Source organism: Curtobacterium sp. Csp2, assembly GCF_013347165.1.
Genome location: NZ_CP054593.1, coordinates 528,131 through 585,801 on the forward strand (window position 1 = coordinate 528,131; position 57,671 = coordinate 585,801).

Genomic DNA, 57,671 nt, shown 5'->3' on the forward strand with positions numbered 1-57,671 from the left:
CCCATGCTCTGCGCGCGGACGCCGACCGCCCGCGCGAGTTCGGCCTGGTTGAGCTCCTCGGCGGCGGCGAGCTGCACGAGGGCACCGAAGCCGACGGGGGTCAGGCCGAGGGGTGCGAGTTCCTCGTCGAGGCGGCGGGCGAGCTCGCGTGCGGCACGGACGACCGTCCACGCGGCGATCGCGTCCACGTCGTCGTGGGTCACCGAGAAGTCGCTGGACACGCACCGATGGTACCGGCGTACCGTCGAGTAACAGGAAACTGATACCGAAGGAGGAGCACCGTGACCGAGACCATCGCCATCACCGGGGTCACCGGCGACGTCGGCGGGAAGACCCTCGAGCTGCTGCACGCCGAGGGTGTCCAGGTCCGTGCCGTCGTCCGCCGGACGGAGCAGGCCGAGCGGCTCCGTGCGCGGGGCATCGACGCGCGGCTCGCGGACCTCGACGACCTCGACGCCCTGACCCGGGCGCTCGAGGGCGTCGACCGGTTCTTCCTCGTCACCCCGGTCAGCGAGCGGCAGGCCGAGCAGGGGGCGACCGGCGTCCGGGCGGCCCAGCGCGCGGGGGTCCCGCGGGTCGTGCACCTGTCCGGGGGCGACGCCGCCGAGCACTCGCCGATGCCCTGGGCCGCCGCGGCCTGGCGCACGGACCGGCTGCTCCGCGCGAGCGGGACGGCGTGGACGATCCTGCGCCCGTCGGCCTTCATGACGAACCTGCTGCCCTCCGCGCCGGCGATCCGTCGCGGCTGGTTCCCGCACACCACCGGCCGCGGCCGCGCCGGGTGGATCGACACCGCCGACATCGCCCGCACGGCCGCGACCGTGCTGACGACGGACGGGCACGACGGCACCGAACCGGTGCTCACCGGCCCGGCGTCCCTCGACGCGCACGGCATCGCCGACGAGCTGACCGCCGGCCTCGGGCGACGCGTCCGCCCCCTGCACCTGCCGAGCCGCGTGTACCGCGCGGTGGTCCGCGCCGGCGGCGTGCCCGCCTGGCAGGCCGAGGGCCTCCGCCAGCAGTTCGGGCGGGTGCTCCGACGGGGCCTCGACGGCGTCGACGTGATGCGTGACGACGTCACCCGGATCACCGGGACCGCGCCGCGCCCGCTCCGGGCATGGGCGGCCGACCACCGCGACGACCTGCTCGGGTGAGGTGCGGGGCGGACGTGCCCCGTGCCTCCCGGCCGGTCGTCAGCGCGCGGACGTGAGCGTCGCGACCAGGTGTTCCTGCACGAACCCGAGCCAGTCGTAGACGTCCCGGAGGCCGACACCGGCGTCGCCGGTGTACGACGACTCCTCGGTCGCGGCGTCCACGATGCCGAGCCGCTCGGCGATGGTGAGCCGGAGGTCGGTCAGGCAGCGGAGCCAGGCCTGCTCGTCCTCCTGGGTGAGCACGCCGTCCCGCGCCCCGGTTGCCCACGCCAGGACGACCCCCGCGTTCGTGGTCTTCTGCGCCAGCAGGTCCGACCGCGTGTACTGCGCGAACTCGGCGCTCGCCTCGGGGTCCTGCGGGTAGGCGTCCGGGAACATCCGCGTCGCGACCGGGTCGTCCGACAGGTCGCCGTCGAGCACCTGCTGCAGCTGCTCCGTCAGGCTCGCGAGCAGGGCGCGCTCGTCGGAGGACAGGCCCAGGTGCACGCCGTCCCGCCGTCGCACGAACGGGATCACGCGTCCGCTCCCGGCGCCCGCTCGACCGTGGCCTGCAGGCCGAAGCCGTGCATCGCCTCGACGTGGCGCTCCATGGCCTCGCGCGCGCCGCTCGCGACGATCGCCCGCCCGTCGACGTGCACCTGGCGCATCAGGTGCTCCGCGCGGTCGTGGCTGAAGCCGAAGTAGCTCTGGAAGACGTACGTCACGTAGGACATGAGGTTGACCGGGTCGTCCCAAACCACCGTCGTCCACGGCACGTCGTACCGGGCGCGGAGATCGGTGCGCTCGTCGAGCTCCGGGCTGCTCAGGGTCATGCGACAAGGGTGACACGAACCGACCGGCTCGGTACGATCGACGGGTCGCGACTGGCGTTGGATGGGTCACCATCGGGGAGCGACACCTGACACGGAGCGCGGCCGTACGCCTGGGCCGCGCCCACCCGTCCACCTCGTCGTGCACGCGCGCGACGGAACAGACAACGAGGAGTCCCGTGTCCATCACCGATCTGCCCGCTGCGTCCACGCAGTCGACGTTCAACGCCCCGCTCAGTGCGGTCGACCCCGAGATCGCCAAGGTGCTCGAGCAGGAGCTCGGCCGCCAGCGCGACACCCTCGAGATGATCGCGTCCGAGAACTTCGTCCCGCGCGCCGTGCTCGAGTCGCAGGGCTCCGTCCTGACGAACAAGTACGCCGAGGGCTACCCGGGCAAGCGCTACTACGGCGGCTGCGAGTTCGTCGACGTCGCCGAGCAGCTCGCCATCGACCGGGCGAAGGCCCTGTTCGGCGCCGAGTACGCGAACGTCCAGCCGCACTCCGGCGCCAGCGCGAACGCCGCGGTCCTGCACGCCATCGCCTCCGCCGGGGACACCATCCTGGGCCTCGAGCTCGCCCACGGCGGCCACCTGACCCACGGCATGAAGCTCAACTTCTCCGGCCGCATCTACAACGCCGTGTCGTACGGCGTCGACCCGGAGACGTTCGAGGTCGACTACGACGACATCCGCGCGAAGGCCGTCGAGCACCAGCCCAAGGTGCTCATCGCCGGCTGGTCCGCCTACCCCCGCCAGCTCGACTTCGCGAAGTTCCGCGAGATCGCGGACGAGGTCGGCGCGACCCTCTGGGTGGACATGGCGCACTTCGCGGGCCTCGTCGCCGCGGGCCTGCACCCGTCGCCCCTGCCGCACGCGCACGTCGTGTCGTCGACCGTGCACAAGACCCTCGCCGGTCCGCGCTCGGGCATCATCCTGTCCAACGACGAGTCGCTCTTCAAGAAGCTCAACTCGGCCGTGTTCCCGGGCCAGCAGGGCGGTCCGCTCATGCACGTGATCGCCGCCAAGGCCACCGCGTTCCTGCTCGCCGCGCAGCCCGAGTTCAAGGACCGCCAGGAGCGCACGCTCCGCGGTGCCCGTCTGCTGGCGGACCGCCTCACGCAGGCCGACGCGAAGGCCGCCGGCATCGACGTCCTCACCGGCGGCACCGACGTGCACCTGGTGCTCGTCGACCTGCGCGAGTCCGAGGTCGACGGCAAGCAGGCCGAGGACCTGCTGCACCAGGTCGGCATCACCGTGAACCGCAACTCCGTGCCGTTCGACCCGCGCCCGCCGATGGTCACCTCCGGTGTCCGGATCGGCACCCCGGCGCTGGCGACCCGCGGGTTCGGCGACGCCGAGTTCACCGAGGTCGCCGACATCATCGCGCTGACGCTCATGCCGAACCCGGACATCGCGGCGCTCTCGGCCCGGGTGAAGGCGCTGGCCGACGCGTTCCCGCTGTACGCGTGAGCGCCGCCGTGGCGGACCTGCCTCGGGTGCGCTGGGCGGGAGAGGGCAGCGCCGTCCGCATCGACGGCACCGCCCTCGCCGCCCGCACGCTCGACGACCTGAAGGTCCGCATCGACCGGCTGCACGACCACGGGTTCCGACCCGGTCTCGGCACGATCATGGTCGGCCAGAACCCGGGCTCGGTGTCGTACGTCGCCGGCAAGCACAAGGACTCGGCGCAGATCGGGCTCGACTCGGTCCGCATCGACCTGCCCGAGACCGCTTCGGCGGCCGACATCCGTGCGGCGATCCTGCAGATGAACGACGACCCCCGGGTCACGGCGTTCATCGTGCAGCTCCCGCTGCCGCAGGGCATCGACCCGATCCCGATGCTCGAGCTGATGAACCCGGCGAAGGACGCCGACGGCCTGCACCCGACGAACCTCGGGGAGCTCGTCCTCGCGGTCCCCGGTGGTGCCGGGACGATCGACGCCCCGCTGCCGTGCACCCCACGCGGCATCGTGGCGATGCTCGAGGCGTACGACGTCCCGATCCGGGGTCAGCACGTCACGATCATCGGGCAGGGGCTCACCGTCGGCCGCCCGCTCGGGCTGCTGCTCACCCGGCTCGAGGCCACGGCCACGCTGACGCACTCGCTGACCGAGGACGTCGCCGCCGAGTGCCGTCGCGCGGACATCATCGTCGCCGCGGCCGGGGTCGCCGGACTGGTACAGCCGGACTGGGTGCAGCCGGGAGCGGCCGTGATCGACGTGGGCATCAGCCGCATCGTGGACCAGGACACGGGCAAGGCGAAGCTGCACGGCGACGTCGACCCCGCGGTGGCGTCCGTCGCGGGGTTCCTCTCGCCGACGCCGGGCGGCGTCGGGCCGATGACCCGGGCGATGCTCATGAAGAACGTCGTCGAGGCCGCCGAGCGCCACCTGCACTAGCCGGTGCCGCGGGGGCGGGGCCCTTCGCACAACCGAAAGCAGCTCGCGCCACGGATTTCCGTGGCGCGAGCTGCTTACTGTTGTGCGGAAGCGCGGGCGCCGCGCCCGCCGCGCCCGCCGCGCGTCAGTCGCGCCGGGCGCCCTGCGCCGCGTGCACCGTGAACACGTTCGGCTCGCGGTACCCGGCCGCGGCGAAGGCGGCCGTGACGGCGTCCGTGATCGTGCCACGGGCCTCCTGGTCGACCAGCGCGATCGCCGCACCGCCGAAGCCGCCACCGGTCATCCGCGCGCCGACCGCACCGTGCGCCATCGCGGTCTCGACCGCCAGGTCGAGCTCCGGCACCGAGATCTCGAAGTCGTCGCGCATCGACTCGTGCGAGGCGACGAGCAGCGACCCGATCGCCCGCGGTCCCTGCTCGCGCAGCGTGCGCACCGTGTCGAGGACGCGCTGGTCCTCGGTCACGATGTGTCGGACGCGACGGAAGGTCTCGTCGTCGAGCAGCTCCTGCGCACGGGGCAGGTCGTCGACGGACACGTCGCGCAGCGCCTCGACGCCCATCGCTGCCGCGCCGCGCTCGCACGAGTCGCGCCGGGCCTTGTAGCCGCCGGTGGCGTGCGCGTGCTCCACGCGGGTGTCGATCACCAGGACCTCGAGGCCGTTCGACTCGAGCGCCAGGTCCACCACGGCGGTGTCGAGCGTCCGGCAGTCCAGGAACACGACCGCGTCCTGCTCGCCGAGGAGCGACGCCGACTGGTCCATGATCCCCGTCGGCGCACCGACGGCGTGGTTCTCGGAGTACTGCCCGACGCGGGCCAGCTGCTTGCGCGAGAGGCCGAGGTCCCACAGGTCGGTGAACGCCAGCGCCACGCCGCACTCGATCGCGGCGCTCGACGACAGGCCCGCGCCGACGGGGACGTCCGACTCGATGAAGACGTCGAAGCCGGACTTGCCGGACAGGTCCGCCCCGGCCTGCTCACGGAGCGCCCACGCGATGCCGAAGACGTACGCCGACCAGCCGCTCATGCGGGACGGGTCGAGTTCGTCGAGGGAGAGCTCGTGCACCGCGTCGGGCTCGAACGCCGACGCGACCCGGAGCAGACGGTCCTCCCGCCGCCCGATCGACGCGACGGTCCGCCGGTCGATCGCGAAGGGCAGGACGTACCCGTCGTTGTAGTCGGTGTGCTCGCCGATCAGGTTGACCCGACCCGGCGCGGAGTACCGCACCGACGGCTCGTACCCGTAGACCTGCTGGAACGTCATGCGCGTTCGATCCCTCCTCGGATGAACTCGGCCGCCTTCTCGGGCACGAGGTCCCCGATCCAGGCGCCCATGGCGGCTTCGCTGCCGGCCAGGAACTTCAACTTGTCCGCCGCCCGACGCGGCGAGGTGATCTGGAGCATCAGGCGCACGGTGTCCCGCGCGACGTGCACGGGGGCCTGGTGCCAGGCGGCGATGTACGGCGTCGGGGTGTCGTACAGCGCGTCGAGTCCGCGGGTCAGGCGCAGGTGCATCGACGCGAGCTCGTCCTTCTCGGCGTCGGTCAGCCCGGCGAAGTCCGGCACGTGCCGGTGCGGGAGCATGTGGACCTCGATCGGCCAGCGCGCGGCGAACGGCACGAACGCCGTGAAGTGCTCGCCCTGCAGCACGACGCGCTCCGAGGCCCGCTCGTTCGCCAGGTGCTGCTCGAACAGGTCCGGACCGAAGCGCTCGATCGACGCGAGCAGGCGCTGCGTGCGCGGGGTGACGTACGGGTACGAGTAGATCTGCCCGTGCGGGTGGTGCAGCGTGACGCCGATCGCCTCGCCGCGGTTCTCGAACGGGAACACCTGCTGGATGCCGGGCAGGGCCGAGAGTGCGGCGGTGCGGTCCGCCCACGCCTCGACCACGGTGCGGGCACGCGACTCCGAGATGGACGCGAACGAGCCGCTCGTCTCGGGGGAGAAGCACACCACCTCGCACCGGCCGACCGACCGCAGCTGGCGGTTCAGGCCGACGTCTGACAGCGACTCGAGCGACTCGGGGGCGTCCTCGGCCTCGAGCAGCGGGCCGAACGACGGTGACCGGTTCTCGAACACCGCGACGTCGTACCGGCTCGGGATCTCGGAGGGGTTCGCGGCCGTCTGCGGCGCGAGCGGGTCCTGGTCGGCGGGCGGCAGGAACACGCGGTTCTGCCGGCTCGCCGCGATCGACACCCACTCGCCCGTCAGGACGTCCTGCCGCATCCGTGCGGTCTCGGGTCGGGGGTCGAGGACACGCTCGTCGATGCTGCGCTCGGCGGGCAGCTGCGTGTCGGCGTCGTCGAAGTAGATGAGCTCGCGGCCGTCGGCGAGCGTCGTCACGCGCTTGGTGATCACCAGACGAGCCTAGCGCCTCCGCGAAGCGTTGCGAAAGGCTCCGTAAGTGCGCGAAACTGCAGTCGTGAGCGCTGACGACTTGTCCTTCCTCGCCGGCGCCCTCCCGGCACCCCTGCGGCAGGACCGCATCGTCTCCATCGTCGAGGGAGCGCCCGGGCTCGTCCGGACCGCCGCCCTGGCCGCGGCCCTGGGCACGAGTGAAGTGACGGTCCGCCAGGACCTCGCCGCGCTCGAACTGGAGGCACGGATCCGGCGAATGCGCGGCGGTGCCGTCCGCCTCGGGGTCACCTCCGGCGAGCGGCCCCTCGAGGAGACCGCGGTCGAGCACCAGGTCGAGAAGGCGGCCATCGGCCGCGCGGCGGCCGACCTCGTCCGCTCCGGCCAGTGCGTCGTGCTCGACGTCGGCACCACCCCCGCCGCGGTGGCGACGGCGCTCGTGGCGCGCGCGGACCTGACCGACCTGACGATCGTGACGAACTCGCTCACCACGGCCCTCGCGCTCGAACCCGCCGTGCCGCGGTTCACCGTCGTCGTCACCGGCGGAACCCTGCGGCCGCTCCAGCACTCGCTCGTCGCGCCGTTCATGGGAGCCGTGCTGCCCGCGATCGCCGCCGACGTCGCATTCATCGGCGGCACCGGGCTCGACGTCGAGCACGGTCTGACGAACGTCAACCTGCCGGAGACCGAGGCGAAGCGGATGCTCGCCGCGACGGCCCGGCGTACCGTCGTGGTGGCGGACGGCTCGAAGTTCGGCCGGGCACACCTCGGTGTCGTCCGTCCGCTCCAGGACATCGACGTCGTCGTCACCGCCGGCACCACGGCGGACGCGGTCGCCCCGATCCGGGCGGCGGGCGTCCGGGTCGTCGTCGCCGACGGGGACGGCACCGCAGCACCAGACGGAAGGAAGGCGACCGCATGACCGCAGCAGCACCCACCGGGGGGCAGTACCACCTCCGGCACGCCGGACAGGACGGGGTCGTCGAGGCCGTCGTCACCGAGGTCGCCGCGGGCATCCGCGAGCTCCGGGTCGCGGGCTTCGACCTGACCGAGCCCTTCCCCGTCACCTCGGCCCCGCCCGGCGCGGACGGCATCGTGCTCGTGCCGTGGCCGAACCGGGTCGCCGGCGCCGTGTGGGAGCTCGACGGGAAGCGGCAGCAACTCGACGTCTCGGAGCCGAAGTACGGCAACGCCTCGCACGGCCTGCTCCGGTTCTCGCCGTACCGCGTCGTCTCGCAGACCGAGTCGGCGATCGAGCAGCAGGCCACGGTCCACCCGCAGCACGGCTGGCCCTTCACGCTCGAGACCCGCGTGCACCACGAGCTCGTCGAGGACGGCATCCGGGTGACGCACACGATCGTCAACCGCTCGGGCGTCCGGGCGCCGTTCGCGGTGGGGGCGCACCCGTACCTGCGGGCGGGCGACACCCCCGCCGAGGACCTCGTCGTGACGCTGGACGCCGCGACCGCCTTCACGGTGGACGCGCAGAAGATCCCGGACGGCACCGTCGCCGTCGAGGGCACGCCCTACGACCTGCGCGCCGGGGTACGGGCCGGGGACGCCGACCTCGACACCGCCTACCGGGACATCACCCCGGACCAGGACGGCGTCCGCCGCACCACGTTGCACGGCCCCGAGGGCGACGGGGTCGAGCTGTGGCAGGACGCGTCGTTCCCCTACGTCCAGGTGTTCACCTCGCGCGAGTTCCCCCGCGGCGACGGCACCGGGCTCGCGGTCGCGGTCGAGCCGATGACCGCGCCGGCGAACGCCCTCAACTCCGGCGAGGGGCTGCGCTGGCTCGAGCCGGACGAGTCGTGGACCGGTACCTGGGGCATCCGCCGCGTCTGGTCCTGAGAGCGCGGCCGGGCGCCGGGCCGGCCGGCTGGCCCCGAGCCTCGCGCTGAGCGACGAGTCTCGCCGCCCGGAGCCCGAGCCGTGTCGCCGGCCGCGAGACTCGGCTCCGCCCGCCCCCGCCCCGGAGCCGGCCCGCACACACGAACGACGAAGGCCGCCCCGGCAGGGGCGGCCTTCGTCGTGTCGTCGTGGGTGGCGCGTCAGGCGCGGCGCATCCGGAGCGCCTCGACCGCCAGTGCCTCGGTGCCGTAGCGGCCGACCTCCTGCGCCCACGCGGGGTCGTCCCCGCGCAGTGCGACGTAGTCCTTGCGCTGCCGGCAGACGTAGCCGAGGACGGTCTGCGCGTTCGCGACCTCGATGAAGTCCTTGCGGATGTGGCGGGTGCTGACCTGCGCGTTGCGGCGCAGGGTGTCGAGCAGGAGCTGGTTGCTCATGCTGGTGTTCGTCGCTGCCGCGAGCTCGACGATGCGGCGCGCGTCACCGGTGGTGCTGGTCTGCGTGGCGTCGATGGGCTCGGTCACGGTGTACCCCGTTCGTTCTGTCGTGGTGCTGTGCTGCAGGACCCGGTGATCGGATCCGGGCACGACACTATCGGCGTCCCGCCAACAATCGGCTGAACGACGACTGAACTGTGCAGAGGACGCGCCATGAACACGCTGTGGACGCGTTGTACCCCACGGCGGCCGCGCGGCGGGCCCGCCGCAGCGCTCAGCGCAGGGTGATCTCCTCCACCGTCGCGGTCACGGTCTGCGGATCGGCGCTCGAGTACCGCGCGGCGCAGGACCAGCGGACCGCCGTGCGCTGCCCGACCTCGTCGCGCTGGACCGAGGACGTGCCGGAGACGTCGAGCACGGTCGCTGCTGACGAGCTGTCCGACGCTTCCCGGACCCCGGAGCCGCGCGTGTCGACGACCTTCCAGGGCGTCTCGTCGTACTGGTCCCGCCACCAGGCGACGATCGCCGGCCCCATCCGCTGCTCGCACGCTGCCCGGGCGACCCCCTGCACGGCGTCGTCCGGCTGTGTGCACCCCGTCAGGCCGACGGACACGAAGGCCCCGAGCGCGAGCGCGACCGAGGTGCCGGCAGCGGTGCGGATGCGCGTGACCACGGCACTCCTCGCGACGGCGTCGACGGTGACGGTGTCGGTGTGGCAACACTGTGGGCCCCGTGGGGCTCGAACCCACGACCCTCGGATTAAAAGTCCGGTGCTCTACCGACTGAGCTAGAGGCCCTCACCCGCAAGGCTAGCGCGTGAGGAACCCCTGCTCGGAACGGACGGGGGACGGGTCAGCTGCGTCGACCGGTCAGGGTGCGCAGCAGCCACAGGACCAGCGCGACGACGAACAGGACGATGCCCACCCAGAGCAGGAACTTCAGGCTCGCTGCGAAGCCACCGACGAACAGCAGGATGACCGCGATCACGGCCAGGATGACGAGCAGGGCGTTCATGGATGGTCCTCTTTCCGACGTCCGACCAGGGGTACCTCCCCGCCGGAGCAAGGTACGCCGATCGACCCGGTTGCGTTCAGGGCGAACGGCACTCGTGGGCGTCACCGGCCGCGCCTACACTCTCCGGGTGCCTCGCGATCACCACCGTCCCGTCCACTTCACCGACCAGGAGTTCGCCGCGATCCAGGGCGGTGACGACCCGGCCGTCGTGAACCGCGTCGCGCACGAGACCGCGAACGCGCTGCTGCACCGTGTGCGGCAGGACCCGGACCCGGCGGTCGTCGAACGCCTCGTGACCTACACGGACGTGCACGGCATCGACGCGATCGCCGAGCTGTGGGCACGGGTGGGCGCACACACCCTGCCGGGGGCGCTCTGGCGGATCTACCTGGTCCGCACCGTGATCCGGCAGAACCCCGAGGAGATCGCCTACTTCTTCCAGCGCGGTGCGGAGCGGATCGGCACGATCGACCAGGCCGTCGCGGGTGCCGAGCAGCCGACGGGCCCGGCGGAGATCCTGACCCTGGCGGACCGGATCCTGCACGGCCTGTACACGGGGGACCTCGCGGTCGCGCTCGATCGCGGTGCCGCGTTCTGCCGGCTGACGGCGGCCGGGGCGACCTCGGTGGCGGACGACGCCGACCTGACCGCCGGCGACCGTGCGAGCGAGCTGACCCGGCGGGCGCTCCGCCTGACGGAGCTCGCGGCCGACCTGACCGAGGCGGCGGCGCTCTGGCGTCGCGACAGCCTCGACTGACACCCGGCGGCACACCGACACGAGTCGCGGCACACGGCGGCGGACGCGGCACACGGCGCCGGAACGGCTCCGGACAGCAGAAGACCGGGCCGCAGAAGCGCCTCTCGGCGCGAGGCCGCTCGAAGCGGCGAATTTTGGAGCCCGGGGCTTGCTGCGGCCCGGCGACACCGAGTCTACGAGAACCGTCCTGAGCACGTGGCCGTGTTCACTCTCGACGGACACGACCACCACCCGGGCGTGCCCCGGACACCGGCACGGGCGAAGCGTGCGCCGGAGCGACGGCACAGCGTCCGAGCGCTCCTCGAACTCCGGGCAATCCGCTCGGAGGAGCGCGCCGAACAGAGGGTGTGACGCTCCTCGCGGACGTCACGGCGGGGTCCGTGCGACCCGGTCCGGTACCCGCCGGTCAATTCCCTGCGGGCCGTGCGGCCCCGCTCACGAGCACGACCCGCCGCGAGGACCCCGACCAGACGACGACCCGCTCCCACAACGGTCCCTGTGAAGCACCGGCACCGCGGGTCACGAACGCACCGAGAGGAGGCGAAACCTGCAATGCTTGCCCTCGTGGAACGCGACACGGAAGCCTGGAGCTCGGCCGAGCCCGCTCCCGCCTCGCCCGACGACCTGCTCGCCCGCGTCGCCGGCGGCGACCAGGCCGCCTTCTCCGACCTGTACGACGCCCTCTCCGGACGCGTCCTCGGCCTCGTGACCCGGCTCCTCCGGGACCGCGCGCAGTCGGAAGAGGTCACACAAGAGGTCTTCCTCGAGGTGTGGCAGCAGGCGACACGCTTCGACCGGTCGCGGGGCACGGCGGCCAGCTGGGTCCTCACCATGGCGCATCGCCGGGCGGTCGACCGGGTCCGCGCCTCGCAGTCCTCGCACGACCGGGACACCAAGATCGGCATCCGCGACCTCGAGTCCGGGTACGACCAGGTGTCCGAATCGGTCGAGATCCGCATCGAGCACGAGCGGGTCAGCCGGGCGCTCGGCAAGCTCACCGAGTTCCAGCGCCAGGCGGTGCAGCTCGCGTACTACGGCGGCTACTCGCACAGCGAGATGGCCGAACGGCTCGGTGTCCCGATCGGCACCGTCAAGACCCGTCTCCGTGACGGGATGATCCGACTCCGAGACGAGATGGGGGTGACGTCATGACCGAACACCACGACGACCCTGCCCTGCTCACCGGGTCGCACGCACTCGACGCCCTGTCGGACGAGGAGCGCGCGCTGCTCGACCACGCCCTCACCACCTCGCCGGCGCTGCAGGCCGAGACCGACTCGCTGCGCGAGACCGCGCTGCAGCTCGCGTACGCCGTCGAGCCGATCGAGCCGCCCGCGTCGCTCAAGGCCTCGCTGATGTCCCAGATCGCGCGGACGCCGCAGGCAGACGCCTGGGCTCCGGCAGACGGTGCCGACAGCGCGGCGGTCCCCGCCGACACACCGGTGGACGACCGGGAGGCACGACCCACCCCCGTCACGTCGGTGGACTCCGACTCGTCCGACGCCACGGACACCCGGTTCGCAGGGGGCCGCGCCGCCGCCACGGCTCGCCGACGCTGGTTCCAGCGTCCGGCCGCCGCCCTCGGTGCCGCGGCTGCCGTCGCGGTCGTGTTCCTCGGTGTCGGCCTGGGCATCGGCGGTGTCGTCGGCACGGGTGAGCAGCCCGGCCCGGGCACCACGCAGGCGTCCGGCACGCTCGACTCGATCTACGCCGCGTCGGACTTCCAGCGGACCACCGCGAAGATGCCCGGCGGCGGATCGGCCACGGTCGTCTGGTCGCACGAGGTCGGCAAGTCGGCCGTCATCCTCGACGGCGTCCAGGAGGCGCCGGCCGGCAAGACCTACGAGCTCTGGTACATCGGCTCCGAGGGCACGAAGGTCGTCCCGGCCGGACTGCTCGACGGTGCCCGTGATGGTGTCCACACCGCCGTCCTCGACGGCAAGCTGAGCAAGGGTGACTCGATCGGCATGACCGTCGAGCCGGCCGGAGGTTCCGACCAGCCGACCTCCGCGCCGGTCATGGCCGTGCCGACCACCAAGGCGTAGCGACCTCGCAGGTCCGACGACCTCGCACGACGGAACTCCGGGACCACGTCCCGGGGTTCCGTCGTTCCCGGCGCGACCGTTGCCAGCGCAACCGAGGAGGCCCGGTGCGCGTCCGTGGCGGACGTGCACCGGGCCTCCAGGCCGTGTGTCAGGTGGGGATCACCCGAAGCGACCCGAGACGTAGTCCTCGGTCGCCTGCACCGACGGGTTCGAGAAGATCGTCGCGGTGTCGTTGTACTCGATGAGCTTGCCGGGCGCACCCGTGCCCGCGATGTTGAAGAACGCGGTCTTGTCGCTGACGCGCGACGCCTGCTGCATGTTGTGCGTCACGATCACGATCGTGAAGTCCTTCTTGAGTTCCTCGATGAGGTCCTCGATCGCGAGCGTCGAGATCGGGTCGAGGGCTGAGCACGGCTCGTCCATCAGGAGCACGTCGGGCTGCACCGCGATCGCACGGGCGATGCAGAGGCGCTGCTGCTGCCCACCGGACAGGCCCATGCCGGGCTTCTCGAGGCGGTCCTTGACCTCGTTCCACAGGTTCGCGCCCTGCAGGGAACGCTCGACGACCTCGTCGCCCTCCGACTTCGAGATGCGCTTGTTGTTGAGCTTCACGCCGGCCAGGACGTTGTCGCGGATCGACATCGTCGGGAACGGGTTCGGGCGCTGGAACACCATGCCGACCTGGCGGCGGACGAGCACGGGGTCGACCCCGGCGCCGTAGAGGTCGTCGCCGTCGACCTTGACCGAGCCCTCGACGTACGCGCCGGGGATGACCTCGTGCATGCGGTTGAGCGTGCGGAGGAAGGTGGACTTGCCGCAGCCGGACGGACCGATGAACGCGGTCACGGTGCGGGGCTCGATCGTCATGTCGACGCCCTCGACCGCCTTGAACTTCGAGTAGTAGACGTTGAGGCCGTCGACCTCGATGCGCTTGGACACGTGGTTTCCTTCGGGGTGGGTGGTCGTTGCCGCGTCGCTGCCGGGTCGGGCTAGCGGGGGAGCTTGGGAGCGAAGAGGCGGGTGATGAAGCGGGCCAGCAGGTTGAGCACCATCACGATCAGGATGAGCAGCAGCGCCGCGGTCCAGGCCCGGTCGACGAACGGCACCGGGTTGGCGCCCTGCTGCGAGTACTGCGTGTACGCGAACACCGGCAGCGTCATCATCGGGTCCCGGAACAGGTCGTAGTTCATGCTCGCGGTGAACCCGGCGGTGACGAGCAGCGGGGCCGTCTCGCCGATGACGCGGGCGATCGAGAGCATGATGCCCGTCGTGATACCGGCGAGGCTCGTGGGGAGCACGACCTTGAGGATCGTCAGGTACTTCGGGACGCCGAGCGCGTACGAGGCCTCGCGGAGCTCCATCGGGACGATCTTCAGGACCTCCTCCGTGGAGCGCACGACGATCGGGATCATCAGGACGCTCAGCGCGACCGAGCCGACGAGACCGAAGCGGGCGCCGGGGCCGAGGAACAGCGCGAACAGCGAGTAGGCGAACAGACCGGCGACGATCGACGGGATGCCCGTCATGACGTCCACGAAGAACGTGATGCCGCGGGCGAGGGCGCCCTTGCCGTACTCGACCAGGTAGATCGAGGTGAGCAGACCGATCGGGACCGAGATGAGCGCCGCGAACAGCGTGATCTCGAGCGTGCCGACCAGGGCGTGGACGGCGCCTCCGCCCTCGGAGATCACGCCGCGCATCGAGTACGAGAAGAACTGCGCGTCGAAGCGGGCCAGGCCGTCCGCCAGGACCGTCCAGAGCAGCGACACGAGCGGCAGCACCGCGATCACGAAGGCCGTGACGACGAGCGAGGTGATGAGGCGGTCGACGGCCTGTCGACCACCCTCGACGATGCGGGAGACGACGACGATGAGCACGTCGAACAGGACCGTGCCGAGGAACAGCGCCGCGACGACGTTGAAGTCCTTGACGGCGCCGCCGGCGTTGAGGAGCGCGAAGACCAGGATCAGGGCGACCCAGGAGCCGACGAGCAGGAGCCACGGGACCGACTTGTGCAGCTTCCCGTTGGCGTAGACGTTGCCGGCCATGCCGGACTGACGGAGGGCGAGGGACATCGGGCGTGACCTCTCAGGAGACCCGCTTGCGCACGATGTAGCGCGCCAGCATGTTGATGACCAGGGTGATGACGAAGAGGATCAGGCCGGACGCGATGAGCGCGTTCAGCGCCGTGCCCGATGCCTCGGCGAACTGCAGCGCGATGTTCGCGGCGATCGTCGAGGGGTTCAGCGAGGTCAGCATCTGGAAGGTGACGTTCGTCGAGACGGAGAGCACGAGGGCGATCGCCATGGTCTCGCCGAGGGCGCGGCCGAGGCCGAGCATGATCGCCGAGACGATGCCGGACTTCGCGAACGGCAGCACCGACAGGCGGATCATCTCCCAGCGCGTGGCGCCGAGGGCCAGGGCGGCCTCCTCGTTGAGGCGCGGTGCCTGCAGGAAGATCTCACGCATCACGGCGGTCATGATCGGGATCGCCATCACGGCGAGCACGATCGAGGCGGTCAGGATCGTGCGGCCGGTGCCGGACACCTGGCCGGAGAACAGCGGGAACCAGCCGAGGTACTCGTTGAGGAACGCGTAGAAGGGCTTCACGAACGGCGCCAGCACCACGATGCCCCACAGGCCGTAGACGACCGACGGGACCGCGGCGAGCAGGTCGATGACGTAGCCGAGGACCGGCGCGACCCGGCGCGGCGCGTAGTGCGAGATGAACAGGGCGATCCCGAGCGCGAGCGGCACGGAGATCACGAGCGCGATGAGCGCGGACCAGACGGTGCCGAAGACGAGCGGACCGACGTAGTCCCAGAAGCTCGTCGCGTTGTTCGGCAGCTGGCCGACCTTGGCGCTGAAGGCGGGGATGCTCTGCCAGACCAGGAAGGCGGCGACGAGCACGAGCACGAAGAGGATCAGGCTGCCCGCGATGACGGAGGCGGCGGAGAAGACCCGGTCGCCGACGCGGACGACGGCCTTCGGCTTGGGGGAGACGGTGGCCCCTGGCTGGGCCGGTGCGGTCGTCATGGGACTCCTGTCGGAGGATCACCCGGGATCGGGGGAGCGGGGAGGTGGGGAGGTGCTGCCGTGACGGGCGAGTGCCCGGACGCCGATCGAGGTGGGTGGGATCGGCGTCCGGGCGCTCAGGGAGTGCTACTTGATGGTGGCGACGGCCTTCGCGGCCTTCTCCGCCAGGTCGGACGAGAGGGCGGCCGACTTGGCCTCCTTCGCGGCCGCGTCCTGCGCGTCCTTCGAGACGACGTAGTCCAGGTAGCCCTTCACGAGCTTGCCGGTGTCGGCGTCCTTGTACTCCTGGCAGGCGATCGCGTAGGAGACGAGGACCAGCGGCCACGCACCCTCGGCGGTGTCCTTGCGGTTGATGTTGATCGCGAGGTCGTTCTCCGAGCGGCCCGACACCGTGTCGGAGTCGGCGACGACCTTCGCAGCACCCTCGGCCGAGATCTCGGTGGCCGTCGAGCCGACCATGAGCTTGGCCTTGTCGAGGTCACCAGCGCCCGAGTCGTCGATGTAGGTGATCGCGTTCGAGGCGCTCGCCATGGCCGAGGCCACACCCGAGGTGCCCTTCGCGCTGTCGCCGACCTGGTAGGGGAAGGTCTGGCTGGGGGCCTCGGTCCAGACGTCCGACGCGTTCGCGGAGACGTACTCCGAGAAGTTCTGCGTGGTGCCGGAGTCGTCCGAGCGGTGGATCACGGTGATGTTCGCGTCCGGCAGGTCGACGCCCTTGTTCAGGTCGGCGATCTCGGAGGCGTTCCACTTGGTGATCTTGCCGGAGAAGATGCCCGCGATGGTCTTCGCGTCGAGCGTCAGCTCCTTGACGCCGTCGACCTTGTAGGCGATGGCGATCGGGGAGATGTAGACCGGGATGTCGATGGCCTTCGAGTCCGCGGCGCACTTGGCGAACGAGCCCGAGAGCTCCTCGTCCTTCAGCGCGGCGTCGGAGCCGGCGAAGTCGGCGGCACCCGAGATGAAGTTCTTGCGGCCGGCGCCGGAGCCGTCCGGCGAGTAGTTCACCGTGACGCCGGAGGCGACGTTCTGGAAGCCGGCGGCCCAGGTGGCCTCGGCGGTCTGCTGTGCCGACGAGCCCGAGCCGGTCAGCGTGCCCTTGAGCGACGAGTAGTCCGTACCGGAGCTCGACGTAGCGGAGGCTCCAGCGCCCGCGCCGCCTTCGTTCGAGGCGCAGGAGGACAGCGCGACGGCGCCGACGACCGCGATCGCCGCGACCGTGCCGATTCGCTTGATGTTCACAGGGGTCCCTTCGGGAATGTCAGTGCAGGTTGGGACCGCTGCTGGTCCCGGGGGCCGGTGCTGACCCGGGAGCGACTGTAGGGACGCGAGGTGACGGGGATCACGACCGCTGATGAACGGGAGGTGAACGAGGGGTTGTGTCCGACGGGGCGCCGTGCGGCGCTCGCGCGTCGGGTGCAGGATCGGGATCGGCGTGCGTGGGGTGGACGCATGCGCATGCATCGGCCTGGAGGCGCGAGGTGCGGCCGCCACGGGCGTCGCGTGGGTGGGTGGTCGGCGCTGGTCGCTGCGCCGACTCGTCGTCAGGCCGGGACGGTGTTGCGGTGCGTCTCGACGGCCACGAGTCGGTCGCCCGCGATGTGCATCACGGCGAAGTCGCCGACCGACAGCATCGCGGCACGGCGGAGGTCGAACCGACGGTCCTCGCCGGCGGTCGACGCGGCGATGCGCGCGATGATGTCCGGCAGGACGGGGCCGTGCGAGCAGAGCACGGTCGACTTCGCCTTCTCGAGGCGTCGACGCACCACGCCCTTGACGTCCGCGGCGCCGCGGTCGTGGGCGTCCTGGCTGATGTCCGGGGTCGCCGAGACGCCCACCTTCGTGCGGGCGGACAGCGGCTCCACGGTCGCGAGGCACCGGGCAGCCGTGCTGCTGACGATCTTCTTCGGCCCGAACGCCGCGACGGGTGCCGCGGCGGCCCGCGCCTGGTTCCGGCCGACGGGGAGCAGCGGCCGGGTCGCGTCGGGGCCGTCCCAGTCCGAACCCGGGACCGTCTTGGCGTGCCGGAGGGCGATGAGGGCGAACGTCCGGTGCTCGCCGGCCGCCACGCGGTCGGCGAACCGGTCGAGGATCGCGACGTCGCGTTCGTAGGTCAGCCGCGAGCGGGCCTGGTCGATCGTGACCCACTCGATCGCCGCGACCTCGTCGTTCGGACGGAACGTGCCGGCGCGGTCGTACTCCTTGCCGGAGACCCGGGCCGACCAGTAGTGCACGACCTTGTCGCGACCGCTCGGCAGGACGTACTCCGCGGTGCCCAGGGGAGCGCCGAGGTGCACGCGGTAGCCGGTCTCCTCCTCGATCTCGCGGACTGCCGTCGTCGGGACGCTCTCACCCGGGTCGACCTTGCCCTTGGCGAAGGAGACGTCGTGGTGGTGGTCGCGGTGCACGAGCAGCACGAGCGGGACGCCCCGGTGCTCACGCCAGACGACCGCGCCCGCCGCGACGACGGGCCCCGTGGGGCCGCCGCTCACCGAGCCGAGCGCTTCCGGGCCGAGATCTTCCGCATGAGGACATTCTGCACGTCGTCGAGTGGGCGGCCGTCCGGGTCGGTGGAGTGCCGCGTCCACTCGCCGTCGGACTCGAGGTGCCACGAGCTCGTCGTCTCGGCCATCGCCAGGTCGAACATCTCCTGCACCTCGGCCACGTGCGCCGGGTCGGACAGGCGCACCAGGGCCTCGACACGGCGGTCGAGGTTGCGGTGCATCATGTCGGCCGAGCCGATGAAGACCACCGGGTCGCCGTCGTTGTGGAACGCGAACGCCCGCGAGTGCTCGAGGTACCGCCCCACGACGCTCCGGACGCGGATCGTCTCGCTGACGCCCTCGATCCCGGGCTTGAGCGAGCAGATGCCGCGGACCCAGACGTCGATCGGGACGCCGGCCTGGCTGGCGAGGTAGAGCGCGTCGATGACCTGCTCGTCGACCATCGAGTTGACCTTGATCCGGATGCCGGAGGGCTTGCCGGCCGCGGCGTTGTCGGCCTCGGCCTGGATCCGCTTCACCAGACCCTTCCGCAGGTGCAGCGGTGCGACGAGGAGCCGCTTGAACTTCTTCTCGATCGCGTAGCCCGACAGCTCGTTGAACAGACGCGTGAGGTCCTTGCCGACGGTGTCGTCCGCGGTGAACAGACCCATGTCCTCGTAGATTCGCGAGGTCTTCGGGTTGTAGTTGCCCGTCCCGATGTGGCTGTAGTGGCGGAGCGTGCCGCCCTCCTGCCGGATCACGAGCACGAGCTTCGAGTGCGTCTTGAGCCCGACCAGGCCGTACACGACGTGCACGCCGGCCTTCTCGAGCTTCCGCGCCCAGCCGATGTTGTTCTGCTCGTCGAACCGCGCCTTGATCTCGACGAGCGCGAGGACCTGCTTGCCCGCGGCGGCCGCGTCGATCAGGGCCTCGACGATGGGGCTGTCGCCGGACGTGCGGTAGAGCGTCTGCTTGATGGCGAGGACGTTCGGGTCCGCCGCGGCCTGCTCCAGGAACGCCTGCACGCTCGTGGCGAAGGACTCGTACGGGTGGTGCACGAGCACGTCGCGGGAGCCGATCGCGCGGAACAGGTCGGGCTTGGTGTTCGGTTCGCCCGGCTGGAACTGCACCGGGGTCGTCGGCACGTGCTTGGGGTAGTGCAGGTCAGGCCGGCTGATCTTCGCGATCTCGAACAGGCCGCCGAGGTCGAGCGGCGACGGCAGTCGGTAGACCTCCTGCTCGGTGATGTCGAGCTCGCGCACGAGCAGGTCGAGGGTCACCGGGTCCATGTCCTCGGTGATCTCGAGACGGATGGGCGGACCGAAGCGGCGGCGGAGGAGCTCGCGCTCGAGTGCCTGGATGAGGTTCTCGGCCTCGTCCTCCTCGATCTCGACGTCCTCGTTCCGCGTCACGCGGAAGACGTGGTGCTCGAGGACCTCCATACCCGGGAACAGGTCGTCGAGGTGGTTCGCGATGAGGTCCTCGAGCGGGATGAACCGCATCCGCCCGCTGCCGTCGTCGGGCAGGGCGATGAAGCGCGAGAAGTTCTGCGGGACCTTGAGGCGCGCGAACTCCTGCCGCTGCGACTTCGGGTTGCGCACGCGCACCGCGAGGTTGAGCGACAGCCCGGAGATGTAGGGGAAGGGGTGCGCAGGGTCGACCGCGAGCGGCATGAGCACCGGGAAGATCTGCTCGTTGAAGTACTCGCGCATGCGGAGCCGATCGGCCTCGTCGAGGTCGGACCAGTGCTCGACGTGGATGCCCGCGGCGTCCAGGTCCGGCTTGAGCGAGTTGATGAACGCGTCGGCGTGCCGGTCCTGCAGCTCGTGCGCCTTCTTGGCGATGTCGCGCAGGACGTCGCTCGGCGCACGACCGACGTTCGTCGGCACCGCGATGCCGGTGTCGATGCGACGCTTCAGGCCGGCGACCCGGACCATGAAGAACTCGTCGAGGTTGGACGCGAAGATCGCCAGGAAGTTCGCCCGTTCGAGCAAGGGCTGCGTCCGGTCCTCGCCCAGCTCGAGCACGCGCTGGTTGAACCGGAGCCAGCTGAGCTCGCGATCGAAGTAGCGGTCCGACGGCAGCGACTCGTGCTCGATCTCGACGACCTCGTCGAAGTCGTCGAGGTCGGGAGCGACGGAGTCGCCGTCGAGCTGCGGTTCGGTGTCCATGTCGCCATCCTGCCACCCGGGGTCTCCGCGGGGGAGCGGGGCGGTGGACGCTGGGGAAACCGGGCGTGAACGACGGCCCTGTGGAGGAGTGTCGGGAACGCTCCAGAGAGTGAGCATCGCTCGACCCCCGAACGGGGGGAGGAAACGTCACGAAATACGAACGGTGACATTGTCGGGTGTTCGTGGGTATGGTGGGCCGCGTCAGAGCCTCCGGGGGGATTCCACTGCGCGGGGGTGCAGCTACGAAACGAAAGAGGTTCACCATGTCGCGTGTGCTCTCCACCGAGCAGGCCAAGTCCGCCATCCGCCAGATCCAGTCGATCGTGAACGGCGGGTTCACCGACCAGATCTCGCAGCTCGACGCCCAGGGCCGCATCCTGTCGGACTCGAACGTCTGGGACGGCCCGCTCGCCTCGACGTTCCGCGGTTCGACCTGGCCCGAGACGAAGGCGGCGCTGGACAAGGCCAAGACCGAGCTCGAGCAGCTCCGCACCCAGCTCGACAAGATCTCGCAGGACATCTTCACCGCGGGCGGCGGCGCGTAGCCACCACCCGACGCCCGGTCCGCCACCTCGGCGGACCGGGCGTCCGCGGTCCGGGGTGGGCCGCGGACGGAGCTCGACCTGCTCCACCAGCACAGCACGACCAGCACGATCACCATCGGGGGACGGATCATGGGCGACCTGCACGGCAACGAACCGGTCGAGTTCGACAACGGCACGGCCGACGCGCTGAGCCAGGCGCTGAACGGTGCGGCGGAGTCGATCGAGGGGCAGGCCGGCAGCCGCCAGTCGTACGTCAGCACCGCCTCCCAAGAGTTCCGCGGCCACTTCTCCGAGCTCTTCGCCGCGAACGCCCAGACCGCCAGGAGCGACGGCTCCGCCATCGCCGCGAACCTGCGCACCGTGGCCGGCTGGGTGGGCCAGATGAAGGCCGCCGCGGAGCGCGAGAACGCCCGACGCAAGACGGCCCGCGACTGGTACGAGCACCACGAGAACCGCTGGGTCGGCGAGGTCGTCGCGGACTGGGTCACCGGCAACGACCAGCCGCCGGAGGTCCACCACGAGGACCCGCCCCGGTTCGCCGACGCGACCGGCCCCGCGACCCCGCGGCAGACCCCGGCGCCCGGCTCCGGTGGCGGTGGCGGTGGTGGCACGTCCTCCGCCCGACCAGCCGACCTCCGCTCGTTCGCCGACGGGAGCCGGGGACTCGACCAGGCCCTCGAGGGCAAGCCCGCGATGCTCCGCGGCAAGCTCGCCGACTTCGCGGACCGCTGCTCCTGGGGGCGGATCGACGCCACCGGGCTCGTCACCGCGTTCGACCAGTGGTTGCAGGCGAACGGCCAGGACGTGACGTGGGCCACCACGATCGCCGACGCCTTCGCCGCTGCCGGTGGTGACGGCGCGGTGTCGAGCGTCGCGGACTCGGCGCTCGCCGCAGCACTGCAGGCGGCTGGCGTCTCGGCGACCCGGTCGGACGTGCAGTTCGACCCGCCCTCCGCCTACGGCGCCCAGCCGACCACCGGGTACTCGATGGACCCGGTCAACACGACGACGGGCAACTTCGTCGAGCCGGAGACCGACCTCGGCTTCACCGGCGCGAGCGCTTCGCTCGCCCTCACCCGCATGTACAACTCACTCGACGAGCACGTCGGGCTGTTCGGCCCTGGTTGGGCATCGGTCCTCGAGACCCGACTCGAGATCGACGACGAGGGCGCGTCCTACGTCGGCGCGGACGGGCGGCAGATCCGGTTCCCGCGGGCGTCCGACGGCTGGGAGCGCGGCGTCGGTGAGAACCGGTGGCTCGCGGCCGAGGGCGACCGGCTCGTGGTCCGCGACAACCGTGGCGGGCGCATCGACTTCACGCCGTCGGGCGTCTGGCTGGGCGAGCGCAGCGGCCCCGGGACCGGCGTCCTGGTCGAGCGCGACCCCGACGGGCTCATCAGCCGACTCGTCCACGACCGCGGACGGTCGATCGACGTCGAGTACCTGGCTGGCCGGGTCGCCGTGGTGCGGAGCTCCGACGGGCGCCGGGTCGAGTACTCGTACGACGACCGTGGGCGACTCGTCGCGGTCACCGACTCTGTGGGCACACGCCGCTACGGGTGGGACGACCACGACCTCGTGCTCACCGTCACGAGTGCCGCCGGGGTCGTCGAGGTCGACAACACCTACGACGAGCGCCGCCGCGTCGTCGAGCAGGTGAGTCCGCACGGTCGCGCCGTCCGCTTCGCCTACCTGCCCGGCCGGGTGACCGTCGTCTCCGACCACGACGGCTCGCGGTCGAACTCCTACATCGCGGACACCAGGGGCCGGCTCGTCGGCGTGCTCGACTCCGACGACCACCGGCAGTCGATGAGCTACGACCGGCACGGGAACCTCGTCTCCGTCACCGAGCGGGACGGGTCGGTCACCGTCCACGCCTACGACGAGCGTGGGCGTCGGACCCGGACGGTCACCCCGACCGGCGGCGACCTCACCTACGGACACGACGACCAGGACCGGACCACGACCGTCGTCGCCGAGTCCGGCGGGGTCGTCACGTACGAGTACCGCGGCGACGACCGGGACCCGTCCGTCATCACGGACCCCGTCGGAGGCCGCACCGAGCTGACCTGGTCGGACGGCGTGCTGACGCGGGTGGTCGACCCGACCGGCGTGGTCCTCGTCCTCGAGCACGACGAGCACGGCGAACTCGTCGCCACCACGAACGCCCTCGGCGACACGGCCCGCATCGACCGCGACGCCGCCGGGCGTCCGACCGTGGCGACCAGCCCGTCGGGGGCCCGCACCGAGTACCGCCACGACGCCGCCGGCCTGCTGGTCGAGCGCCGCGACCCGGACGGCGCGGTCTGGCGCTTCGAGCACACGACCGGTGGGCGCATCTCGGCGGTCACCGATCCCCTCGGTGGGCGGACCGCGTTCGAGTACGGCTCCGACGGCGAGCTCCACGCGACCACGGACCCGCTCGGTCGCCGGGTCGTCCGCTCCTTCGACGACCAGGGCAACCTGGCGACCCTCGCCCTGCCGGGTGACGCGGTCTGGACGTTCGCGCACGACGCGTTGTCGCGCCTCCAGGCCGTCACCGATCCGACGGGAGCGACCTGGCGCCACGAGTACGACGCGAACGGCGTCCTGACCGCGACCGTCGACCCGACGGGCGTCCGTCAGGACGTGAGCCGGGACCCCGCCGCCGGCGTCGCCAAGCTGCAGGACGCGTTCTCGACGACGACCGTGCGCTTCGACGCGTTCGGGCGCCCCGTCGAGTCGACCAGTCCGGACGCCGGATCCGAACTCGTCACCTACGACGCGGCCGGACGCCCGGTGGAGCTCGTCGACGGAGAGGGCGGGCTGACGCGGATCGAGCGCGACCTCGCCGGCCGCGTCACCGCGGTCGTCGCGCCGTCCGGCGCGCGCACGACGTACGAGTACGACGCCTGCGGGCGCCCGTCGGCCGCCGTGGACGCCACCGGAGCACGCACCACGCTGACCTACGACGCCGACTCCCGGGTCGTCGCGCGGACACTCCCCACCGGCGAGGTCGCCCGGACCGCGTACGACGCGGTCGGTCGCGTGGTCGAGCAGACGACGCCCGGAGCGGGGACGAGCCGGTTCCGCTGGGACACGGCCGGGAGGCTCGTCTCGGCCCACGACGCACGCTTCGGTCGGCGCCGGTTCCGCTACGACGCCGCGGGTCAGGTCACCGAGGTGGTCGACGGGCTCGGCGGGGTCACCCACCACGAGTACGACGAGCGCGGTCGGGTGATCGCGACGACCGACCCGGCCGGAGGCGTCACCTGGCGCGAGTACGACGAGGCCGACCGCCTCGTCGCGGTCACCGATCCGCTCGGCCGGCGCACCAGCGTCCGTCGCGATGCCGCGGGCCGGCGGGTCGAGCAGACCGACCCGGACGGGCGGACGACCGCCTGGACGTACGATGCAGCGGGACACGAGCACCAGGTGCTGGTCGACGGTCAGCTGCAGACCGAGGTCGACCGTGACCCGGTCGCCCGCACCGTCGTGGTCACCGACCACACGCGAGGCGCTGGTCGCACCGTCGACCACGAGCTCGAGTACGACCGGCGCGGGCTCCTCGTCCGCCGCAGTCGCGGTGGGGCCGCGATCCGGTGGGAGTACGACGCCGACGGGCACCGGGTCGCCCGTGTCGACCCGTCCGGCCGCCGGACCACATGGGTCCGCGACGCGGTCGGTCGGACGACCGCGCTCGAGCGCGACGGGCTCGGAGCCGCGACCTTCCGACACGACGCCGCGGGTCGGATCGTCGAGGCGGTCACCGGTGAGCTCGTGCAGTCGTGGTCGTACGACCGCGGCGTGCTCGTCGCCCACACCGTGACCTCGCCCGAGGGCGTCACGACGACCCGCACCGAGCGGGACGCCGACGGCCGCATCACCGCCGTCGACGGCCCGGACGGGCGGGTGGAGCACCGGTACGACGCCGCGGGCCAGCTCGTCGCCGCCGGTGACGCACGCTGGGAGTACGAGGCCGGCCGACTGGTCCGCCAGGTGGTCGACGGGGTCGAGACGCGCTTCTCGTACGACCTCGCCGGCGAGCTCGTCGCCTCCGAACAGGACGGTGCCCGCACCGAGTACCGCTACGACGGGCTCGGTCGACGCATCCGGCGGACCGACCCCGACGGCTCGACGGTGGAGTACGCGTGGTCCGACCTCGGGACGCTCGCCGCGGTCGTCGAGCGCGACCCCACCTACGCCGAGGTCGGTCGGGTCGACGTCTGGACGGACGGCCTCGGCGAGCTGGCCGACGTCGGCGGTGCCGAGGCGTGGTGGGACTCCGCGGCGAGCGTGCCGGGGATCGTCTCGCTCGGCGGCACGAGCGTCCTGGACATGCCGGGCGGGGTCGTCGCCATCGACGATGCCTGGACGACCGTGGGGTGGCGCAGCGCGCGGGCCACCGCTGCCGACGACCCGTGGGCGGTGCTCGCAGCGGTCGGCGGGTCGGGGCTCCCCGCAGGCGTCGGGCTCACCGCGGACGGCGGCGTGTCCATCGCTGGACTCGAGTGGCTCGGAGCGCGGGTGTACGACCCCGTGGCGCGGGGCTTCCTGTCGACCGACCCGCTCGCGCCCGTGCTCGGGGCAGCGTGGGCGGCGAACCCGTACTCCTACGCCGGGAACGACCCCGTGCACGCGGTGGACCCGCTCGGGCTGCGGCCGGCGACGGATGCGGACCTGCAGGCGTACCGGGATGCGAACCAGGGTGCGCTCGCGAACCTGCGGGACTGGGCTGACGAGCACTCCGAGGTCATCTCGAACATCGCCATCGGCGTCGGAGTGGTACTCGCCGTGGGCGCGATGTTCACTCCGCTCGGGCCGGTCGTCGCACTGGCCGTGGCTGCTGGCTCGGGAGCAGCGCTCGCGGGCGGCCTGTCGATCAAGAAGAACCGCGGCGACGACGGGCGCGTCGACTGGGGCAAGGTCGGCCTCGACACGCTGATCGGCGGAGCAGCAGGTGCCGCAGGCGGAGGCGCCGCGATCGGCCTCGCGAAGGCGGCCCCAGCCGCTTCAGTCGCATTCGGGTCGGGAGCACGCGGGGTTGCTTCGCAGGTGTTCTCTTCGGCTGGCCGGGGCGCCATCGCCTCCGGCACTTCGGGCGCGGTCAACAACATCGGCGACTACGCGGTGAACGACGAGATCCGCGACAAGAACCTGCTCGGATTCGCCACAGCTGGCGCGACAGGCTTCGGGACCGGCGCAGCATCGAGCCTCGCGGTGGGTCGGGCCGCAGGGCCTCTTGCCGAGGGGCTCGGCGTCACCTCGCCGCTCGGCAAGGAGACTGTCGGCAACCTCGTGTCGATGGGCGTCGGCGGGATCAGCGCCACCGTCAACGAGGCAATTCGCCCAGGTGGCGACACGTCGATCGAGAACCTGGTCCAGACCTTCGGTACGGGCGCGGCGCAAGGTGGGGACGGTCCCACAGTCGGTGTTCATCGGAGATGGTGAGCGCAAGGAGGTACGTTCCGAACATGGCCGATGGGAAACCAGTCGTGACGCGAAGGAAACGAGTAGTCGCGATCGCCATCCTGTTGCTCGTCATCGTCATCCCGGCCCTGTTGTTCTTCGTCATCCCGCTCGGTATGAAGGTCTACGACGACGGTCATCGGATGTCGGTCTCTTGTGGGATCCGAAGCGCAACCACCGGTTCGGAGTCGAGCGGGTCCCTCAAGGGCGGCGGAGCGTCGGGGTCACAGGTGGTCGTCGTGACCGATCAATGCGGCAAGATCCTGCTGCAGGACGGAGTCAATCGGTTCAACGCTGACAGGATCGCTGGAGAGCTCTCCGGTGCTGATCGCGTTCGGTTCACTGTCGGCGCCGCGTCGTACGACATGCGCGCGGTGACCGCTGTGTTCGGGGTGTCGCCGACTGCGTACGCCTACGAGGTCGAACCACGCGGGTGAGTCCGCCGGACAGGGACATCCCATCAGCTCTCGGTCGACGTGGAGTCGCGTCAGCGGGGAGCCGAAGGTCCGGATGTCGTCCCTGCGGGCGGCGCGCACAGAGGGTGAGGAACCATGCCCAGCAACACGGCCGCGACGAAGAGCAGCGCTGCCAAGAAGACGCCAGGTCAGATTGCGCGGGACCGGCTGATCGCAGTCCTCATCCTTCTCGGCGTGGTCGGGGTGCCGGTGCTGGTATTCGGCTTCGGTCCGACCATCCTCGGTACATACGATGATGGGCACTCGATCGACGTGACGTGCCGTGTCGACTCCGCTGTCGGTGAAATCTCATCCTCGCGCTCGACGAAGGGCGCTGGTGGAGCGGAGGTGCAGGTCGCATTCAAGACCTCCTGTGGGAATCTGCTGTACCAGGACGGCGTCACGCGCGCGAACATGACCCGCATCGCGGGGGAAGTCGTAGCGGGCGAACGCTACCGCTTCTCGGTCGGTGGCGGCTCGTTCGAACTACGTGGATTCCTGAAGTTCTTCAAGATTGCTCCCGTCGTTGGTTCCTTTCTCCGAGCGTGAGGTGAAGCTTGAAGTGAACTGGAAGCAGGTCGGGGTGGACGCATCAATAGTCAGCGGAGTCAGCGGAGTCAGCGGAGTCGGCGTCATCGCGGCGGCGGGCCTGTCCGAGCTCGCTTCCCTCGACGGGAGAGCTGCAAATTCTGTTGTCCGGCGAATTTGTCCGACGGTCTTCTTGTCGACAGGAAGAGCTGCCTCGGCATCGGTGGCTTCCGGCGCAAAGACCGGTGCCGTCGACTACGGCATGAACTCCGATGGGTAGCCGAATGTCATTGATGGCCACGTTCAGTCCGTGGCCCAGGGATTCGGGACTGGCGTGCGATTGCGTGTGATCGAGAGCAAGGGCACAGGAGCGCCGTCAAGAGGATCGATGCGCGCAAGAAGGATCATCTTCGGATCCTGGTTGCTAGGGGCAGCCCTCGTCATCTTGGTGATTCTCGTGGCTCCGATCAGTCTGAAGGCCTACGATTCTTCACACCCGATCACGGTGCATTGCCTGGTGCGTTCGGCGATATCGGGTGATGGTTCGTCTCGATCGGTCCGAGGGGTAGGGGCTACATACAATCAAGTGCGCATCGACTCCCCTGATTGCGGAACGCTGTTCATCCGAAGACACGTGACCTCGGGCAATGCGCCGAAGATTGCAGAGAAATTTCAATCCGGGCGCGAATACGAGTTCGTCGTTGGTGCGGCATCTTATCGTTTCAGAGATCAGCTTCGGATGATCAATCAGTCCATTGAAGTTCAGCCCCATGACTGAGCCCGGACACGTCCTACGTCACGACGTCCCATTGGTCGAAGATGACCAGGTACGGCTAGCGGTGCTCGCCTCGGAAAGAGCCCTGGTGCACGGCGCGGTCGCTGATCGTGAGGTCCCGCTCCAGGACGGAGTCAATCGGTTCAACGCTGACAGGATCGCTGAAGAGCTCTCCGCTGCTGATCGCGTTCGGTTCACCATTGGCGGCGTGTCGTACGACATGCGCGCGCTGACCGCAGTGTTCGGGATGTCGCCGACTGCGTACGCCTACGAGGTCGAGCCGTGAGGGTGATCCTGCCGGGCAAGGGGATCTCATCGCCCCTCGGCCGTCACGGACTCGTCGATGTGGTCGTCCGACGGCTCATGACCGGCGGGGGCGAAACAGTCACGAACCCGCAGAAGAACGGACGTGGAAGATGACCCCGCGTACCCCGCGACCCCGGCCCTTGTTCATCGATGTCCTCGCGGCTCTTGTCTGTCTCGCGATCGCGTGGTGGCGGACCTCGAGCCTGGAAAACCAGCCGATGCCGTTCGGACTAGTCTTTGTGTCCGTGGCGGCGGCCCTGTACGGCGTGGGGATCGGCTGGTGGGCGCGGAGCGGTCGACGACGGTCGTTCTCCGTCGTGGGACTGCTGGTGGTCGTCGTCGTGTTCGTGCTGCTCGTGGGTGCGCCGCCGCGACTCGCTGGCACGCGGTGGGCTTGGCTGCTCACCTCGTTCGCAGGGGTCATCATCGGGTCGGGTATCAGGGAATGGGTGGTTGCGCGCGCTTCCGCGGTGGACCCGAAGCGCGGCCGCAGGCGCCCAGGAGGTCGATGATCGTGCGGAGAGTCGTGGACAGGAACAGGGTCGATCGGAGACCCGATCGGGCGCTCGACCGGGAGCTCCTCCTGGGGTACTTCTCGCTGCTCATCCTCGCCCTGCTGGTCGCGGCATTCTGGGCGACCGTGATCCTGAGTCGATCGAACGCCCTCGTCGCTACAGGTGTCGCGTCAGCAGCGGTCCTGCTGGGTCTGGTGGGTGGGCGGAGTCGTCGCCGAGGCGCGCGCGGAGTCACGATGCTCGTCCTCCTCGCCGGCCTCATCACATTTTCCGCACTGGCTGGCCGTGGGCACTCGTACCAGTTCGCCTGGCTCTTCCCGGCATTGACGGGTCTGTTGCTCGCCAGGCCCGAGTGGCCGTGGTGGCGAAGTGACCGCGGAAGAAGCTGATGCGGCGGAGGCGTCCTCGGCGCGGCGCCTGCTGCTGATCCCAGGAGGAGCCGCGAGGTCCGCCGAACAGGGCGTCCTGAGCACGGAACGGAGTACCGCCTTGCCAGCACCTGAACCGCAGTCGCGACCCCCGAAGAATCGGAACAGGCTCGTGTTCGGTCTCCTCGGTGCCGCCGCCTTGTTCACGATCCTCGTGTTCACCTGGAACCAGGGACTCAAGGCGTACGACAGGTCTCATGTCATCCGCGTGGACTGTCTCGTCACTGCCGCGGAGCCGGAGGTCGGCGGATCCACTTCAGGCCGAGGGTCCGGAACCCTGTTCGACCAGATCACCGTCGACTCACCCGACTGCGGATCGCTAACGATCCGTCGAGGGGTCACCGGCGGGAACAAGCAGCAGCTTGCAGAGCGTCTCGGGACGCAGGAAAGGTGGTCGTTCCGGGTCGGAGCGGGGTCCTTCGAGTTGAGGTCCGTCCTCCATCTCCTCGGAGAGCCGGTCATTGCGCAGGGATTCTCGGAGATCAGGGAGCACGAGTGAGAACCCGCCGTTCGGGTGGCGTGGTGAAGAAGAAAGCGCGTCTACCGTCCTCTGACCAGCGGTTCGATCACGGGCAACATCCTGCTCGTCGTGATCGCCGTCGGTGCGGCCTTCGTGCTCGGGCTCTCGCAGGTGAGTCTGTCGGTCGTCCTGCTCAACCTCGCCATTGCTGTGGCAGGAGCGGGCGTGCTCGCGTTCATCGGATCGGGTCGGGCGATCGCGGGCATGGTCCTCCTCTTCTTCCTGGGGCCGGTCCTCACGCGGTTCGTGCTCGATGGCGCGCAGATCTCCGTCCGGGTCTGGTTCATGGGCATCCTCGCCGGCTGGGTGCTGGGCGCCCTGGTGCGTCGGGTCCAGGACCGTGGGCTGCCCGCAAGCGGCGTCGCGGAGTGGCCGGACCTCCGCTGGTGGGTTCGTGGGAGGCGCTTCGAAGAGCGCGACCCCACGCTGGCGCAGGTCGAGGCCAAGGTCCGAGCTCTCGACGGCCGGGACCGAACGCTCGTCATCATGCCTGACGGAGTGCGGGAGCTGGATATCTGCGGCGACGCTGCGACCGGCATCATCGTGTTCCGGACCGAGGACTCAGGTGACGAATCCCGCTGGGGAGTTCCGCTCGGCGCAGAAGTCGACGACGACGATCGGACCGAGACCGCAATGGGGAACGTCTCCGCACCGGTGGCCCGTGGCCTGCTCGTCGACGCACACCAAGCGTCGTCCATCGCTCGGGAGTTCCACGGCGGGAGGAGTGTCGCCGGGCCGGCCGGCACCTTGCGTGGGCAAGCCGTGATGTCCGTCCAACCCTCGCTTCCGTGAAGCGCGAGGCGTCGTTCGCGCGTCGCAAACGGTGCCCGCGCGGACCGCACCGTGCCTCCAGGCCGGTACTTGCCGGACAGCCTCCGATGGTCAGCGCGGCAGACCGCTGACCCACTTCCGGAACGTACGGGCATCGGCGTCGCGGAGCACCGCCGTCGGCGCCTCCTGCGCACCGCGGAGGAGGACGAGGCTCTCCGGCGGTAGACCAGCCACCTGCTGACCTCCGAGCGACGTCGGGTCGACGAGCGCGGGGCTTGCGAGGAACGCAAGCGGCTGCGAGTCGGACTCGGCCACCGCCTGCCGGCCGTCGACGAGCGCCCGGACGTCCGAGGTGTGCAGCACGACCACGTCCCCACCGATGAACAGTCGGATGACCGGACGTGGACGACCCCCTTGGCTGAGCGGGATGTTCGTCCAGTCGGCGCTGGCCGAGACGCCGCGCCACGGCGGGACCGGGAGGGTGGCAGGCCCGAACGCCGCAGGGGCGGGAGCGCTGTCGCGCACGACCCGCTCCTGCAGGTACGCGTCGAGTTCCGCGTACCCCCGCGCCAGTCCCATCACGTGGAACAGCCGTCGTCCGTCTGCCGAGCGCCCCTGGACCCCGCCGTACTGGTTCGCGAGCGGCGCCAGGGTGGCGATCTCGCGCAGGTTGACCCGGCGCTCCTCGTGCAGTCCCTGCCGGACCAACAGGTGGTCCTCCATCGCCAGGATCCGGGTCCGCCGCATCGAGCTCGCGAGCACGATGCCGCCGGTGCCGGCGAGGACGAAGACCACCGCCACGACGACCATCGAGGGCGGTGCGCCCTCGGCGGCGAGTCCGATCACCACGAGGCCCAACAGCCCGCCGACGACGAGCAGCACGATCGCGAGGACGCGGATCACCAGCCACTGCCGACGGCGCAAGCGCACGGTGACGAGCGCGCCGCCCTCGGTCGGCAGCTTCTCGCCGCGGGCTCGCCGACGCCGGTCGCTCCGACGCGTCGCGCTCGTCACGCCCCACGTGATGCCGATCGCCGCGACGAACGCGATGCCGACGGACACGACTGAGATCCACATGTTCGTTCCCCCTGTGATCGGATGACCAGTCAACCGCTCGTGAGGGTGGACTGGTCATCCGATCGTGCAACTCCGAGCGCTTGGAGCACTCGGCGTTCCCCCCATCAACGAAGTGCAGAGTATCAATTCCACGGGATCCGTCAAAGCGGACATCGCGGTGCTGTGGCCCGAACGGGGGTGCTGTGACCTGTGGATGGACGAACCCTCACGGTATTTCAGCGACTAGCATCGGACGCGCTGTCGATTCTTGAGGGGGACGATCGTGGAACTGACGCGCGCCGGGGGAACCGGAGCACGACCGGGTGGTCGGCTGGCCGGGGTGGTCGCGGTGTCGGCCGTCGTCGCGCTGACGTTGGCCGGGTGCACCGCCGACCAACGGCAGGTCGACGATCCGTCCCGGCTGCTGCAGACCGTCGACACGACGCTCACCCCGAACGGCTCGGTCCGCGCCATCTCCGACACGACGATCGCGGTCGGAGCGGACGGGTCCTCGTCGACGACCACCGACCACGACGTCGCCAAGGCGGCGGGCGACCTGCCCCTCCGCATCACGACGCAGTACACGACGACCAAGCGCTCCGGGACCGACCTGTCGGACCTCGACGGCTACTCCGGCCGGGTCGAGGTCGACCTCACGATCGAGAACCTCACGGTCCGGTCGAAGAACCTGACCTACGACGTCGCGGGGTCGTCCCGCACGACCCCCGCCCTGGTCGGGGCGCCGTTCTCCGTCGCCGCGTCGACCGTCCTGCCGGGGGTCGCGCCAGACCGCATCGTGACCCAGGGGGTCGACGGTGGTGCCGCGACCGACGGCGTGGTCAGCACGAACGCCGACGGTGACGCCGTCGTGCAGTGGGGGCGGCTCCTCGCACCGCCGACCTCGGGCGCGAGCAGCACGCTCCACCTCGTCGCCGACGTCAAGGACTTCTCGGCCCCCGCGTTCGACGTGGCCGCCCAGCCCGGCCTGACCACCGACCTGTCGACCGAGGGCGTGCTGAACGGGGCGTTCGGCTCGCAGACGGACTCGGAACTCGCGTTGCAGCGCCGGACCATCGACCTCATCGCGCAGGTGAACGAGGTCCTGGCCCGGGCCGGCGGGACCATCACCGAGGTCCGGACGAACCTCGAGTCCACCTCCCAGACACTCGGCGTGCGCACCGCGGAACGGCTGCAGGAGAGCAGCGCGTCCCTCGCGAGCACGATGCAGTCGCTCGCGGGCGAGCTCGGCTCGCTCAACGGGGACCTCGGCGCGACGGTGCAGACGACGCAGTCGACCGTGCTGCAGCAGCTCCAGCAGACGACGAGCAGCCTCGACGCGCTGCTCGGCGACACCTCCGGCAGGGCGCCCGCACCGGTGCTCGACGGCCGGGGCTGCGCCGCAGCGCCGAAGACCGACGCCGTGGGCGGCAGCGTCTACGGCAACCTGTTGCGCGTCTCCTCCCAGCTCGAGGGCTACGCGCAGGCGAGCGAGCTCTGCAAGCAGCAGGTGAGCACGCAGTTGGCGGCGTCCGTCGGACCGGCCGCGCCGGATGCGACGAGCTGCGCCAGCCAGGAGGATCGTGGTTCGTTGACCTGTGCGCTCTGGGAGTCCTCGGCTGCGGTCAACAGCTCGCTGATCGGGTTGGTCAGCAAGGGGCAGGAGCTGGCGGCGCGGCTGGATCCCGACCTGTCCGACAAGGCGATCGAGCAGTCGACGGCGTTGAACGACCAGCTAGAGACCATCTCCGACATGCTGAAGGCACTCGGGAGCGACGAGACCGGAGCCGTCGGGCAGGCACTCGACGAGCTCGATGCGCTCGTGGCGACGAGCGACCAGGCCGTGCGCCCCGTCCAGGAGTCGGTGGCGAGCATCAACGGCCGTGCCCGTGCCGCGCGCAGCGCCGTCGGAGACGCCACGGACGGCTTCCCGAGCGGGTCGATGCAGGCGCAGAACAGCGCGCTCGCCGACCGGATCTGCCAGCTCGTCGCCCTGAAGGACCTCGACCAGACCGACGCGGACGCGCTGCGCGGGTACCTGACGGCCACGCCGTGCGACGGAGCGCCCGACGGGACGACGCTCCGCCCTGGCTTCCCGTTCTCGACGCCGATGGACGAGCGGCTCACCGCCCAGTCCGAGGCCTGGGACGCGATCGTCGCCGAGACCGACCCCCGGGCCACGACCGGCCTCGGTGCCGCGGTGACCTCGCTGGCGACGGCCGTCGATGCGATCGCGCCGGGTGTGCAGAAGGTCCGCACGGCGGTCGCGCAGGACGGTGGTTCCGTCGAGGGATCGGTCCGTGAGCTGCAGGGCCTGGTGCGGAGCGCCGCCGGGTCGGGTGCGGTCGTGAACGACCAGCTCAAGCAGGTGAGCGACCAGCAGAGCGACCTCCAGGACGCCGTCCGAAAGGCGTTCCAGAAGGCGTCCGACGACTCCGGCAAGCAGGTCAAGGACCTCATCGACGAGCAGGTCCGGAACGTCAGCGGCACCGCCGGGAAGAGCCAGCAGGCCGTCGAGCAGGCGTTCGACCAGTCGATCGCCGGACTCCGCACGACCTCGGGCGAGGTCACGAGCGACTCGAAGGGCACCATCGACGAGCAGAAGGGCGCGCTCGAACAGCAGAGCAGCAGCCTGGCGTCCGCGGTGGACAGCCAGACGGCCGCGAGCCTCCAGCGCATCGATGCGAGCACGAGCGCCTCGGTCCGGGACGTCCAGGGCGCCAGCACGCTGCTGACGGGTGACCTCAACCGCGTGATGCTCGACCTCGGCGACCGCAAGGTCAACGGCTCCGGCATCCTCGGCGCCATGGCGACGAGCGCCGCCAAGTCCGACTCCGCCGACTACCAGCTCGCCCTGGCGTCGCAGAACGCGGCCGGCTACGCGAACGTCCGCGCCGAGGACGTCGCCGGCATCCTGCTCCAGCAGCAGCAGTTCCGGTCGTCGCTCGACGCGGCCGCCAAGCTCCCGGCGTTCCGGCTCGACGTGCCGTCGGGCGCGACCGCCACGACGCTCTACGCCTTCCGGATCGGAGCCGACCGATGAGCCGCACGACCGAGCAACCGGCACCGGGACAGCAGCCAGCACCGGAACTGCAGTCTGCCGAACCGTCCGGCGCCGAGCAGTCCGGCGCCGAACAGCCGACGAACGACCGCACGACGCGACGCTGTCGGCGGACGATCCTCCTCGTGGTGCTCGCGGTCCTCGTCGTCGCCGCCGTGGTGATCGCCGTCGTCGCCGTGCGCTCCGCCGCTGAGACCCCGGCCGAGGCCGTCGCTGCCACCGCGCCCGTACCGGTCCGGGTCGCCCACGTCCCCGACGGCACGAAGATCGGCGTCGTCGTGACCCTCGGCGACGGCGAGGGCTCCGAGTGGGCCGATGCCGCGCAGGGTGCCCTCGTCGCCCAGCGACGGCTGCAGCTCGGTGGCACGACGGTCCAGCTCGTGGCGCAGGACGACGCCGGTTCGACCGACGGCGCACGTGCCGCGGTCGAGACGCTCGCGAAGCAGGGCGTCGCAGGCATCGTCGTCGCATCGTCCGGTCGCCACGTGGACGGCGCGTTCGCGGCTGCGTCGTCGGCCGGGATCCCGGTCGTCGCCCCGTACGCGACCGGCTCGGACGACGCCTGGTCGACGGCGCCCTCGACGGACTCCACGGCGTCCGCGATGCGCTCGGCACTCGGCTCCGCGAAGTCCCCGCTGCTGGTCGACCTCGGGGGCGGAGCACCCTCCGGCCTGCAGGTCGCGCACGTCGTCGATGCGGTCCGCGACGCCGACACGGCCGCGCTCGCGACCACGATCGCCGAGCGCACGGGTGTCGCCGCGCAGACCACCGACACAGCGACCGGTTCCGGCGCCGACGCCCCGGACGCCGCGGACTCCGACGCCGTCGTGCTCAGCGGCCCGGCGGCACGACAGGGTGCCCTCGTCGCGGCGCTCCAGTCCGCGGACGTCACCGCCCCGATCATCCTCACCGCGGACGCCACGAGCCCGACCTTCGCGGCCGCGCTGACCCAGGCCGGCGGCAGCCTGAGCGGCGGCTTCCGGACGGTCGGGGTCGAGACGGACGACGCCCGTGCCCTCCACCCGGACGCCACCGGTCGGTCGATGTCCGCCTTCCTCGGCGGTCTCCGGGTCCTCGCGGACGACGCCGACGCGAAGAACCTCACCGGCGACCGGCCGTTCTCGTCCGTCGCTCCCGTCGCGGACGCACGGAGCCACGACGCCGTCATCGCCCTGGTCCGCGCGGTCGGGACGGCCCGGAGCGACGAGCCGTCCGCGGTCGCCGACGCGCTCGCGACCCTCGACCTCTCCGGCAGTGACGGGCTCGCCGGACCCGATCTGGTGTTCCGCACGCACGAGGCGATGCGCAGCCCGGCCTCGGTGCTCGCGTCGTCCGCGCAGGACCTCGGCCTCCGACCGGCGGCCTCGGACGACTCCGCGGACGCCAGCGGATCGCCGTCCCTCGTCTGGTTCGCCGACGACACGGAGCGCTGACCGCCACCGCGAAGCGCTGACCACCACCGCGAAGCGCTGGCCGACCGCACGGACCGCTGACGAACCACACGAAGCGCTGACCGACGACACGAACGGAGAGGCACGGCATGCGGGTGCTCATCGAGCTCGACGACCGACGCGAGACCGTCGAGGTCGACGGATGGACGGGGGTGGCCACCCTCGGCGCGCTCGTCGCCGCGACCACCGGCACCGTCCTCGACCCTGGTACCCCGCTCGCCGTCGACGGCCACCACACCAGCTCGGACACCCCGCTCCGTGACCTCGTCCTGCTCGAGGGCTCCCGGATCGCCCGCACGGCGCGGGAACGCCCGCGCACGGTCGACGGCTGGAGCGTCACCCTCGCCGGAGGGCTCGACGCCGGCCTGGTCCTCGCCGTGCCGCGGAACCGGAAGCTCGTGGTGGGACGAGCGCCGCAGGCCGACGTGGTCCTGCCGACCGAGAGCGCATCGTGGGAGCACTGCACCGTCGAGCGCGAGGGCGACGGGGTCCGGGTGCGCGACGCCGGCTCGACGAACGGGACGGTCATCGGCGGCGAACGGATCGACGACGAGGGCGTCCTGCTCACCCGCACGACGAGCGTCATCGTCGGCGGCGCCGTGCTGCTGGTCCGCCCGGAGCTGCCGGAGACCACCGTGCCGCCGGCCGGATCGCTGCCGAACCTCACCCCGGCCGCGACGGCGCCGTTCAACCGTCCGCCGCGGCCCGGTCGGGTCGGTGACGCCGAGACGGTCGTCCCGCCGACGCGGAAGGACGTCGCTCCCGCGTCGAAGTTCAGCTGGATCACGGTGGCGGCACCGCTCGTCCTCGCGGGCGCGATGGTCCTGCTCCTCGGTGACGCGCGCTTCGCCCTGTTCGCCCTGCTCAGCCCCGTGACGGCGATCGGCATGTGGTTCGAGCAGAAGCACCGCCGCGCCAAGAACCTCAAGGAAGAGGAGACGCGCTTCGCCGCGGCGGTCGAGACGTTCCGCGGCGAGATCACGGCCGCGGCGGCGGTCGAGGCCGCGCGCCGGCAGGAACTCGTCCCCGATCCGGCCACCGTCGTCCGCCGTGCCGCGCTGCCGACGACCGCGCTCTGGCAGCGCCGCTCGGACGACGACGACTTCCTCAGCCTGCACGCCGGCACGGGTGACGCGCCGTGGCGACCCGAGGTCGACCAGCGCGCCGCGACCACGAAGCTCGAGGACGAGGCCAAGGCCGCGATCGCGGACAGCCGGCTCACCGCGGCGCCCGTGGTGACCGACCTGTCGGACGCCGGGGTCGTCGGGATCGTCGGCGACCGTGACGGCGCCCTCGCCCTCGCGCGCAGCCTGCTCGCCCAGGCGACCGTGCACTGCGGGCCCGCGGACCTGACCGTCGGCGTCTTCTGCGACCGCGGCCGCGAGACGGACTGGTCCTGGGCCTCCTGGCTGCCGCACACCCGTGTGGCGGGCAGCAGCACCGGGGCGCGCTGGATGTCGGCGCAGCGCGACCAGAGCGCCGCGGTCCTCCGCGGCCTGCGCGAGTCGCTCGACGAGCTGCCCACGCCGAACCTGCTCGTCGTCGTCGACTCCGAGGTCCTGACCGAGGGCCGTGACGCCCCGGCGCGCAACCTGCTCGGCCAGGGACGGACGGTCCCAGGGGTGTCGCTGCGTCCGGGGGAGCGTCGGCAGCGCGTCAGCGGCATCGTCATCGCGACGAACGAGCAGCAGCTCCCCGCCGCGTGCACCACGATCATCACGGTCGCGGCGGACGCAGCCGCGACCGTGTACCGGCCGGAGGACCGCACCCGCGTCGAGGACGTCGTGCTCGCGGGGCTGTCGACGGAGACCGCCGAACGGACCGCCCGAGCCGTGGCGCACTTCGACGACCCCGAGCTCACCGTGCCCGGCGCCTCGTTGCCCGCGCTCGTCCGCCTGCCCGAGCTCCTCGCCGTGACCCAGCGCCGCGGGGCCGGCGACACCGCGCTCGACCCGTCGAGCCCCGAGGCGATCCGCGCGGCGTGGGACGCGCGAACGGGCGTCTCGACCCCGATCGGCTCGTCCGAGGGTGGCGTGCTCGAGATCGACCTCGTCCGCGACGGCCCGCACGGCCTGGTCGGCGGGACGACGGGCTCGGGCAAGAGCGAGTTCCTCCGGTCGTTCGTCGCCGGGCTCGCCGCTCGGAACGACCCGACCCGCCTGAACTTCCTGCTCGTCGACTTCAAGGGCGGCGCCGCCTTCGCCGCGTGCGAACGGCTCCCGCACACGATCGGCACCATCAGCAACCTCGACGAGCAGCTCGCCGACCGTGCCATCCGTGCGCTCGAGGCCGAGCTCGAACGACGCCAGCGGGTCTTCGCGACCGCGGGGGCCGACATCGACAACCTCGACGCCTACCTCGCCACCGGTCCGACCGAGCCGATGCCGCGGCTGCTCTTCGTGGTCGACGAGTTCGCCATGCTCGCGAAGGAGTTCCCGGACGTCCTCACGTCCCTCGTCGCGATCGCCGCGGTCGGCCGCACGCTCGGTGTGCACATGGTGCTCGCGACGCAGCGTCCCGCCGGTGTCGTGAGCGAGGACATCCTGGCGAACACGAACCTCCGCGTCGCTCTGCGCGTCCAGAGCCGCGAGGACTCGACGAACGTGATCGGCGTCCCGGCCGCATCGGCGATCGGTCGCCAGCAGACCGGTCGCGCCTTCGTGAAGCTCGGGCAGGACGACATCACGCCGGTGCAGACGGCCCTGGTGACCGGCCGCGCCCGCGACCAGCGCGAGGACCAGCCGGTGACCGCGCGCCCGACCGACGTGTTCGGCGTCCCTGCGCCGATGCCCACGCCGGCGCCGAGTGCGTCGGACGAGACCGACCTCGACGTCCTCATCGACGCGATCCGGCGGGCGAACGACGCCGCCGGGTACGCGCCGCCCCGCCCGATCTGGCCGGAGGCACTGGGCGACCGCGTCGACCTCGACACGCTGCCCGTCAGCACCGCGACCTCCCCGCCTGACAGGAACGTCGTCATCGCCCTCGCCGACGACCCCGACCACCAGCGCCAGGTCCCCGCCGGCTGGGACCTCGACGAGGGCAACCTCATGCTCATGGGCATCCCCGGCAGCGGCACGAGCACGGCCCTCGCGAGCCTCGCCCTGCGCCTCGCCGCCACCCACGACCCCGCCGACCTCGACCTCCTCGTCCTCGACATGGGCGCCGGCGACCTCGCGCCCCTCGCGCGGCTGCCGCACACCACCGCGTACGTCGGCTCCGGTCCGGGCGCCGGGGAGCTGCAGGCGCGGTTCCTCCGTCACCTCCGCGCGGACCTCGAGCGCCGACGGGCCGCCCCGGGCGGTCGGCGCGCGGTCGTGCTCATCGACGGCCTCGCCGCCCTCCGCGACGAGTACCAGGACTTCGAGGGGCAGCTGCTCCTCGACGCACTGCACCGCGTCTACGCCGAGGGCCCCGCGCTCGGCATCTCGTTCGCCGTGTCGACGACCCGCGCCAAGGCGGTGCCGTCAGCGATGGACGAGGTCACCACCCAGAAGTGGCTGTTCCGCCTCGCGGACCCGTACGACTACTCCTCGATCGGCGTCCGCCCGAAGGACGTCCCGCCGCCCGTGCCCGGTCGCTTCATCGACTCGACGATGCGCCTGCAGAGCCACGTCGCGACGCCGACCGTGCCGCTCGACCGGGCCGTCGCCGACGTCGTCGCCGCGTGGCCGGAAGCGCCGACCAAGACCAGCGCCGTCGGACGACTGCCGGACGCCGTCCGTGTGGGCGACCTCGCCGAACCCGCCCGGTTCGACGCCGAGCCCTGGCGCCTCCCCGTCGGCATCGCCGAGGACGACCTCGGCACCGCCGTCCTCGAGGTCTACGACGGCGAGCACGTCCTCGTCGCCGGCCCCGCGCGGTCCGGCAAGTCGACGGTGCTCCTCGCCCTCGCCGACCTCGCCCGCTCTGCCGAGGGCGTCCGTCCCGCCGTGTGGGGGATCTGCGACCGACGGTCGCCCCTCGCCGAAGCACCGCTCGACCGCGTCGCGGTCGGTGCGGACGAGGTCCCCGCACTCCTCGCCGGACTCCGCCTCGAACGCGGGCCGGTCCTGCTGCTCGTCGACGACGCCGAACGGTTCGAGGACGCGGACCAGGGCATCGCGACGCTGCTGACGTCGGAACGACCGGGCCTCTGCGTCGTCGCGGCCGGCCGCTCCGTGGACCTCCGCTCGCTCTACAGCCACTGGACACGACAGGTCCGCAAGAGCCGCTGCGGGGTCCTGCTGCAGCCCGACGTCGACTACGACGGCGAGCTCCTCGGCATCACCCTGCCCCGGCGCGCACCCGTCGCGCTCAGCGCCGGTCGCGGCTACGCCGCGTCGGGCGGGTCGGTCCGCCTCGTGCAGACCGCGTCCTCCGGCGCCTGACCGACCCGGCCCACCGCCGGACGGGAGGCACGGTGCGAGCCCGCCGCGCGCCTCCAGTACCGGGGAGCCACCGCCGGACGGGAGGCACGGCGCCAGCCCGCCACGCGCCTCCCGTCCCAGGGGCCAGGCGCGCCGGGCGATCGAACGCGACGGATCAGTCCCGCGTGGTGATCCCGAACGGCGCGCTCTCGAGGTTCGTGAAGTTCCCCACCGTGGCCCGCACCGTGCACGACGGCGCGACCGACAGCGCCGTCACGACCAGTCCGTCCGACGACACCGCGAGCGCCCCCGAGCACCCGTCGGCGAACCGCACACCGGACTCGCCGCCGGCGACGTCAGTCAGCATCTGCGACGGGCTCCCGGTCGCCGGACTGCGGTAGAGCGGGTTGAGGTCGTCGGCGCCGCTCGGCCACACCGGCACCAGCGTCACCGGGAGCGTGGTCTGGCTGACCGTGCGGTCGGGCGTGCGGACCTCGACGCCCTGCAGCCGCTGCACCGGGTACGCGGTCCCCGTGACCCCGCGGTCGGTCACCGCGGCCGTGGTCGCACTGCCGGCGGCGTCGAGCCACTCCTGCAGCGCCGCCTGGTCGCGGACGCCGGCGAGCCGGACGCTCGCCTGCACGGTGAGGTCCTGGCCGGCGGGGACCTCGACGTCGTCGAGCGCCCACGAGCACGCGGTGCCGACGCCGGTCAGCGACGGCTGGTTGCGCGCCGCGGAGACGCCCTCGCCGGTCCACGTCACCGCGGGGCACGATGCCTTCGCGGTGGCGCCGGGCACCACCTCGAGCAGGGGCCCGCGGAGCGCCACGGACTGCGCGGCGTAGGTGATCGACAGGGTGACCGTGCCGCGCTCCGGGTCGATCGTCGCCTTGCGGGTCGTGGTCAGCCCGGTCGGCAGCGGCCGGTCCTGCTGGTACGCGCTGCCCGCCTGCGCGGTGGCGGCGGGCGTCGACGAGCCCCGACCGGCCAGCGCCCCGGGGAGCCACACGACCCCGCCCACGACGAGCGCGGCGACGAGGACCACACCGAGGGCACCGAGCGCCGCCATCCGGTTCGTCAGCCAGTCCGGGCGCTGCCAGCGGCTCCGCGGCGGTGCCTCGGGTTCGCGGACGACGGGCAACGGCTGCCGGGCGAGCGGGCGGATGACGGTCTGGGAGCCGGCCGGGCCGAGCTCCGGCGCGGGGGAGGCGTCCTCGACCGCCGGGGCCTCTTCCGCCGCCGTGTCCGGTCGGACGCCGCGGACGACGGTCGCGGGCCGCTCGACCTCTTTGAATGACTCCGGGTCAGCGGCCGGGGCGAGTGCCGGGGCCTCCGCCAGCGATCGCGCGAGCCGGCGGAGGGTCGCGGCGGCGTCGGCCGCGGCCGGGCGGGCGCCCGGGTCCTTCGCGAGCAGCGTCGTGAGCGCGGTCCAGAGTGCGTCCGGGACGTCGATGCGGGGCGGGTCCGACGTGACGTGTCGGTAGGCGACGGCGAAGTCGGTGCCGGGGCCGGCGAAGGGCGTGCGGCCGGCGAGGAGCTCGTAGAGCATCACCCCGGCGCCGTACACGTCGGCCGCCGGACCCGCGCGGCCCTGGCTGATCGACTCCGGTGCCATGTACTGCGGCGTGCCGAGGAGCCCGGTGGTCGTGCGTTCGCGGTCCGCCACGACCGAGGCGATGCCGAAGTCCGACACCCGGACGTCGCCCGTCGCACCCGCGGTCCACGCCGTCGCGAGGAGCACGTTGTCGGGCTTCACGTCCCGGTGCGTGACGTCCTGCCCGTGTGCCGCAGCCAGGGCGTCGAGCGTCTCGGCCGTGATGGTCAGCGCGTCGCGGGGCGGCAGCGTGCCGGACGCCCGGAGCAGGTCCCGCGCGGAGCCGCCGTCGACCAGGTCCATGACGATCGCGAGCCGGTCGCCCTCGACCACGAGGTCCCGGACGCGCACGATCGAGGGGTGCTGCAGCCCGAGCAGCACGGTGCGCTCCCGCACGAAGCGCTCGACGATCGCCGGGTCCGCGGCGAGCTCGGCGCGCAGCAGCTTCGCGGCGACGTGCTCGCCCGAGGCGGTGTGCTCGGCACGCCAGACCTCGCCGGTGGCACCCGTGCCGAGCAGGTCGACGAGTCGGTACGAGGCGCCGAGTGGCTCTCCGCGGCCGTACTGTGCCTGGCCCTGCTCCGCCACGATCCCCCCGAGTGCCCCGGTCGACCCCTCGCCGACCGCGCCATGTTACCGGCCGGGACCCGCCGCGTACTGGACGTCGACCGCGTGCTGTGCGAAACCCGATCGGCGGTAGAGCGCGAGTGCCGGCTCGTTGTCGCCCTCAACGTAGAGCGCCGCCGCGGACAGTCCTCGGCCGGTCAGGCGCGAGGCACCGGCGCGCATGAGCACACCCCCGATCCCGCGACCCTGCTGGTCGGGACGGACGGCCACGGCGTAGAACTCTCCGAGGTCGCCCTCGACCTTGAGCCAGCACGACCCGACGAGCTCGCCGGCGTCGTCGCGCAGGAGCAGCAGGTCGTCGCCGGAGAACCACGGCTCGGCCTCGCGGGCACGGAGGTCGTCGAGCGTCATCCGCCCCTGCTCCGGGTGGTGCGCGAACGCGGCGGCGTTCAGGGCGAGCCAGGCGGCCTCGTCCTCGGGGTCCCCGGCGCGGAACGCCTCGAGGGTCCAGCCCGTCGGGACCCGGGGGTCGACGGGGTCGTCGGCGATCGGCGCCCGCAGCTGCAGGAGCGTCCGGACGGCGGTCCACCCGTGCCGTCGGGCGAGGGCCCGGGCAGCGGGGTGGTCCCCGTGCGCCCACGCGAGTCGGGGAGCACCAGCCCCGGACGCGCCACCGACGTCGCCGACGTCGCCGACGTCACCGGCGTCACCGGACGCGAGCACCTGTGCGACCAGGGCCGACCCGATCCCGCGACCACGGGCCTCCCGTGCGACCACGAGCTCCAGCTCGCCGTCACGGACCACGGCGACCCCGCGCTCGTCCCCCACGACGTGCGCGCGTCCCGCGCGCACGTCGACCAGCGTCTGGTCGGAGAAGGGCGGGGCCTCACCATCGGCGGCGGACGCCGCGGCCAGGAGCTCGACGACCGCGAGCACTACTGCCCCGCCAGCCGGTCCGCCTCGTCGTCGTAGACGTTGAAGCGGTAGCCGACGTTCCGGACCGTGCCGATCAGGGACTCGAGGTCCCCGAGCTTCGCGCGGAGTCGCCGGACGTGGACGTCGACGGTGCGGGTGCCGCCGAAGTAGTCGTAGCCCCAGACCTCGCTGAGCAGCTGCTCGCGGGTGAACACGCGGGAGGGGTGCGTGGCGAAGAACCGGAGGAGCTCGAACTCCTTGAAGGTCAGGTCGAGCGGCCGGCCCCGGACCTTGGCGGAGTAGCTCGCCTCGTCGATGACGACGCCGGAGGCCTGGATCTTCGAACCTGTTTGGGTCTTGGCGGCGCGCCCCGTGGTGAGCCGGATGCGGGCGTCGACCTCGGCCGGCCCCGCGGTCTCGAGCACGACGTCGTCGACGTTCCACTCGTTGTTCACGGCGGTCAGGCCGCCCTCGGTCACGACGAGGACGATCGGCGTCGTCGACCCGCTCGTGGCGAGGATCTTGCACAGGGCCTTCGCGCTGACCAGGTCGGTGCGGGCGTCCACGAACATCAGGTCGCTCTGCGGGGCGTTGACCAGCTGTGCCGCCTCGGCGGGCACGTGGCGGATCCGGTGGCTCAGGAGACCGAGACTCGGCAGGACGTCGCCGGGCGCGGCTGAGGTGAGTACCAGGAGCTGGGCCACAGGACCTCCAGGGCGTGGGGGAGTCGTGCACACATCCTAGTGATGCTCGCGAAGCCGGCCCCCGTCCGGCCGGACGGCGACCCGGCACCGAGAAACGACGCCGGACGCCCCGACGCCGGACACCGTGCGCCTGCCATGATGGTCCGCGTGAGCGAGACGGACCAGCCCCTCGACCAGCGTCGCCTGCGTCTGACCTCCGTGCTGCCCGTCTGGCTGCTCGCCGTCGTCGGCGCCGTGCTCGTCCTGACGCTCACGCAGAAGGACTCCTTCGCGTGGCTGCTCCTCGTGTTCGTGCTGTGCGTGCTCGTCAGCTTCGTGCTGCAGCTCATCACCGCGACGAAGGACGGCCTGGTCGAGCGGATCAGCATCGCCTCCTCGGGGGCGTTCGTCGTCGTGCTCGTCACCGCCGTGGTGCTCCTGGCGCGCTGAGGTCCACCGCGTAGACTCGCGGCATGGATTCGCTGCTTGCGCTCGAGCTGTTCTACGTGGGGCTCCTCGGCCTCGCGTCGCTCGCGATCGCGTTCATCTCGGTCGTCGTCGTCGTGAAGCTGTTCAAGGGTCAGCGTTGATCGAACTGCCGGAGGGCCTGGCGCCCGAACTCGTCCCGCTGTCGTGGCTCGTGGGCGTCTGGGAGGGCACCGGCGTCGTCGAGTACCCCGTGGGTGACGAGGACGAGCCCCGGAAGTACGAGTTCGGCCAGCGCGTGAGCTTCAGCCACGACGGCCTGCCGTACCTCAACTACTCCTCGACGACGTGGCTGCTCGACGACGAGCACACGCCGCTCGCCGCGGAGATGGGCTACTGGCGGATCGATCGGCCGAACGAACCCGGCGACCGCGGTCCCGCGATGCTCATGGGTGACGGGCCGACCCCGTTCAGCACGGTGGAGAGCGTCGAGACGCTCCGCAACACCACCGACGGCTTCGACGTGGAAGCCGCGATCATCCACCCGACGGGCGTCAACGAGCTCTACGTCGGACGCGTCAAGAAGGGCCGCATCGACCTGGCGACGGACGCCGTGATGCGCTCGCCGAACGCGAAGGACTACTCCGCGGCCACCCGGCTGTACGGCCTGGTCGAGGGCAAGCTGTTCTGGGCCTGGGACATCGCCGCGCTCGGGCAGCAGCTCACGTCGCACGCCTCGGGGCAGCTCGCGAAGGTCGACTGATGGCCGTCTTCGCCGAGCGACCCGGCTTCGTCGCGTCCGACGCCGGTCCCGCCGCGCACTTCGGCAACCCCACGGGCGAGCAGCGTGCGCTGGCCGCGGGCCGTGCCGTCGTCGAGCTCGGCCTCGGCGTCGTCACGGTGACCGGGCCGGACCGGCTGACCTGGCTCAACTCGATCACGTCGCAGCTGATCACCGGGCTCGCGCCCGGCACGTCCACCGAGACGCTCGTGCTCGACCAGTCCGGTCGCGTCGAGCACGCCGCGCGGGTCGTCGACGACGGCGTGACGACGTGGCTCCTCACCGAGCCGGCCGACGCCGCACCGCTGGCCGCCTGGCTCGACAGCATGCGGTTCATGCTCCGCGTCGAGGTCGCGGACCGCTCCGCCGACTTCGTCACGCTCGGGCGCTTCGCCGGGTCGGCGGTCGCCGACCCGGTGGTCGAGTGGGTCGACCCGTGGGCGTCCGTCACGCCCGGTGGGTGGGGCTACGCCGCACTGGAGGCACATCCCGCCTCCGACTGGACCCTCCGCATCGACGTGGTCACCCCAGAGGCCGCTGCCGACACGGCCGCGTCCGACGTCCCCGCCGCGGGGCTCCTCGCGCTCGAGGCCCTGCGCATCGCCGCCTGGCGTCCCTCGCTGTCCGACGTCGACGAGCGGACGATCCCGCACGAGCTCGACTGGCTCCGCTCCGCCGTGCACCTGTCGAAGGGCTGCTACCGCGGGCAGGAGACGGTCGCCAAGGTCCACAACCTCGGCCACCCGCCGCGCCGCGTCGTGATGCTGCACCTCGACGGGTCGGACGGGGTGCTCCCCGCGCCCGGCGACCCCGTGGTGTCCGACGGGAAGGACGTCGGCCGGCTCACCGCGGCGGCGCTGCACCACGAGCTCGGGCCGATCGGGCTCGCGGTCGTCAAGCGCTCCCTGGACCCGGCGGTGACGCTCGAGCTCACGGTCGACGACGTGGTCGTGACCGCCGCGCAGGAGACCATCGTCCCGCCGGGGGCCGGCGCGACGGCGAACGTGCCGCGCCTGCCCCGGCTCGGAGCCGTCCGGCGCGGCTGAGCAGCGGCGGCCTGCGGCCCGGGCTCAGGCGGGGGCGACGGCCGACCAGGGGACGCTGAGCTCGCCGAGGCGCCACCGGGCCACCCCGTGCAGCACCGGCCATCCACGGTCGCGCATGCCCTGCACCGTCGCGATCCACCGTTGGCGGGGACCGTACGTGCCGAGCGGCGCGGCCACCGCCCACGCGCGGTCGAGGTCGAGCAGGAACGCGTGCACCCGCTCCCCGGGGACGTTCCGGTGGATGAGTGCCTTCGGCAGCCGTTCGGCGACGATGCTCGGCACCTCGAGGCCGGCGACCCGCAACGACACCGTGAAGGTGTGCGGCGCGTGCTCGTCGAGGGTGACCCACGACGCGACCCGCCCGACCTCGTTGCACGTGCCCTCGACGAGCGCCCCGCCCGGCTGCAGGCGGTCCTGCATGATCCGCCACGAGTCGACGACCGCCGACTCGTCGTACTGCCGCAGGACGTTGAACGCCCGGATCACTGCCGGGCGGCGGTCTCCCGGCGTCGGGGTCTCGAACCCGCCGAGCCGGAAGGTCACCCCGTCGCGGGTGCCGGCGTTCGCCAGGGCCACGCGTGCGGGCTCGATCTCGATGCCGGTGACCTCGACGTCCGGACGGACCCGGGCCAGTCGGTCGCGGAGCTCGAGCGTCGTGGTGGGCCGGGCGCCGTACCCGACGTCGGCCACGAGCGGGTCGTCCGTCCGCCGCAGGACCGGGAGCGACGCGATCCACCGGTCGACGCGGCGGAGCCGGTTGTACCCGGTGGTGCCGCGCGTGACGTTCCCGATGGGCATGGGACCAGGCTACGGGGCCGACGCCGCTCGGTAGACTCGGGCGCATGACCTCCACGCTCGTCCTGCTCCGTCACGGCAACAGTGACTGGAACCAGAAGAACCTGTTCACCGGTTGGGTCGACGTCCGACTCAGCGAGCTGGGCGAGAAGGAGGCGAAGCGCGCCGGCGAGCTCATCGCCGGGTCCGGCATCGTGCCGGACGTCCTGTACACGTCGCTCCTGACCCGTGCGATCCAGACCGCCGACATCGCCCTGCTCGAGGCCGACCTCGCGTGGCTGCCGGTCAAGCGCGACTGGCGCCTCAACGAGCGGCACTACGGCGACCTGCAGGGCAAGGACAAGGCGCAGACGCTCGAGCAGTACGGCGAGCAGCAGTTCATGGAGTGGCGCCGCTCGTTCGACGTGCCGCCGCCCCCGATCGCCGACGACGCCGAGTGGTCGCAGGCCGGCGACCGCCGCTACGCCGACCTCGGCGACCAGCTGCCCCGGGCCGAGTCGCTCAAGCTGGTGATCGACCGGCTGCTGCCGTACTGGGAGTCCGACATCACGAAGGACCTCGGTGCGGGCAAGACCGTCCTCGTGACGGCCCACGGCAACTCGCTGCGGGCGCTCGTGAAGCACCTCGACGGCATCTCCGACGACGACATCGCCGGCCTGAACATCCCGACGGGCATCCCGCTCGTGTACGAGCTCGACGACGACTTCCGTCCGACGAAGCCCTCGTACTACCTGGACCCCGAGGCCGCCGCAGCCGGCGCCGCCGCGGTCGCCGCCCAGGGCGCCAAGAAGTAAGCAGCCGCATGCAGAACGCCCCGCCGGTCACCGGCGGGGCGTTCGTCGTCCGCGACGGACCGAGCGGGTCAGACGAAGTGCGACGCGATCTCCTGCACGAGTGCCCCGACGTCGTACGGGTGCGCGGTGTCCACCCGGACGACGGGCACCCCGGGCAGCGCGACCGGACCGGCGTCGCCGTGCTCGTCCCAGAACGCCAGGACGTCGTCGAGGTCGCCGTGCACCTCGTGGCGCACCGGTAGGGTTCCCGGGTCGTACCGGTCGCGCAGCCGGACCTCGGCGGTGGCCCGGTCGACGTCGCACCACACCTCGACGGCGCGCGGTGACGCGGCGGCGGCGAGTCCGGCCTCCAGGCGGTCCCGGTCACGCGACGGCAGCCAGACGGCGTCGAGGACGACCCCGTTCTCGACGGCCCGCGCCATGGACCACATCGTGTCCATCGCGATCCCGCCCAGCGGACGCGAGGCGATCATCGGGCCGACGATGTCGGCGAGCGGCTCCTTGATCCGGTCCTTCGACAGGAAGGGACAGCCGAGCACCTCGGCGAGGGCCGCCCCCACCGTGCTCTTGCCCGAACCGGGCATCCCGTTGACGACGATCGCGACCTGAGCCATGCCACGATCCTCCCAGACCGGGAGCGGTGCGTCAGGCAGGGGAGGCCGTCACCGACGCGGCGCCGGCCCAGTCGCCCGTCGCCAGGTACTCCACCTTCTTCGCGATCGAAACCGCGTGGTCCGCGAAGCGCTCGTGGTAGCGCGAGGCGAGCGTGGCGTCCACCGTGTCGATCGGGTTGCCCTTCCAGGTCTCGCCGAGCACGAAGTCGAAGACGCTGGCGTGCAGCTCGTCGACCTGGTCGTCCTCGTCGCGGATCTCGGCGGAGAGCGCGATGTCCTCGGTGGCGAGCAGGCGGGTGAGCTTCTGCGCCATCGCGACGTCGTGGGCCCCCATCTTCTTGAAGGTGGGGCGCAGGCCCTTCGGCACGACCTTCTCCGGGAAGCGCTGGCGGGCGAGCTGGGCGATGTGCTCGGCCATGTCGCCCATGCGCTCGAGCGACGAGCTGACGCGCAGCGCGGTCACGACGACGCGCAGGTCGCGGGCGACGGGAGCCTGGCGGGCGAGGATGTCGATGGCGACCTCGTCGAGGGCGTTCGCGGCGGCGTCGATCTTGGCGTCGTCGGCGATCACCTCCTCCGCGAGGGCGACGTCGGAGTCGCTGAACGCCTGCGTCGCGCGGGTGATCGCGGACTCGACGAGCCCGGCGATCTCGGTCAGACGCTCTTGGACGTCCTGGAGCTCCTGCTGGAAGACTTCGCGCATGGGGGATGTGCCTCTCTGATGCGTACCGGTCGAGTGTCGTCAGGGCAGGTGAACGAACGGTGACCTGCGGCTGAACACCTCGCGCAGCGGACCCGGAAACACCGTCGCCGGGGGTGAACGGCGTCGGAACCGGACGTGTCCGTCCCTACACTGGCGGCATGGACAACGTGTGGCTCGTGCCACTCTCGATGCTCCTCGGTGGGGTGTTCGGCGCGGGGGTCGTGGTGCTCGTCATCACGGCGGAACGCACCGCCCGTGCCGCCGACGTCGCGGAGCGGACCCTGCCGGACGGCGTCGCCGCGGTGATCGCGACGATGCACAATCCGGCGGTCGTGGTCGACCCGTCGAACACCGTCGTCGCGGCCTCGCCGCAGGCGCTCACGGTCGGGCTGGTGGTGCGGCGGAAGCTCGCGCACCGGGAGCTCGTCGAGCTGGTGGACCGGGTGCGTCGGAGCGGCGAGATGGGGTCGGAGGACCTCGAGCTGCCCCGCGGCCGGAGCGGCGAGCTGATCGGCTACCTGAGCTTCCGGGCGGCGCAGCTCGGCAACCGGTACGTCCTCGTCACGGCCGACGACCTCACCGAGAGCCGCCGCATCGACGAGGTCCGACGGGACTTCGTCGCGAACATCTCGCACGAGCTGAAGACCCCGATCGGCGCGATCGGCCTGCTCGCCGAGACCCTGGTCGTCGCCGCGGACGACCCCGAGCACGTGAAGAAGTTCGCCGGGCAGCTGATGACCGAGTCGGAGCGGCTCGGCGCCCTGACGAAGGACATCATCGAGCTCTCGCGCCTGCAGTCCGTGGACACGCTGGAGAACAGCGAGGAGACCTCGATCGACAAGATCGTGCAGGCCGCCGTCGACGCGAACGAGGTCGTCGCGCGCGCCCGGGACATCGACCTGGTCCGTGCGAAGCGCACGAAGCTCCGCGTGATGGGGGACCCGGGGCTGCTGCAGGTCGCGGTGTCGAACCTCATCGCCAACGCCGTGAAGTACTCGCCGGACCACACCCGCGTCGGCGTGGGCGTCCGGTCGGCGAAGGGCTTCGTCGAGATCGCCGTCACCGACCAGGGCGTCGGCATCCCCGAGGCCGACCTCGACCGCGTGTTCGAGCGGTTCTACCGGGTCGACCCGGCGCGCTCCCGGGCGACCGGCGGCACCGGGCTCGGCCTCGCCATCGTCAAGCACGTCGTCGGCAACCACGGCGGCGACGTGCGCGTCTGGTCGCAGCCCGGCAAGGGCTCGACCTTCACGATCCGTCTCCCCGAGGCGGATCCCGACCTCACCACCGCCCTCGAAGAGCAACTGGAAGAGCAGCCATCGTGACCAAGATCCTCATCGTCGACGACGAGCCGGCCCTGAGCGAGCCCCTGGAGTTCCTCCTGCAGCGGGAGGGCTACGAGACCGCCGTCGCGGCGGACGGCGTGACCGCGCTGTCGAAGTTCGACGCGGAGAACCCGGACCTCGTGCTGCTCGACCTCATGCTCCCGGGCCTCAGCGGCACCGAGGTCTGCCGGCAGATCCGCACGCGGTCGAACGTGCCGATCATCATGCTCACCGCGAAGGACTCCGAGGTGGACATCGTCGTCGGGCTCGAGCTCGGCGCGGACGACTACGTGACGAAGCCGTACTCGACGCGGGAGCTGCTCGCCCGGCTCCGGGCGGTGCTGCGGCGTCGGACCGAGGACGACCCGGGCGACAGCGGGATCCTGCAGGTCGGCGGGATCCGGATGGACGTCGAGCGGCACACGGTGTCGGTGGACGGGTCCGAGACGCCGATGCCGCTCAAGGAGTTCGAGCTGCTCGAGCTGCTGCTCCGGAACGCCGGCCGTGTGCTCACCCGCGGGCAGCTCATCGACCGGGTGTGGGGGTCCGACTACTTCGGGGACACCAAGACGCTCGACGTGCACATCAAGCGGATCCGCTCGAAGATCGAGCGCGTGCCGAGCACACCCGAGATCCTCGTCACCGTCCGCGGCCTCGGCTACCGCATCGAGGGCTGAGCCCGACCCGTCGGCCGTTCCTGGTCGCGTCGCCTCGGCGACGCGGCCGGGTCCGGACGGACTGGAGGCCCGGTGCCGGTTCTCGGAACCGGCCCCGGGCCTCCAGTCTGACGCGCCTGGTGCGCTGTCCGGCGCGCGCTCGCTGGAGTGGGCCCTGCGTCAGTTGCCGGAGCTGGTGGCCTCGCCGGTCGGGGTGGCCCCGTCGGTGGACTCGGTGCCGGCGCCCGGCGTCGCGGTGCGCGTGGGGCTCGGCGACGGTGCGAGGCTCTGGTACTCCTCCATCGCGTTGGTCAGCACGGGGACGCTGGCCGAGACGCCCTCGGCGCCGGAGTACGAGAAGTAGGTCTTGACGAGCGAGCCGGGCCGGGCGTCCGCGCCCTCGAAGACGACCGCCTTCGCGCCGGTCTGCTCGGTGCCCTGCGAGTCGCTGCCCTCCTGGGCGCTCGAGCCCTCGCTGCTCGACACCGTCGGGGTGTTCGTGCCGAGGTCGCGGCGGCTGCCGGCGGGGACGACGACCGTCTGGGTGTCGCCGCCGAGCTCGATCGAGAGCGTGATGTCCTCGGACTCGTCGGTGTTGATGACGGTGCCGATGAAGCGTGCGTCCTCGCCGCGGTCGGAGATGAAGAGCGCGTTGCGGATGTCGAGCTTGCCGGTGGTGACGTTCACGCCGTCGGTGATCTGCTTGATCTCCGTCGTGTGCGCCGGCGACATGAACTCGCAGCCGGTGGCGCCGAGCGCGATGGTTGCCGCAACGGCGACGGACACGAGTACCCGAGCTCGCAAGAGATTCCTCCGGAAGATCACGATGGCGGACCGGACGGTCCGGCACCATCCTAGCGATCACCCGGGTGTGGGTCCGCCCCGGCCCCACTACCCGAAACGCCCTTGTGGTAAACTGGGGGTTCTGGGAACGGAGCCTGATACATGCAATTCGAGGTCGGCGAGACCGTCGTCTACCCCCACCACGGGGCGGCAACCATCTCTGAAGTCAAGACTCGCGTCATCAAGGGCGAGGAGAAGGTCTACCTGAAACTCCGCGTCACGCAGGGTGACCTGACGATCGAGGTCCCGGCGGACAACGTCGACCTGGTCGGCGTCCGCGACGTGATCGGCAAGGAAGGACTCGACAAGGTGTTCGAGGTCCTCCGGGCACCGTTCACCGAGGAACCGACCAACTGGTCGCGCCGCTACAAGGCGAACCTCGAGAAGCTCGCCTCCGGTGACGTCATCAAGGTGTCCGAGGTCGTCCGTGACCTCTGGCGCCGCGACCAGGACCGCGGGCTCTCGGCGGGCGAGAAGCGGATGCTGGCCAAGGCGCGCCAGATCCTGATCTCCGAGCTGGCCCTGGCCGAGAAGACCGACGAGGACAAGGCATCGACCGTCCTCGACGAGGTCCTCGCCTCCTAGCGCGACCAGCACCCTGGCGCCACAGCACGACGACACGACCGCCCTGCTCCCCGGACCCCGGGTGAGCAGGGCGGTCGTCGTCGTCGCGGCCGGCTCCGGGACGCGCCTGGGCATCGGTGACGCGAAGGCCTTCGTGCCGGTCGCCGGCGAACTGATGCTGACCCGGGCGGTGCGGACGGTGTTCACCCTGGCCGAGCCGACCTTCGTGGTCGTCGTCGCGCCGACCGCCCGGTTGGACGAGTGCCGGGCGCTCGTCGCGGCCGTCGCGGGTCCCGCCGCTGCCCTGACGAGCGTGGTCGCCGGTGGCGCCGACCGGCACGCGTCCGTGCAGGCCGGGCTCGACGCGCTGCCCGACGGCATCGAGTGGGTGGGCGTGCACGACGCCGCCCGGTGCCTGACCCCGGCGGCGCAGTTCGCCGCCGTGTTCGAGCGCGCGGAGACGACCGGGGACGGGGTCGTCCCGGCGCTGCCCGTGACCGACACCGTCAAGCGGGTCGAGGGCGACCTGGTGGTCGAGACGGTCGACCGGTCCGCGCTCGTCGGTGTCCAGACCCCGCAGGTGTTCCCGCTGCGGGCCCTCCGGGACGCGTACGCGGCGGCGCAGCGGTCCGAGACCGACGACGCCGGGGTGTTCCGTGCGGCGGGCGGTGTGGTCCGCACGGTCCCCGGGCACGCCGACGCGTTCAAGATCACCACCCGCTGGGACCTCGCACGGGCCGAGGCGATCGTCGCGGGCTCGGCGCTGCCGACGGTCCGCATCGGGCTCGGCGTCGACGTGCACGCGTTCGACGACGCATCGCCCTGCCGCGTCGGCCTGCTCGACTTCCCCGGACAGCCCGGACTCTCCGGCCACAGCGACGGGGACGCCGTGGCGCACGCCGTCTGCGACGCGCTGCTCTCCGCCGGCGGGCTCGGGGACATCGGCGGTCGGTTCGGCACCTCCGACCCCCGGTACGCGGGCGCGTCCGGCGACGTGTTCGTCCGCGGGGCCGTCGAACTGCTCGCGGCGGCGGGTCTCGTGCCGACCTCGGTGACGGTGCAGGTGATCGGCAACCGCCCGCGCATCGGGGCACGGCGGACCGAGATGCAGGACGCCCTCGCCGCGGTCGTCGGGGCACCCGTCGCGGTGTCCGGCACGACGACCGACGGGCTCGGGCTGACCGGACGCGGCGAGGGGCTCGCCGCGATCGCGACCGCCGTGGTGCGCCCCGCCTGACCGCCCGTCCGACGTCCTAGGCTGGGCGGGTGACCGTTCGCCTGTACGACTCCCGCGCCGCAGCCGTCGTCGACCTCGTCCCGCTGGTCGACGGACAGGTGAGCATGTACGTCTGCGGTCCGACGGTGCAGTCGTCGCCGCACATCGGGCACCTGCGCTCGGCGCTCGTGTACGACGTCTGGCGCCGGTGGCTGACCTACCGCGGCTACCACGTCACCCTCGTGCGGAACGTCACGGACATCGACGACAAGGTGCTCGACCTGGCTGCGGGCACCGACGAGCCGTGGTTCGCACGGGCGTACCGCGTCGAGCGGGAGTTCACCACGGCGTACGACGCCCTCGGCATCCTGCCGCCGACGTACGAACCCCGTGCGACCGCGAGCGTGCCGCAGATGCACGACATCATCCAGCGGCTCATCGAGCGCGGGCACGCCTACGCCGCCGCGGACGGCTCCGGCGACGTCTACTTCGACACCGGCAGCTGGGCCGACTACGGCGCCCTGACCCGGCAGCGCCGCGAGGACATGGTGGACGCCGCCGACGCCGACCCGCGCGGCAAGCGGGACCCGCGGGACTTCGCGCTCTGGAAGGGCGCGAAGTCCGGCGAGCCGGCGACCGCGACGTGGGACTCCCCGTGGGGCCCGGGTCGGCCAGGGTGGCACATCGAGTGCTCCGCGATGTCCCGCCGGTACCTCGGTCCGGCGTTCGACGTGCACGGCGGCGGGCTCGACCTGCGCTTCCCGCACCACGAGAACGAGCTCGCGCAGTCGACCGCTGCCGGTGACGGCTTCGCGTCGTACTGGCTGCACAACGGACTCGTGACCGTCGACGGGCAGAAGATGTCGAAGTCGCTCGGCAACTCGATCTTCGCCGCGGACTTCCTCGGCGCCGCCCGGCCGGCGGTCGTCCGGTACTTCCTCGGCGCCGCGCACTACCGCTCGTCGATCGACCACCACGAGGGCTCCCTGGCCGAGGCCGAGGCGGCGTACGACCGGATCGCCGGGTTCCTCGACCGTGCCGCCGGCCGCCTGACCGGGCATCACGCGACGACCGCCGCGGGGGTGCCCGACGCCTTCGCCGCGGCCATGGACGACGACCTCTCGGTGCCCCAGGCCCTCGCCGTGCTGCACGACACCGTGCGCGCCGGGAACGCCGCCCTGGACGCCGACGATGCGGAAGCGCTCGGGGTCGCGTACCATCAGGTGGCCGCGATGGTCGAGGTCCTCGGCATCGACCCGCGAGCGGCCCACTGGTCCGGTGGTGGTCAGGACGTCTCGGCCGCACCGCTCGCCGCGCTCGTCGACCGCCTCGTGCAGGAGCGCGCGGACGCCCGTTCCGCACGGGACTTCGCCACGGCGGACCGCGTGCGCGACGACCTCGCAGCCGCGGGGATCACCATCGAGGACACCGCAGCAGGAACACGCTGGAGCATCGCCTGACAACGGCCGTGCCGGACAGGAGAGAGCAATGAAGAACGTCTCGGGGAGCAAGAAGGGCCGGCCCGGCGCCGTCCGCTCCGGCCGCAAGGGCAACAAGCAGGTCGGCTCCGGCGGCCAGGGCGCGCAGGCGCTCGAGGGGCGCAAGCCCACGCCCAAGGCCGAGGACCGGCCGTACCCCCCCGCCGGCAAGCGCAAGGCCGCCAAGGAGCGCTTCGAGGCCGCTCGGGGTCGCCACGGCGCCTCGAGCTCGCCGCAGCAGCGCACCGGCCGCCCGCCGCAGCGGAAGACCGACGACTCGGAGCTCGTGACCGGACGCAACTCCGTGCTCGAGGCCCTGCGCACGAAGACGCCCTCGACGACGCTCTACGTCGCCGCCCGCATCGAGGTCGACGACCGCGTCAAGGAGATCCTGGCGCTGGCGAACCACCGCGGTGTCCCGATCATGGAGATCATGCGGCCGGAGCTCGACCGCATCACCGGGCACGACAGCGTGCACCAGGGCGTCGCGCTCAAGGTGCCGGCGTACGAGTACGCGGTCGCCGAGGACCTGGCCGAGCGTGCGTTCTCCCGCGACCAGGTGCCGCTCATGGTGGCGCTCGACGGCATCACCGACCCACGGAACCTCGGCGCGATCATCCGCTCGACCGCGGCGTTCGGCGGGCACGGCGTCATCGTGCCGCAGCGTCGCTCGGTCGGGGTGACCGCGTCGGCGTGGAAGACCTCCGCCGGTGCCGCCGCACGCACCCCGGTCGCGATGGCACCGAACCTGACGCAGACCCTGAAGTCGCTCAAGTCGATGGGCCTCTTCGTGCTCGGCCTCGACGGTGACGGTGACGTGGAGCTCGACGCCCTCGAGCTCGCCGACCGGCCGATCGTGATCGTCGTCGGGTCCGAGGGCAAGGGCCTGTCGCGCCTGGTCACCGAGACCTGCGACGCGATCGTCTCGATCCCGATCTCGAGCGCCACGGAGTCGCTCAACGCCGGCATCGCCGCGAGCGTCACGCTGTGGGAGGTCGCCCGGCGCCGACGCGCCCAGTGACGAACGAGCGCTGCGCGCACCACCGCAGTGCGCGAGCGCTGTGCGCACCAGCGCGACCACAGGACGCCCGGTGCCGGTCCACGTGACCGGCACCGGGCCTCCTGTCCGTCCGCCCGCCCGTCTCGCGCCGCGAGCGTTCACGACGTGCCGTGTGCGGTCCGCCGAGCGTGCACGAAGTGTCGGCTGCGGGCCGCGAACGTGACAGATCTGGCCCGCTCGCGGAACGCGAGCGGGCCAGGCGCGCCCCGGAAGGCGCGGGACGGTGCAGGGTCAGACGCTCGCGCGCCAGTCCTCGACGTCCTCCTCGTCGGACGCTGCGTCTGCGTCGTCGAGGACCGGGATCGGCAGCGTCATGGACGAGGTCGGCGGGTTGATCAGCAGGCGCTCGTCGCGGCGGTGCCGGAGCACGTCGTTGATGTACGCGGTCGTGGCCTCGGGGAGGGAGACCGAACGCTCCTCCTCCTGGGACATGTACCAGCGGTGCTCGAGCAGCTCGTGGAAGACCTCGGCGGGCTCGAGCCGTCCGCGCAGGTCCCGGGGGATCGAGCGCACGACGGGTTCGAACACGCGCGAGACCCACTCGTGCGCCACCATCTCCTCGTCGAGCCGGTCCCGGCCGTTGCGCGCCCGGTACGCATCGAGGTCGTTGAGCAGCCGCCGTGCCTGGTTCTCGCCCGCGTCCAGCCCGGTCAGGCGGAGCAACCGGCGCTGGTGGTGCCCGGCGTCCACGACCTTGGGCTGGATCCGCACCTGCGAGCCGCCCTCGGTCGTGTGGATCGACAGCTCCTCGATGTCGAAGCCGAGCGCGTTGAGCCGCTCGACCCGGTCGTTGATGCGCCAGCGCTCCTTGATGTCGAACTGCTCGGTGCCGGTGAGCTCCTTCCAGAGCGTCCGGTACTGCGCCACGATGCGGTTCGACACGTCCACGGCGTCGGCGTTCT

At 71.7% G+C, this 57,671-nt stretch carries 52 protein-coding genes, 1 tRNA gene, 1 pseudogene and 1 riboswitch (1 of these 55 cut by a window edge); of the genes and pseudogenes, 30 read left to right on the forward strand and 24 right to left on the reverse strand.

Annotation, left to right across the window (positions count from 1 at the left end):
* A pseudogene (locus tag HUN59_RS19315) lies at positions 1-221 on the reverse strand (hypothetical protein); the annotation flags it as partial.
* A gap of 60 nt (positions 222-281) precedes the next feature.
* Here HUN59_RS19315 and HUN59_RS02650 point away from each other — a divergent pair.
* Positions 282-1,154, forward strand: coding sequence for an NAD(P)H-binding protein (locus tag HUN59_RS02650; RefSeq protein WP_174777414.1), 873 nt, complete (start codon positions 282-284; stop codon positions 1,152-1,154).
* 39 nt (positions 1,155-1,193) lie between these two features.
* On the opposite strand, the gene HUN59_RS02655 is transcribed toward HUN59_RS02650, so the two are convergent.
* On the reverse strand, positions 1,194-1,670 hold the full coding sequence (locus tag HUN59_RS02655) for a DUF2017 family protein (RefSeq protein WP_058740976.1): 477 nt from the start codon (positions 1,668-1,670) through the stop codon (positions 1,194-1,196).
* On the reverse strand, positions 1,667-1,966 hold the full coding sequence (gene clpS, locus HUN59_RS02660; RefSeq protein WP_174777415.1) for an ATP-dependent Clp protease adapter ClpS: 300 nt from the start codon (positions 1,964-1,966) through the stop codon (positions 1,667-1,669). Before clpS ends, HUN59_RS02655 begins: the two co-directional genes overlap by 4 nt.
* A 37-nt stretch (positions 1,967-2,003) precedes the next feature.
* Positions 2,004-2,089, forward strand: a riboswitch (ZMP/ZTP riboswitch).
* 59 nt (positions 2,090-2,148) lie between these two features.
* On the opposite strand from clpS, the gene glyA reads away from it, so the two are divergent.
* Both glyA and HUN59_RS02670 read left to right on the forward strand, forming a co-directional pair.
* Positions 2,149-3,432, forward strand: coding sequence for a serine hydroxymethyltransferase (gene glyA, locus HUN59_RS02665; protein ID WP_302691048.1), 1,284 nt, complete (start codon positions 2,149-2,151; stop codon positions 3,430-3,432).
* Positions 3,433-3,458: 26 nt separating this feature from the next.
* The gene (locus HUN59_RS02670; protein WP_174779345.1) at positions 3,459-4,361 is read left to right on the forward strand and encodes a tetrahydrofolate dehydrogenase/cyclohydrolase catalytic domain-containing protein; all 903 of its coding nucleotides are present in this window, start codon (positions 3,459-3,461) and stop codon (positions 4,359-4,361) included.
* Between the two features lie 124 nt (positions 4,362-4,485).
* Here the strand turns inward: HUN59_RS02670 and galK are convergent, their stop codons facing one another.
* On the reverse strand, positions 4,486-5,622 hold the full coding sequence (galK, locus tag HUN59_RS02675) for a galactokinase (RefSeq protein ID WP_174777416.1): 1,137 nt from the start codon (positions 5,620-5,622) through the stop codon (positions 4,486-4,488).
* On the reverse strand, positions 5,619-6,716 hold the full coding sequence (gene galT, locus HUN59_RS02680) for a galactose-1-phosphate uridylyltransferase (RefSeq protein WP_058740973.1): 1,098 nt from the start codon (positions 6,714-6,716) through the stop codon (positions 5,619-5,621). Before galT ends, galK begins: the two co-directional genes overlap by 4 nt.
* A 64-nt stretch (positions 6,717-6,780) precedes the next feature.
* Between galT and HUN59_RS02685 the strand changes: the two genes are divergently transcribed.
* Both HUN59_RS02685 and HUN59_RS02690 read left to right on the forward strand, forming a co-directional pair.
* Positions 6,781-7,635 (forward strand): DeoR/GlpR family DNA-binding transcription regulator, encoded by an 855-nt coding sequence (locus HUN59_RS02685; RefSeq protein WP_174777417.1) that lies wholly within the window; start codon positions 6,781-6,783, stop codon positions 7,633-7,635.
* Positions 7,632-8,567, forward strand: a complete 936-nt coding sequence (locus tag HUN59_RS02690) for an aldose 1-epimerase family protein (protein ID WP_174777418.1) — start codon at positions 7,632-7,634, stop codon at positions 8,565-8,567. Before HUN59_RS02685 ends, HUN59_RS02690 begins: the two co-directional genes overlap by 4 nt.
* 200 nt (positions 8,568-8,767) lie before the next feature.
* Here the strand turns inward: HUN59_RS02690 and HUN59_RS02695 are convergent, their stop codons facing one another.
* From HUN59_RS02695 to HUN59_RS02710, 4 genes are all read right to left on the reverse strand, one after another.
* Positions 8,768-9,088, reverse strand: a complete 321-nt coding sequence (locus HUN59_RS02695) for a hypothetical protein (protein WP_058740971.1) — start codon at positions 9,086-9,088, stop codon at positions 8,768-8,770.
* Positions 9,089-9,275: 187 nt separating this feature from the next.
* Positions 9,276-9,674, reverse strand: a complete 399-nt coding sequence (locus HUN59_RS02700; protein WP_174777419.1) for a hypothetical protein — start codon at positions 9,672-9,674, stop codon at positions 9,276-9,278.
* Between the two features lie 51 nt (positions 9,675-9,725).
* Positions 9,726-9,798, reverse strand: a tRNA-Lys gene (locus HUN59_RS02705).
* Positions 9,799-9,853: 55 nt separating this feature from the next.
* On the reverse strand, positions 9,854-10,015 hold the full coding sequence (locus HUN59_RS02710; RefSeq protein ID WP_174777420.1) for a hypothetical protein: 162 nt from the start codon (positions 10,013-10,015) through the stop codon (positions 9,854-9,856).
* Between the two features lie 127 nt (positions 10,016-10,142).
* Here HUN59_RS02710 and HUN59_RS02715 point away from each other — a divergent pair, with 127 nt between their 5' ends.
* From HUN59_RS02715 to HUN59_RS02725, 3 genes are all read left to right on the forward strand, one after another.
* Positions 10,143-10,772, forward strand: coding sequence for a hypothetical protein (locus HUN59_RS02715; RefSeq protein WP_058740977.1), 630 nt, complete (start codon positions 10,143-10,145; stop codon positions 10,770-10,772).
* A gap of 552 nt (positions 10,773-11,324) precedes the next feature.
* Positions 11,325-11,924, forward strand: coding sequence for an ECF RNA polymerase sigma factor SigK (gene sigK, locus HUN59_RS02720; RefSeq protein WP_058740969.1), 600 nt, complete (start codon positions 11,325-11,327; stop codon positions 11,922-11,924).
* Entirely contained in the window at positions 11,921-12,817 is an 897-nt protein-coding gene (locus HUN59_RS02725) for an anti-sigma factor (RefSeq protein WP_174777421.1), read from the forward strand. Before sigK ends, HUN59_RS02725 begins: the two co-directional genes overlap by 4 nt.
* 159 nt (positions 12,818-12,976) lie before the next feature.
* Here HUN59_RS02725 and pstB read toward each other — a convergent pair whose 3' ends face one another.
* The 6 genes from pstB to HUN59_RS02755 form a co-directional block, all read right to left on the reverse strand.
* On the reverse strand, positions 12,977-13,756 hold the full coding sequence (pstB, locus tag HUN59_RS02730; RefSeq protein ID WP_144804007.1) for a phosphate ABC transporter ATP-binding protein PstB: 780 nt from the start codon (positions 13,754-13,756) through the stop codon (positions 12,977-12,979).
* A gap of 50 nt (positions 13,757-13,806) precedes the next feature.
* Positions 13,807-14,892, reverse strand: a complete 1,086-nt coding sequence (gene pstA / locus HUN59_RS02735) for a phosphate ABC transporter permease PstA (protein ID WP_058740966.1) — start codon at positions 14,890-14,892, stop codon at positions 13,807-13,809.
* A gap of 13 nt (positions 14,893-14,905) precedes the next feature.
* Positions 14,906-15,853, reverse strand: coding sequence for a phosphate ABC transporter permease subunit PstC (gene pstC / locus HUN59_RS02740; protein ID WP_058740965.1), 948 nt, complete (start codon positions 15,851-15,853; stop codon positions 14,906-14,908).
* Positions 15,854-15,979: 126 nt separating this feature from the next.
* Entirely contained in the window at positions 15,980-17,092 is a 1,113-nt protein-coding gene (locus HUN59_RS02745) for a phosphate ABC transporter substrate-binding protein PstS (protein WP_174777422.1), read from the reverse strand.
* Positions 17,093-17,394: 302 nt separating this feature from the next.
* Positions 17,395-18,342 carry an NUDIX hydrolase gene (locus HUN59_RS02750; RefSeq protein WP_174777423.1) on the reverse strand — a complete coding sequence of 316 codons (948 nt, stop codon included), beginning with the start codon at positions 18,340-18,342 and terminating at the stop codon, positions 17,395-17,397.
* On the reverse strand, positions 18,339-20,504 hold the full coding sequence (locus HUN59_RS02755) for an RNA degradosome polyphosphate kinase (RefSeq protein WP_058740962.1): 2,166 nt from the start codon (positions 20,502-20,504) through the stop codon (positions 18,339-18,341). The genes HUN59_RS02750 and HUN59_RS02755 overlap by 4 nt, the downstream gene beginning before the upstream one ends.
* 263 nt (positions 20,505-20,767) lie before the next feature.
* Here HUN59_RS02755 and HUN59_RS02760 point away from each other — a divergent pair, with 263 nt between their 5' ends.
* The 9 genes from HUN59_RS02760 to HUN59_RS02800 all read left to right on the forward strand — a co-directional run bounded on the left by HUN59_RS02760 (position 20,768) and on the right by HUN59_RS02800 (position 30,816).
* A complete protein-coding gene (locus HUN59_RS02760; protein WP_058740961.1) occupies positions 20,768-21,049 on the forward strand; it encodes a hypothetical protein in 282 nt (93 codons plus the stop codon).
* Between the two features lie 129 nt (positions 21,050-21,178).
* Positions 21,179-26,479, forward strand: a complete 5,301-nt coding sequence (locus HUN59_RS02765) for a DUF6531 domain-containing protein (protein ID WP_174777424.1) — start codon at positions 21,179-21,181, stop codon at positions 26,477-26,479.
* 23 nt (positions 26,480-26,502) lie between these two features.
* Positions 26,503-26,934, forward strand: a complete 432-nt coding sequence (locus HUN59_RS02770) for a hypothetical protein (protein WP_144804009.1) — start codon at positions 26,503-26,505, stop codon at positions 26,932-26,934.
* A gap of 114 nt (positions 26,935-27,048) precedes the next feature.
* The gene (locus HUN59_RS02775) at positions 27,049-27,501 is read left to right on the forward strand and encodes a hypothetical protein (protein ID WP_174777425.1); all 453 of its coding nucleotides are present in this window, start codon (positions 27,049-27,051) and stop codon (positions 27,499-27,501) included.
* 289 nt (positions 27,502-27,790) lie between these two features.
* A complete protein-coding gene (locus tag HUN59_RS19320; RefSeq protein WP_217483609.1) occupies positions 27,791-28,258 on the forward strand; it encodes a hypothetical protein in 468 nt (155 codons plus the stop codon).
* On the forward strand, positions 28,251-28,541 hold the full coding sequence (locus tag HUN59_RS02785) for a hypothetical protein (protein ID WP_174777427.1): 291 nt from the start codon (positions 28,251-28,253) through the stop codon (positions 28,539-28,541). The genes HUN59_RS19320 and HUN59_RS02785 overlap by 8 nt, the downstream gene beginning before the upstream one ends.
* 160 nt (positions 28,542-28,701) lie before the next feature.
* Entirely contained in the window at positions 28,702-29,073 is a 372-nt protein-coding gene (locus tag HUN59_RS02790; RefSeq protein ID WP_174777428.1) for a hypothetical protein, read from the forward strand.
* A 543-nt stretch (positions 29,074-29,616) separates the two neighbouring features.
* Positions 29,617-30,003 (forward strand): hypothetical protein, encoded by a 387-nt coding sequence (locus tag HUN59_RS02795; RefSeq protein WP_174777429.1) that lies wholly within the window; start codon positions 29,617-29,619, stop codon positions 30,001-30,003.
* Between the two features lie 90 nt (positions 30,004-30,093).
* Entirely contained in the window at positions 30,094-30,816 is a 723-nt protein-coding gene (locus HUN59_RS02800; RefSeq protein WP_174777430.1) for a hypothetical protein, read from the forward strand.
* Between the two features lie 90 nt (positions 30,817-30,906).
* Here the strand turns inward: HUN59_RS02800 and HUN59_RS02805 are convergent, their stop codons facing one another.
* Positions 30,907-31,872 (reverse strand): hypothetical protein, encoded by a 966-nt coding sequence (locus HUN59_RS02805; RefSeq protein WP_174777431.1) that lies wholly within the window; start codon positions 31,870-31,872, stop codon positions 30,907-30,909.
* A 262-nt stretch (positions 31,873-32,134) separates the two neighbouring features.
* On the opposite strand from HUN59_RS02805, the gene HUN59_RS02810 reads away from it, so the two are divergent.
* From HUN59_RS02810 to HUN59_RS02820, 3 genes are all read left to right on the forward strand, one after another.
* On the forward strand, positions 32,135-34,891 hold the full coding sequence (locus HUN59_RS02810) for a hypothetical protein (protein ID WP_174777432.1): 2,757 nt from the start codon (positions 32,135-32,137) through the stop codon (positions 34,889-34,891).
* Positions 34,888-36,342, forward strand: coding sequence for a hypothetical protein (locus tag HUN59_RS02815; protein WP_174777433.1), 1,455 nt, complete (start codon positions 34,888-34,890; stop codon positions 36,340-36,342). Before HUN59_RS02810 ends, HUN59_RS02815 begins: the two co-directional genes overlap by 4 nt.
* Before the next feature lie 107 nt (positions 36,343-36,449).
* Positions 36,450-40,730 (forward strand): FtsK/SpoIIIE domain-containing protein, encoded by a 4,281-nt coding sequence (locus HUN59_RS02820; protein ID WP_174777434.1) that lies wholly within the window; start codon positions 36,450-36,452, stop codon positions 40,728-40,730.
* A 154-nt stretch (positions 40,731-40,884) separates the two neighbouring features.
* Here HUN59_RS02820 and HUN59_RS02825 read toward each other — a convergent pair whose 3' ends face one another.
* The 3 genes from HUN59_RS02825 to HUN59_RS02835 are packed head-to-tail and all read right to left on the reverse strand — an operon-like array spanning position 40,885 to position 44,489.
* Positions 40,885-42,891 (reverse strand): serine/threonine-protein kinase, encoded by a 2,007-nt coding sequence (locus HUN59_RS02825; RefSeq protein ID WP_174777435.1) that lies wholly within the window; start codon positions 42,889-42,891, stop codon positions 40,885-40,887.
* Between the two features lie 45 nt (positions 42,892-42,936).
* The gene (gene mshD / locus HUN59_RS02830) at positions 42,937-43,806 is read right to left on the reverse strand and encodes a mycothiol synthase (protein ID WP_174777436.1); all 870 of its coding nucleotides are present in this window, start codon (positions 43,804-43,806) and stop codon (positions 42,937-42,939) included.
* On the reverse strand, positions 43,806-44,489 hold the full coding sequence (locus HUN59_RS02835) for a winged helix-turn-helix domain-containing protein (RefSeq protein ID WP_058741557.1): 684 nt from the start codon (positions 44,487-44,489) through the stop codon (positions 43,806-43,808). Before HUN59_RS02835 ends, mshD begins: the two co-directional genes overlap by 1 nt.
* 147 nt (positions 44,490-44,636) lie before the next feature.
* Here HUN59_RS02835 and HUN59_RS02840 point away from each other — a divergent pair, with 147 nt between their 5' ends.
* From HUN59_RS02840 to ygfZ, 3 genes are all read left to right on the forward strand, one after another.
* Positions 44,637-44,918: a hypothetical protein gene (locus HUN59_RS02840; protein WP_141863002.1), complete on the forward strand. Its 282-nt coding sequence runs from the start codon at positions 44,637-44,639 to the stop codon at positions 44,916-44,918.
* 136 nt (positions 44,919-45,054) lie between these two features.
* Positions 45,055-45,657, forward strand: a complete 603-nt coding sequence (locus HUN59_RS02845) for an FABP family protein (RefSeq protein ID WP_058741555.1) — start codon at positions 45,055-45,057, stop codon at positions 45,655-45,657.
* On the forward strand, positions 45,657-46,721 hold the full coding sequence (gene ygfZ / locus HUN59_RS02850) for a CAF17-like 4Fe-4S cluster assembly/insertion protein YgfZ (RefSeq protein ID WP_174777437.1): 1,065 nt from the start codon (positions 45,657-45,659) through the stop codon (positions 46,719-46,721). Before HUN59_RS02845 ends, ygfZ begins: the two co-directional genes overlap by 1 nt.
* Before the next feature lie 24 nt (positions 46,722-46,745).
* On the opposite strand, the gene HUN59_RS02855 is transcribed toward ygfZ, so the two are convergent.
* Positions 46,746-47,519, reverse strand: coding sequence for a class I SAM-dependent methyltransferase (locus HUN59_RS02855; protein ID WP_174777438.1), 774 nt, complete (start codon positions 47,517-47,519; stop codon positions 46,746-46,748).
* Positions 47,520-47,563: 44 nt separating this feature from the next.
* Between HUN59_RS02855 and HUN59_RS02860 the strand changes: the two genes are divergently transcribed.
* A complete protein-coding gene (locus HUN59_RS02860; protein ID WP_174777439.1) occupies positions 47,564-48,310 on the forward strand; it encodes a phosphoglyceromutase in 747 nt (248 codons plus the stop codon).
* Between the two features lie 68 nt (positions 48,311-48,378).
* Here the strand turns inward: HUN59_RS02860 and HUN59_RS02865 are convergent, their stop codons facing one another.
* Together HUN59_RS02865 and phoU are read right to left on the reverse strand one after the other, a co-directional pair.
* Positions 48,379-48,924 (reverse strand): AAA family ATPase, encoded by a 546-nt coding sequence (locus HUN59_RS02865; protein WP_174777440.1) that lies wholly within the window; start codon positions 48,922-48,924, stop codon positions 48,379-48,381.
* 31 nt (positions 48,925-48,955) lie between these two features.
* Entirely contained in the window at positions 48,956-49,627 is a 672-nt protein-coding gene (gene phoU, locus HUN59_RS02870) for a phosphate signaling complex protein PhoU (RefSeq protein WP_058741550.1), read from the reverse strand.
* Positions 49,628-49,785: 158 nt separating this feature from the next.
* On the opposite strand from phoU, the gene HUN59_RS02875 reads away from it, so the two are divergent.
* Both HUN59_RS02875 and HUN59_RS02880 read left to right on the forward strand, forming a co-directional pair.
* Positions 49,786-50,952, forward strand: a complete 1,167-nt coding sequence (locus HUN59_RS02875; protein ID WP_058741549.1) for a sensor histidine kinase — start codon at positions 49,786-49,788, stop codon at positions 50,950-50,952.
* A complete protein-coding gene (locus tag HUN59_RS02880; protein WP_058741548.1) occupies positions 50,949-51,629 on the forward strand; it encodes a response regulator transcription factor in 681 nt (226 codons plus the stop codon). Before HUN59_RS02875 ends, HUN59_RS02880 begins: the two co-directional genes overlap by 4 nt.
* Positions 51,630-51,788: 159 nt before the next feature.
* Here HUN59_RS02880 and HUN59_RS02885 read toward each other — a convergent pair whose 3' ends face one another.
* Positions 51,789-52,394, reverse strand: a complete 606-nt coding sequence (locus tag HUN59_RS02885; protein WP_058741547.1) for a hypothetical protein — start codon at positions 52,392-52,394, stop codon at positions 51,789-51,791.
* Positions 52,395-52,553: 159 nt separating this feature from the next.
* Here HUN59_RS02885 and HUN59_RS02890 point away from each other — a divergent pair, with 159 nt between their 5' ends.
* From HUN59_RS02890 to rlmB, 4 genes are read left to right on the forward strand one after another with little or no spacing between them, the layout of a single operon-like run.
* Complete coding sequence (locus HUN59_RS02890) at positions 52,554-53,036, forward strand: CarD family transcriptional regulator (protein ID WP_017888066.1); 483 nt, start codon at positions 52,554-52,556, stop codon at positions 53,034-53,036.
* A gap of 13 nt (positions 53,037-53,049) precedes the next feature.
* Positions 53,050-54,252 (forward strand): 2-C-methyl-D-erythritol 4-phosphate cytidylyltransferase, encoded by a 1,203-nt coding sequence (gene ispD, locus HUN59_RS02895; RefSeq protein ID WP_174779346.1) that lies wholly within the window; start codon positions 53,050-53,052, stop codon positions 54,250-54,252.
* A 29-nt stretch (positions 54,253-54,281) separates the two neighbouring features.
* The gene (gene cysS / locus HUN59_RS02900) at positions 54,282-55,691 is read left to right on the forward strand and encodes a cysteine--tRNA ligase (RefSeq protein WP_174777441.1); all 1,410 of its coding nucleotides are present in this window, start codon (positions 54,282-54,284) and stop codon (positions 55,689-55,691) included.
* Between the two features lie 28 nt (positions 55,692-55,719).
* The gene (gene rlmB, locus HUN59_RS02905) at positions 55,720-56,730 is read left to right on the forward strand and encodes a 23S rRNA (guanosine(2251)-2'-O)-methyltransferase RlmB (protein ID WP_174777442.1); all 1,011 of its coding nucleotides are present in this window, start codon (positions 55,720-55,722) and stop codon (positions 56,728-56,730) included.
* Between the two features lie 270 nt (positions 56,731-57,000).
* On the opposite strand, the gene HUN59_RS02910 is transcribed toward rlmB, so the two are convergent.
* Positions 57,001-57,671 carry the 3' portion of a DUF4032 domain-containing protein gene (locus HUN59_RS02910; RefSeq protein ID WP_152999374.1) on the reverse strand. Its footprint extends 640 nt past the window's final position, so the window shows 671 of its 1,311 coding nt (coding positions 641-1,311); its start codon lies beyond the right edge, outside the window; its stop codon occupies positions 57,001-57,003.

Coding starts and splice junctions, on each gene's coding strand:
- clpS (WP_174777415.1), bottom strand. CDS start 1,966: ATGACCCTGAGCAGCCCGGAGCTCGACGAGCGCACCGATCTCCGCGCC.
- galK (WP_174777416.1), bottom strand. CDS start 5,622: ATGACGTTCCAGCAGGTCTACGGGTACGAGCCGTCGGTGCGGTACTCC.
- HUN59_RS02690 (WP_174777418.1), top strand. CDS start 7,632: ATGACCGCAGCAGCACCCACCGGGGGGCAGTACCACCTCCGGCACGCC.
- HUN59_RS02710 (WP_174777420.1), bottom strand. CDS start 10,015: ATGAACGCCCTGCTCGTCATCCTGGCCGTGATCGCGGTCATCCTGCTG.
- sigK (WP_058740969.1), top strand. CDS start 11,325: ATGCTTGCCCTCGTGGAACGCGACACGGAAGCCTGGAGCTCGGCCGAG.
- HUN59_RS02725 (WP_174777421.1), top strand. CDS start 11,921: ATGACCGAACACCACGACGACCCTGCCCTGCTCACCGGGTCGCACGCA.
- pstA (WP_058740966.1), bottom strand. CDS start 14,892: ATGTCCCTCGCCCTCCGTCAGTCCGGCATGGCCGGCAACGTCTACGCC.
- pstC (WP_058740965.1), bottom strand. CDS start 15,853: ATGACGACCGCACCGGCCCAGCCAGGGGCCACCGTCTCCCCCAAGCCG.
- HUN59_RS02755 (WP_058740962.1), bottom strand. CDS start 20,504: ATGGACACCGAACCGCAGCTCGACGGCGACTCCGTCGCTCCCGACCTC.
- HUN59_RS02760 (WP_058740961.1), top strand. CDS start 20,768: ATGTCGCGTGTGCTCTCCACCGAGCAGGCCAAGTCCGCCATCCGCCAG.
- HUN59_RS02765 (WP_174777424.1), top strand. CDS start 21,179: ATGGGCGACCTGCACGGCAACGAACCGGTCGAGTTCGACAACGGCACG.
- HUN59_RS02770 (WP_144804009.1), top strand. CDS start 26,503: ATGGCCGATGGGAAACCAGTCGTGACGCGAAGGAAACGAGTAGTCGCG.
- HUN59_RS02775 (WP_174777425.1), top strand. CDS start 27,049: ATGCCCAGCAACACGGCCGCGACGAAGAGCAGCGCTGCCAAGAAGACG.
- HUN59_RS02785 (WP_174777427.1), top strand. CDS start 28,251: ATGACTGAGCCCGGACACGTCCTACGTCACGACGTCCCATTGGTCGAA.
- HUN59_RS02805 (WP_174777431.1), bottom strand. CDS start 31,872: ATGTGGATCTCAGTCGTGTCCGTCGGCATCGCGTTCGTCGCGGCGATC.
- HUN59_RS02815 (WP_174777433.1), top strand. CDS start 34,888: ATGAGCCGCACGACCGAGCAACCGGCACCGGGACAGCAGCCAGCACCG.
- HUN59_RS02820 (WP_174777434.1), top strand. CDS start 36,450: ATGCGGGTGCTCATCGAGCTCGACGACCGACGCGAGACCGTCGAGGTC.
- ygfZ (WP_174777437.1), top strand. CDS start 45,657: ATGGCCGTCTTCGCCGAGCGACCCGGCTTCGTCGCGTCCGACGCCGGT.
- HUN59_RS02855 (WP_174777438.1), bottom strand. CDS start 47,519: ATGCCCATCGGGAACGTCACGCGCGGCACCACCGGGTACAACCGGCTC.
- HUN59_RS02860 (WP_174777439.1), top strand. CDS start 47,564: ATGACCTCCACGCTCGTCCTGCTCCGTCACGGCAACAGTGACTGGAAC.
- HUN59_RS02865 (WP_174777440.1), bottom strand. CDS start 48,924: ATGGCTCAGGTCGCGATCGTCGTCAACGGGATGCCCGGTTCGGGCAAG.
- phoU (WP_058741550.1), bottom strand. CDS start 49,627: ATGCGCGAAGTCTTCCAGCAGGAGCTCCAGGACGTCCAAGAGCGTCTG.
- HUN59_RS02875 (WP_058741549.1), top strand. CDS start 49,786: ATGGACAACGTGTGGCTCGTGCCACTCTCGATGCTCCTCGGTGGGGTG.
- HUN59_RS02890 (WP_017888066.1), top strand. CDS start 52,554: ATGCAATTCGAGGTCGGCGAGACCGTCGTCTACCCCCACCACGGGGCG.
- rlmB (WP_174777442.1), top strand. CDS start 55,720: ATGAAGAACGTCTCGGGGAGCAAGAAGGGCCGGCCCGGCGCCGTCCGC.